Source organism: Streptomyces sp. NPDC048825 (assembly GCF_043198355.1).
Classification (GTDB): Bacteria; Actinomycetota; Actinomycetes; order Streptomycetales; family Streptomycetaceae; genus Streptomyces; species Streptomyces xiangluensis.
The window spans coordinates 1-51,990 of the sequence record NZ_JBICUR010000035.1; the positions used below are offsets into that span (position 1 = coordinate 1).

At 69.6% G+C, this 51,990-nt stretch carries 48 protein-coding genes; 25 read left to right on the forward strand and 23 right to left on the reverse strand.

Going from position 1 to position 51,990, the window contains the following annotated elements; genetic code table 11:
• Nucleotides 1-155 precede the first annotated feature (155 nt).
• Nucleotides 156-1,019 (reverse strand): L,D-transpeptidase family protein, encoded by an 864-nt coding sequence (locus ACGFNK_RS44730; RefSeq protein WP_393426860.1) that lies wholly within the window; start codon nt 1,017-1,019, stop codon nt 156-158.
• A 253-nt stretch (nt 1,020-1,272) separates the two neighbouring features.
• On the opposite strand from ACGFNK_RS44730, the gene ACGFNK_RS44735 reads away from it, so the two are divergent.
• Together ACGFNK_RS44735 and ACGFNK_RS44740 are read left to right on the forward strand one after the other, a co-directional pair.
• A complete protein-coding gene (locus ACGFNK_RS44735; protein WP_393426863.1) occupies nt 1,273-2,853 on the forward strand; it encodes a methylmalonyl-CoA mutase in 1,581 nt (526 codons plus the stop codon).
• 56 nt (nt 2,854-2,909) lie between these two features.
• Complete coding sequence (locus ACGFNK_RS44740) at nt 2,910-3,488, forward strand: Uma2 family endonuclease (RefSeq protein WP_393426866.1); 579 nt, start codon at nt 2,910-2,912, stop codon at nt 3,486-3,488.
• Nucleotides 3,489-3,491: 3 nt separating this feature from the next.
• Here ACGFNK_RS44740 and ACGFNK_RS44745 read toward each other — a convergent pair whose 3' ends face one another.
• The gene (locus ACGFNK_RS44745) at nt 3,492-4,937 is read right to left on the reverse strand and encodes an FAD-dependent oxidoreductase (RefSeq protein ID WP_393426869.1); all 1,446 of its coding nucleotides are present in this window, start codon (nt 4,935-4,937) and stop codon (nt 3,492-3,494) included.
• Nucleotides 4,938-5,006: 69 nt separating this feature from the next.
• Here ACGFNK_RS44745 and ACGFNK_RS44750 point away from each other — a divergent pair, with 69 nt between their 5' ends.
• Nucleotides 5,007-5,642, forward strand: a complete 636-nt coding sequence (locus ACGFNK_RS44750) for a TetR/AcrR family transcriptional regulator C-terminal domain-containing protein (RefSeq protein WP_386351547.1) — start codon at nt 5,007-5,009, stop codon at nt 5,640-5,642.
• A 32-nt stretch (nt 5,643-5,674) separates the two neighbouring features.
• Here the strand turns inward: ACGFNK_RS44750 and ACGFNK_RS44755 are convergent, their stop codons facing one another.
• Genes ACGFNK_RS44755 through ACGFNK_RS44765 form a run of 3 tightly spaced genes read right to left on the reverse strand, consistent with a single transcriptional unit; the run spans nt 5,675 to nt 9,158 of the window.
• Nucleotides 5,675-6,853 (reverse strand): acyltransferase family protein, encoded by a 1,179-nt coding sequence (locus tag ACGFNK_RS44755; RefSeq protein WP_393426872.1) that lies wholly within the window; start codon nt 6,851-6,853, stop codon nt 5,675-5,677.
• On the reverse strand, nt 6,850-8,184 hold the full coding sequence (locus ACGFNK_RS44760; RefSeq protein ID WP_393426875.1) for a polysialyltransferase family glycosyltransferase: 1,335 nt from the start codon (nt 8,182-8,184) through the stop codon (nt 6,850-6,852). The genes ACGFNK_RS44755 and ACGFNK_RS44760 overlap by 4 nt, the downstream gene beginning before the upstream one ends.
• A complete protein-coding gene (locus ACGFNK_RS44765) occupies nt 8,181-9,158 on the reverse strand; it encodes a glycosyltransferase family 2 protein (protein ID WP_393426878.1) in 978 nt (325 codons plus the stop codon). Before ACGFNK_RS44765 ends, ACGFNK_RS44760 begins: the two co-directional genes overlap by 4 nt.
• A 198-nt stretch (nt 9,159-9,356) precedes the next feature.
• On the opposite strand from ACGFNK_RS44765, the gene ACGFNK_RS44770 reads away from it, so the two are divergent.
• The 5 genes from ACGFNK_RS44770 (at nt 9,357) to ACGFNK_RS44790 (ending at nt 15,525) form a co-directional block, all read left to right on the forward strand.
• The gene (locus tag ACGFNK_RS44770) at nt 9,357-10,673 is read left to right on the forward strand and encodes a DUF6716 putative glycosyltransferase (protein ID WP_393426881.1); all 1,317 of its coding nucleotides are present in this window, start codon (nt 9,357-9,359) and stop codon (nt 10,671-10,673) included.
• Nucleotides 10,674-10,827: 154 nt separating this feature from the next.
• Nucleotides 10,828-12,126: a cytidylyltransferase domain-containing protein gene (locus tag ACGFNK_RS44775; protein ID WP_393426884.1), complete on the forward strand. Its 1,299-nt coding sequence runs from the start codon at nt 10,828-10,830 to the stop codon at nt 12,124-12,126.
• Nucleotides 12,127-12,140: 14 nt separating this feature from the next.
• Entirely contained in the window at nt 12,141-13,079 is a 939-nt protein-coding gene (locus tag ACGFNK_RS44780) for an N-acetylneuraminate synthase family protein (RefSeq protein WP_393426887.1), read from the forward strand.
• 47 nt (nt 13,080-13,126) lie between these two features.
• Nucleotides 13,127-14,221 carry a hypothetical protein gene (locus ACGFNK_RS44785; protein WP_393426890.1) on the forward strand — a complete coding sequence of 365 codons (1,095 nt, stop codon included), beginning with the start codon at nt 13,127-13,129 and terminating at the stop codon, nt 14,219-14,221.
• A gap of 98 nt (nt 14,222-14,319) precedes the next feature.
• On the forward strand, nt 14,320-15,525 hold the full coding sequence (locus ACGFNK_RS44790) for a low temperature requirement protein A (protein WP_393426893.1): 1,206 nt from the start codon (nt 14,320-14,322) through the stop codon (nt 15,523-15,525).
• 73 nt (nt 15,526-15,598) lie between these two features.
• On the opposite strand, the gene ACGFNK_RS44795 is transcribed toward ACGFNK_RS44790, so the two are convergent.
• The 3 genes from ACGFNK_RS44795 to ACGFNK_RS44805 form a co-directional block, all read right to left on the reverse strand.
• Nucleotides 15,599-16,240 (reverse strand): class I SAM-dependent DNA methyltransferase, encoded by a 642-nt coding sequence (locus ACGFNK_RS44795; protein WP_393426896.1) that lies wholly within the window; start codon nt 16,238-16,240, stop codon nt 15,599-15,601.
• Nucleotides 16,241-16,441: 201 nt separating this feature from the next.
• Nucleotides 16,442-16,639 (reverse strand): DUF397 domain-containing protein, encoded by a 198-nt coding sequence (locus ACGFNK_RS44800; RefSeq protein ID WP_393426899.1) that lies wholly within the window; start codon nt 16,637-16,639, stop codon nt 16,442-16,444.
• 11 nt (nt 16,640-16,650) lie between these two features.
• Entirely contained in the window at nt 16,651-17,502 is an 852-nt protein-coding gene (locus tag ACGFNK_RS44805) for a helix-turn-helix transcriptional regulator (RefSeq protein ID WP_393426902.1), read from the reverse strand.
• Between the two features lie 188 nt (nt 17,503-17,690).
• Here ACGFNK_RS44805 and ACGFNK_RS44810 point away from each other — a divergent pair, with 188 nt between their 5' ends.
• Together ACGFNK_RS44810 and ACGFNK_RS44815 are read left to right on the forward strand one after the other, a co-directional pair.
• On the forward strand, nt 17,691-18,212 hold the full coding sequence (locus ACGFNK_RS44810) for an ATP-binding protein (protein WP_393426904.1): 522 nt from the start codon (nt 17,691-17,693) through the stop codon (nt 18,210-18,212).
• A 143-nt stretch (nt 18,213-18,355) separates the two neighbouring features.
• On the forward strand, nt 18,356-19,000 hold the full coding sequence (locus ACGFNK_RS44815) for a Uma2 family endonuclease (RefSeq protein ID WP_393426977.1): 645 nt from the start codon (nt 18,356-18,358) through the stop codon (nt 18,998-19,000).
• 114 nt (nt 19,001-19,114) lie between these two features.
• On the opposite strand, the gene ACGFNK_RS44820 is transcribed toward ACGFNK_RS44815, so the two are convergent.
• The gene (locus tag ACGFNK_RS44820) at nt 19,115-19,762 is read right to left on the reverse strand and encodes a class I SAM-dependent methyltransferase (RefSeq protein WP_393426907.1); all 648 of its coding nucleotides are present in this window, start codon (nt 19,760-19,762) and stop codon (nt 19,115-19,117) included.
• Between the two features lie 381 nt (nt 19,763-20,143).
• Here ACGFNK_RS44820 and ACGFNK_RS44825 point away from each other — a divergent pair, with 381 nt between their 5' ends.
• The 8 genes from ACGFNK_RS44825 to ACGFNK_RS44860 all read left to right on the forward strand — a co-directional run bounded on the left by ACGFNK_RS44825 (nt 20,144) and on the right by ACGFNK_RS44860 (nt 30,020).
• Nucleotides 20,144-21,364 (forward strand): M20 family metallopeptidase, encoded by a 1,221-nt coding sequence (locus ACGFNK_RS44825; RefSeq protein ID WP_393426910.1) that lies wholly within the window; start codon nt 20,144-20,146, stop codon nt 21,362-21,364.
• 316 nt (nt 21,365-21,680) lie between these two features.
• Nucleotides 21,681-22,733, forward strand: a complete 1,053-nt coding sequence (locus ACGFNK_RS44830; RefSeq protein ID WP_393426913.1) for a BMP family protein — start codon at nt 21,681-21,683, stop codon at nt 22,731-22,733.
• Between the two features lie 343 nt (nt 22,734-23,076).
• Nucleotides 23,077-24,123 carry a BMP family protein gene (locus ACGFNK_RS44835; protein ID WP_386351097.1) on the forward strand — a complete coding sequence of 349 codons (1,047 nt, stop codon included), beginning with the start codon at nt 23,077-23,079 and terminating at the stop codon, nt 24,121-24,123.
• Nucleotides 24,124-24,349: 226 nt separating this feature from the next.
• Nucleotides 24,350-25,921, forward strand: coding sequence for an ABC transporter ATP-binding protein (locus ACGFNK_RS44840; protein ID WP_393426916.1), 1,572 nt, complete (start codon nt 24,350-24,352; stop codon nt 25,919-25,921).
• The gene (locus tag ACGFNK_RS44845; protein WP_386351092.1) at nt 25,918-27,048 is read left to right on the forward strand and encodes an ABC transporter permease; all 1,131 of its coding nucleotides are present in this window, start codon (nt 25,918-25,920) and stop codon (nt 27,046-27,048) included. The genes ACGFNK_RS44840 and ACGFNK_RS44845 overlap by 4 nt, the downstream gene beginning before the upstream one ends.
• Nucleotides 27,045-28,310, forward strand: a complete 1,266-nt coding sequence (locus ACGFNK_RS44850; RefSeq protein ID WP_393426919.1) for an ABC transporter permease — start codon at nt 27,045-27,047, stop codon at nt 28,308-28,310. The genes ACGFNK_RS44845 and ACGFNK_RS44850 overlap by 4 nt, the downstream gene beginning before the upstream one ends.
• Nucleotides 28,307-28,702, forward strand: a complete 396-nt coding sequence (locus ACGFNK_RS44855) for a cytidine deaminase (RefSeq protein ID WP_393426922.1) — start codon at nt 28,307-28,309, stop codon at nt 28,700-28,702. Before ACGFNK_RS44850 ends, ACGFNK_RS44855 begins: the two co-directional genes overlap by 4 nt.
• Before the next feature lie 40 nt (nt 28,703-28,742).
• Complete coding sequence (locus ACGFNK_RS44860) at nt 28,743-30,020, forward strand: thymidine phosphorylase (protein WP_393426925.1); 1,278 nt, start codon at nt 28,743-28,745, stop codon at nt 30,018-30,020.
• A gap of 42 nt (nt 30,021-30,062) precedes the next feature.
• On the opposite strand, the gene ACGFNK_RS44865 is transcribed toward ACGFNK_RS44860, so the two are convergent.
• Nucleotides 30,063-30,983, reverse strand: coding sequence for an AEC family transporter (locus ACGFNK_RS44865; RefSeq protein WP_386351084.1), 921 nt, complete (start codon nt 30,981-30,983; stop codon nt 30,063-30,065).
• Between the two features lie 173 nt (nt 30,984-31,156).
• Here ACGFNK_RS44865 and ACGFNK_RS44870 point away from each other — a divergent pair, with 173 nt between their 5' ends.
• Nucleotides 31,157-31,543 (forward strand): STAS domain-containing protein, encoded by a 387-nt coding sequence (locus tag ACGFNK_RS44870; RefSeq protein ID WP_393426929.1) that lies wholly within the window; start codon nt 31,157-31,159, stop codon nt 31,541-31,543.
• On the opposite strand, the gene ACGFNK_RS44875 is transcribed toward ACGFNK_RS44870, so the two are convergent.
• Nucleotides 31,427-32,443 carry a sigma-70 family RNA polymerase sigma factor gene (locus ACGFNK_RS44875; protein WP_386351080.1) on the reverse strand — a complete coding sequence of 339 codons (1,017 nt, stop codon included), beginning with the start codon at nt 32,441-32,443 and terminating at the stop codon, nt 31,427-31,429. The two genes, ACGFNK_RS44870 and ACGFNK_RS44875, sit on opposite strands and share 117 nt — an antisense overlap.
• A 448-nt stretch (nt 32,444-32,891) precedes the next feature.
• Complete coding sequence (locus ACGFNK_RS44880; RefSeq protein ID WP_393426933.1) at nt 32,892-34,187, reverse strand: MFS transporter; 1,296 nt, start codon at nt 34,185-34,187, stop codon at nt 32,892-32,894.
• A gap of 62 nt (nt 34,188-34,249) precedes the next feature.
• Between ACGFNK_RS44880 and ACGFNK_RS44885 the strand changes: the two genes are divergently transcribed.
• Nucleotides 34,250-35,203, forward strand: coding sequence for a LysR family transcriptional regulator (locus tag ACGFNK_RS44885; RefSeq protein WP_393426936.1), 954 nt, complete (start codon nt 34,250-34,252; stop codon nt 35,201-35,203).
• Between the two features lie 53 nt (nt 35,204-35,256).
• Here ACGFNK_RS44885 and ACGFNK_RS44890 read toward each other — a convergent pair whose 3' ends face one another.
• The gene (locus ACGFNK_RS44890; protein WP_393426939.1) at nt 35,257-36,018 is read right to left on the reverse strand and encodes an alpha/beta hydrolase; all 762 of its coding nucleotides are present in this window, start codon (nt 36,016-36,018) and stop codon (nt 35,257-35,259) included.
• 112 nt (nt 36,019-36,130) lie between these two features.
• Between ACGFNK_RS44890 and ACGFNK_RS44895 the strand changes: the two genes are divergently transcribed.
• Both ACGFNK_RS44895 and ACGFNK_RS44900 read left to right on the forward strand, forming a co-directional pair.
• Entirely contained in the window at nt 36,131-37,285 is a 1,155-nt protein-coding gene (locus ACGFNK_RS44895; RefSeq protein WP_393426942.1) for an adenosine deaminase, read from the forward strand.
• Between the two features lie 131 nt (nt 37,286-37,416).
• Complete coding sequence (locus ACGFNK_RS44900; RefSeq protein ID WP_393426945.1) at nt 37,417-37,791, forward strand: ATP-binding protein; 375 nt, start codon at nt 37,417-37,419, stop codon at nt 37,789-37,791.
• An 83-nt stretch (nt 37,792-37,874) separates the two neighbouring features.
• Here the strand turns inward: ACGFNK_RS44900 and ACGFNK_RS44905 are convergent, their stop codons facing one another.
• From ACGFNK_RS44905 to afsQ1, 5 genes are all read right to left on the reverse strand, one after another.
• Entirely contained in the window at nt 37,875-38,078 is a 204-nt protein-coding gene (locus ACGFNK_RS44905) for a PspC domain-containing protein (RefSeq protein WP_033325258.1), read from the reverse strand.
• A gap of 92 nt (nt 38,079-38,170) precedes the next feature.
• The gene (locus ACGFNK_RS44910) at nt 38,171-38,722 is read right to left on the reverse strand and encodes a VanZ family protein (RefSeq protein WP_393426948.1); all 552 of its coding nucleotides are present in this window, start codon (nt 38,720-38,722) and stop codon (nt 38,171-38,173) included.
• A 193-nt stretch (nt 38,723-38,915) separates the two neighbouring features.
• Nucleotides 38,916-39,581, reverse strand: a complete 666-nt coding sequence (locus ACGFNK_RS44915) for a hypothetical protein (RefSeq protein ID WP_393426951.1) — start codon at nt 39,579-39,581, stop codon at nt 38,916-38,918.
• On the reverse strand, nt 39,578-41,188 hold the full coding sequence (locus ACGFNK_RS44920) for an ATP-binding protein (RefSeq protein ID WP_393426954.1): 1,611 nt from the start codon (nt 41,186-41,188) through the stop codon (nt 39,578-39,580). Before ACGFNK_RS44920 ends, ACGFNK_RS44915 begins: the two co-directional genes overlap by 4 nt.
• On the reverse strand, nt 41,185-41,862 hold the full coding sequence (gene afsQ1, locus ACGFNK_RS44925; RefSeq protein WP_211118247.1) for a two-component system response regulator AfsQ1: 678 nt from the start codon (nt 41,860-41,862) through the stop codon (nt 41,185-41,187). The genes ACGFNK_RS44920 and afsQ1 overlap by 4 nt, the downstream gene beginning before the upstream one ends.
• 277 nt (nt 41,863-42,139) lie before the next feature.
• Between afsQ1 and ACGFNK_RS44930 the strand changes: the two genes are divergently transcribed.
• Complete coding sequence (locus tag ACGFNK_RS44930; RefSeq protein WP_393426958.1) at nt 42,140-42,898, forward strand: SigE family RNA polymerase sigma factor; 759 nt, start codon at nt 42,140-42,142, stop codon at nt 42,896-42,898.
• Nucleotides 42,899-43,144: 246 nt separating this feature from the next.
• On the opposite strand, the gene ACGFNK_RS44935 is transcribed toward ACGFNK_RS44930, so the two are convergent.
• The 4 genes from ACGFNK_RS44935 to deoC form a co-directional block, all read right to left on the reverse strand.
• On the reverse strand, nt 43,145-43,780 hold the full coding sequence (locus ACGFNK_RS44935) for a uridine kinase (RefSeq protein WP_393426961.1): 636 nt from the start codon (nt 43,778-43,780) through the stop codon (nt 43,145-43,147).
• Nucleotides 43,781-43,856: 76 nt separating this feature from the next.
• The gene (locus ACGFNK_RS44940) at nt 43,857-44,768 is read right to left on the reverse strand and encodes an aldehyde dehydrogenase family protein (RefSeq protein WP_393426964.1); all 912 of its coding nucleotides are present in this window, start codon (nt 44,766-44,768) and stop codon (nt 43,857-43,859) included.
• Nucleotides 44,758-46,197, reverse strand: a complete 1,440-nt coding sequence (locus ACGFNK_RS44945) for an aldehyde dehydrogenase family protein (protein WP_393426967.1) — start codon at nt 46,195-46,197, stop codon at nt 44,758-44,760. Before ACGFNK_RS44945 ends, ACGFNK_RS44940 begins: the two co-directional genes overlap by 11 nt.
• A 5-nt stretch (nt 46,198-46,202) precedes the next feature.
• The gene (deoC, locus tag ACGFNK_RS44950) at nt 46,203-47,162 is read right to left on the reverse strand and encodes a deoxyribose-phosphate aldolase (protein WP_393426980.1); all 960 of its coding nucleotides are present in this window, start codon (nt 47,160-47,162) and stop codon (nt 46,203-46,205) included.
• Between the two features lie 290 nt (nt 47,163-47,452).
• Here deoC and ACGFNK_RS44955 point away from each other — a divergent pair, with 290 nt between their 5' ends.
• Together ACGFNK_RS44955 and ACGFNK_RS44960 are read left to right on the forward strand one after the other, a co-directional pair.
• Nucleotides 47,453-48,127: a PH domain-containing protein gene (locus ACGFNK_RS44955; RefSeq protein ID WP_393426969.1), complete on the forward strand. Its 675-nt coding sequence runs from the start codon at nt 47,453-47,455 to the stop codon at nt 48,125-48,127.
• Nucleotides 48,128-48,305: 178 nt separating this feature from the next.
• On the forward strand, nt 48,306-49,970 hold the full coding sequence (locus ACGFNK_RS44960) for a hypothetical protein (RefSeq protein ID WP_393426971.1): 1,665 nt from the start codon (nt 48,306-48,308) through the stop codon (nt 49,968-49,970).
• A 24-nt stretch (nt 49,971-49,994) separates the two neighbouring features.
• Here the strand turns inward: ACGFNK_RS44960 and ACGFNK_RS44965 are convergent, their stop codons facing one another.
• Nucleotides 49,995-51,638, reverse strand: a complete 1,644-nt coding sequence (locus tag ACGFNK_RS44965) for a phospho-sugar mutase (RefSeq protein ID WP_393426973.1) — start codon at nt 51,636-51,638, stop codon at nt 49,995-49,997.
• Nucleotides 51,639-51,990 lie beyond the last annotated feature (352 nt).

Consider the following 51,990-nt stretch of genomic DNA (forward strand, 5'->3'; position numbering starts at 1 on the left):
TTTTTTTTTTTTGCGCGCGTTGTGTCGGGGGGGGGCCGGCGGGGGGGGGCCCCCCCCCCGGGGGGGGGGGGGCCCCCGGGGGGGGGGGGGGCCCCCCCCCCCCCGCCCCCCCCCCCCGCCCCACACCTCTCCTCGCCGCCTTCCGGCCCCGGCGCTCACCAGTGGACGACGACCTTGTCGCCGCTCCTCACCTGTGCGAACAGCGCCGCTAGCGTCGCCTCGTCCCGTACGTTCACGCAGCCGTGCGAGGCGCCGTTGTAGCCGGTCGCGGCGAAGTCCGAGGAGTAGTGGACCGCTTGGCCGCCGCTGAAGAACATCGCGTACGGCATGGGGGTGTCGTACAGCGTCGACACATGGTGGCGTGACTTGAAGGTGACGTTGAACTCGCCTTCCCGCGTGGGCGTGTACTGCGAGCCGAATCGCACGTCCACCGTCGAGAGGGTCCTGCCGTCGATCATCCAGCGCAGCGTGCGGCTCGTCTTGCTGATGCACATCACGCGGCCCGTCATACAGCGCGGGTCCGGCTTCGCGGCCGGCTGGTCGCCCGCCGCGTACAGCTCCCACTTGCCCGGCTCGTGCGTCATGGTCAGCAGCCGCTGCCAGGTCACGAAGTCCGTCTTCCCGGTCTGCGGCAGCCCCCGCTTGCCCTGGAAGCCCTTGACGGCGGCGACCGTCGCCGCGCCGTACGTCCCCGTGGGGCCCTCGAAGAGCCAGGCGATCTGACGCAGCCGGGCCTGCACTTCGCGTACGTCTCTGCCCTGGTCGCCCCGCGCCCAGAGCACCTTGGGCGGTGGGGACGGCTTCGGGGGCTTCGCGGGTGTCGAGGAACTGGCGTCGTCGCCGGCGGGCTCGGCCGGCTGGGCAGGCTTCTCGGGACTCACGGGCTTGGGGTCGTCGGGGGTCTCGACCGGCGCCGTTGAGATATGTACCGGGTCCGGCTCGGCGGACGTACCGGCGGCCTGGACCGTGCAGCCGCTCACCGCGGCGAGGACCACGACAGCCGTGACTGATCTCCACATGCCTGGAGTACGCATTTGGACCCCCCGTTGCTCACCGTGCCCTTTGAGAGGTTTCCCGGGGGTGCTTGGTTGCGAACTACGGGGCATTGTGGTGACCGGGCGCGTGGTTGCGAGCGGTTGTGACCGGGGTCTCGTCCGGGCTGTGAGCAAGCTCCCAGCCTGGGCCTCTCCACCGGCCGCACGGCCACCACTACAGTCCGTGGCTAGGGTCGTCTGTACTGGCGAGTATGTGAAGCAAGCGGAGGCACACACCATGGCGCGCGAGTCGGAGTCCGGACTGCCCATCGAGCCGGTGTACGGGCCGGAGGACCTGGAGGGCTGGGACGCAGCCGAGAAGCTGGGGGAGCCGGGCCGCTACCCGTACACACGCGGCGTCTACCCCTCGATGTACACGGGCCGCCCCTGGACGATGCGCCAGTACGCCGGTTTCGGCACGGCGACCGAGTCCAACGCCCGCTACAAGGACCTGATCGCCCACGGCACGATGGGCCTGTCCGTCGCCTTCGACCTGCCCACCCAGATGGGCCACGACTCGGACGCGCCGATCGCGAGCGGCGAGGTCGGCAAGGTGGGCGTGGCGATCGACTCGATCGACGACATGCGGGTGCTTTTCGGCGGCATCCCGCTGGACAAGGTGTCCACGTCGATGACGATCAACGCGCCCGCCTCCCTGCTTCTGCTGCTGTACCAACTGGTCGCGGAGGAGCAGGGTGTATCGGCCGACCAGCTGACGGGCACGATCCAGAACGACGTGCTCAAGGAGTACATCGCGCGCGGCACGTACATCTTCCCGCCCAAGCCCTCCCTGCGCCTGATCGCGGACATCTTCAAGTACTGCAAAACCGAGATCCCGAAGTGGAACACCATCTCGATCTCCGGCTACCACATGGCCGAGGCGGGCGCCTCACCCGTGCAGGAGATCGCCTTCACCCTCGCCGACGGCATCGAGTACGTGCGTACGGCGGTCGCGGCCGGCATGGACGTGGACGACTTCGCCCCCCGCCTCTCCTTCTTCTTCGTGTCGCGTACGACGATCCTGGAGGAGGTCGCCAAGTTCCGAGCGGCGCGCAGGATCTGGGCCCGGGTGATGCGGGACGAGTTCGGCGCCAAGAATCCGAAGTCGCTGATGCTGCGCTTCCACACGCAGACGGCGGGCGTGCAGCTGACGGCCCAGCAGCCGGAGGTGAACCTGGTCCGTGTCGCCGTGCAGGGCCTGGCCGCCGTGCTGGGCGGCACCCAGTCCCTGCACACCAACTCCTTCGACGAGGCCATCGCGCTGCCCACCGACAAGTCCGCCCGCCTCGCGCTCCGTACGCAGCAGGTGCTGGCGTACGAGACGGATGTGACGGCGACGGTCGATCCGTTCGCCGGCTCGTACGTGATCGAGAAGATGACCGACGAGGTGGAGGCCGCGGCCGTCGAACTGATGGCGAAGGTCGAGGACTTGGGCGGCGCCGTCAACGCCATCGAGCACGGCTTCCAGAAGGGCGAGATCGAGCGCTCGGCGTACCGCATCGCGCTGGAGACCGACTCCGGCGAGCGAGTGGTCGTGGGCGTCAACCGCTTCCAGCTCGACGAGGAAGACCCGTACGAGCCCCTCCGGGTGGACCCGGCCATCGAGGCACAGCAGGCGGAGCGGTTGGCGAAGCTGCGGGCTGAGAGGGACCAGGGGGCGGTGGACGCGGCGCTTACGGAGCTGAAGAAGGCTGCCGAAGGCACGGACAACGTCCTGTACCCGATGAAGGATGCGTTGAGGGCTCGCGCGACGGTGGGCGAGGTGTGCAATGCGTTGCGGGAGGTTTGGGGGAACTACGTGCCGAGCGATGCGTTCTGAGTGACCGATTCCGGATACGCTCGATAATTTCAGTTATCCGGAGGGGAGTTGTCGAGGTGGCTCGTGCACGACGGACGACGGTCCTGGAGGCGGAGGCCTGGCTCACTCGGGAACTGGAGGGGCATCGCGGTGAGGTTCTCTTCGGCAGGCTCACTGCGACGCCTTTGGTTGACGCCCCGCATCAGCTGACCCTGACCCGGGTCTTTCGCGAGTTCTGCGAGGCCGAAGAGCGTCAGAGCGGGCTCAAGTGCCTGCAGGGCATCGGTCTGTGGCTGCCCACGGGGCCCGAAGACTTCGCGGTCCCTGACCTCTCGATCGTCGAGGCGGACTTCCAGGACACGCACGTTCAGCACAACTGCTACGCACCGCACGCTTTCCGGCTGGTGTTGGAGGTGACCGCTTGCAACTGGTCCGATGACCTCTGCCTGAAAGTCGAGTGCTACGCCCAGGCCGGCATCCCCGTCTACCTCATCGTCGATCGCAGGCACGACGAGGTACTGCTCTACCAGGATCCGGTCGACGGCATGTATCCCGAGCCCCGGCGCTACAAGCGGGGGCAGAGGGTGCACGTCCCTGAGTCGGTCGGTGCCACGTTCGAACTCTCCGTGGACGCCCTCCTCGACGGCGACGACTGACCGCTAGCCGAGGACTCCCACGCGGGTTGCGTACTCCGTCAGTCCCTCAGCCGTGTCGCCTGCCCACCCCACGTAACCATCCGGCCGTACGAGGAACACCCCGCTGCCATACGCCTCGTACGCGGGTACGCGAATTGGTCGTACCAAGTCCCCCTCCAACAGCGGCAGTTCGACCTCCGTCCCCACCGCGACCAACGTCCAGTGCGCCCCCCGGAACACATCGAAGAGCCGTACGCCGCCCCGCGTGCCGTCCGGAGCGCGGTCGCCCGCCTGCAGGGCGTCCGCCGGGAGGCCGGTGCGGGTCTCCACCGTCAGTGAGCAGCCCCGGTAACCCAGGCCGAGCTGCTGCGTGGCCTCGCCGCGTCGGGTCTCGCCCCGGTGGATCCGCGTCGAAAGGCCCAGCATCTCCGCGGCCACCGGCAGCCGTTCCTCCTCGTACGAGTCGAGGAGGGAGTCCGGTGCATCGCCCCGCAGGACGGCGCCCAGCTTCCAGCCCAGGTTGTACGCGTCCTGGACGCTCGTGTTGAGGCCCTGGCCGCCGGCCGGCGAGTGGACGTGGGCCGCGTCCCCCGCGAGGAACACCCGGCCCTCCCGGAACCGGTCCGCCATCGCGGCGCGTGGCCGGAAGTCCGAGGCCCAGCGGACCTCGGTCACGGCGTCGGGCGCGAGATGCGTCCGAGTGGCGATGAGCTTGCGGATGCCGTCGAGGGAGAGGTCCGGGGTGGAGGCCGGATCCTCGAAGCTGGCCGCCAGCTGGAAGTCCTCGACGCCCGGGAGCGGCCAGAGGACCAGGAAGCCTTCGCCGTCGGCGGGCGGGAAGACATGCAGGTTGTCGCGGTCGAGTCCGGTGATGCGGACGTCCGCCACCAGTGCCGGGTTCGGGTCCACCGTCTCGCCGGTCATGTCGACGCCGAGCAGTCGGCGTCCGGTGGAGCGTCCTCCGTCGGCGGCCACCGCGTACCGGGCCCGCACGGGGGCGCCGGTCGTGAACGTCGCCGTCACCCCGTCCGTCTCCTGCGTGAGCCCGGTCAGCTCGCGCCCGAACGCTACGCCTCCGCCCAGCTCGCGCAGCCGCGCGAAGAGGATCTCCTGCGTACGCCACTGCGGGACCATCCACGACCCGGCGTACGGAACCGTCTCGGTGGGGGCCACCTCGTCGAACATCCGGTGCTCGCCCTGCCGCTTCCCGTCCTGCCAGATCATGCCGACGGGGTACGGGCCACCATGCGCGCGGATCGCGTCCAGTACGCCGAGGTCGTCGAAGACCTCCATCGTGCGCGGCTGGATGCCCTTGCCGCGCGAGCCGGGGAAGAGCCTGTCGGCCCGCTCGACGACGAGGGCGTGTACCCCGCGCCGGGCCAGGTCACAGGCGAGGGTGAGACCGGTGGGGCCTGCGCCGACCACCAGTACGTCGGTTACGTCGGCTTCCTTAACGCTGTTAAGTTGCATGTCGTGAGGGTCCCCTTAACGTTGTTAAGTTGTCAAGGGGGTACCGCCGGATAAGGTGCGGACGTGGCTGTGGCGAAGAAGATCGACCGGGCGCTGGTAGCCGACACCGCGCTGCGACTGCTGAACGAGGTCGGCCTCGAAGGCCTAACCCTGCGCGCCATCGCCAAGGAACTGGACGTCAAAGCCCCCGCCCTCTACTGGCACTTCAAGGACAAGCAGGCGCTGCTGGATGAGATGGCGACCGAGATCCTCCGGCGGATGAGCGCCGACCTCGACGAGCTGCCGACGCGGTGGCAGGACGCCGTCACCACCGCGATGCGCGGCCTGCGCGCGCACCTGCTGCGCTACCGCGACGGCGCCAAGGTCTACAGCGGTACGCACTTCACGGACACCTCGTACGCGGACCCGATGGAACGCAACCTCCGGGTGCTCACGAACGAGGGCTTCACTCCGGCCCGCGCCGCCCGGGCCTGGTTCACCGCGACCAGCTACACCATCGGCTACGTCATCGAGGAGCAGGCGATGGGGCCCGACCCGGCCGGGGGCGGCGAGGGGTACGATCTCGCGGCCCGCGCCGAGCGGCTCGCCGCGTACCCGCTCGCCGTGGCCGCGGGAGAGGCGATGTTCCGCGACCACGACCGTGGCTTCGAGGAGGGACTTGCGGCGATCATCGCCGGAATCGACGTGACGCTGCGGGGACCTTGACCGCGTTCAGAGAGGTGCGTCGAGCCAGGCGTTCAGCGACGAGGCCTCGACAGCGCCGAGCGCAGCCGTGGTCCCAAACGGTCCTCGACCAGGCGGTTGAGCAGCCACGCCAGCAGCAGCATCGTCGCGATCGTCAGCAGGAAAGTCGCGTACGACGGGATGCCCAGGCTCTGGTGGTAGGCCTTGATGGCGACCCAGCCGAGGTGCTCGTGCACCAGGTAGAAGGGGTACGTCAGCGCGCCCGCGACCGTAAGCCAGCGCCAGTTGGCCCAGTTCAGCCAGCCCAGGGCGATCGCGGCGACCGCGACGAAGCCGAAGGTGACGACCAGGATGATGCCGGACGAGGTGCGGTAGGAGAAGAAGTCCGGGTTGGGGGCGTGCCACAGGCTGGCCACCGCGTAGTGCTGGCCGAGCAGCCAGCTGACGCCCACGATGCCCCAGGCGTACGCGTCGTGCCGGTCGCGGTGGATGAGGTAGAGGCCGATGCCGCCGATGAAGAACGGCGCGTACTCGGGCATCAGGACCAGGTCGAGCAGCGGCTCGTTCGCCGCCTCGGCTATCGCCGCGGCCATGGTCCAGCCCGCGCAGAACAGGATGATGCCCTGGCGGTTCGCTCCCGGCATCACGACGCACAGCGCGAACAGCGCGTAGAAGCGGACCTCCGCCCACAGCGTCCAGCAGACGCCCAGCACCCGGTCCACGCCCAGGGGTTGCTGCATCATCGTCAGGTTCAGCAGCGCGTCACTCGGCGAGACGGCCTTGTACGCCACCACCGGCAGCGCGAAGACCACCGTCACGAGGATCACCGCCGCCCAGTAGGACGGCAGCAGCCGTGACGCACGCGAGGCGAAGAACGAGCGCAGAGGCCGTCCCCAGCCGCTCATGCATATGACGAAGCCGCTGATGACGAAGAAGATGTGCACGCCCAGGCAGCCGTACGCGAACCACTCGTGCAGCGTGGGGAATTGCAGCTTCGCCGAGGAGCCCCACGCCTTCGCGACCTCGCCGTCCCGCCCCCCGTAGTGGTACGCGGCCACCATCAGCGCGGCGATCAGCCGCAGTCCGTCGAGCGCGCGAAGGCGCGAGGCGGCGCGGGGCCGGGCGATGATCCGGGGCGGTGGCGTGCCGTTGGTACCGGTGACGGTACTCACGGCGGCGGTGTCCGCCTCCGGAGAAGCCGTCGGGGCGGGTTTTGAGTCGACCGAAGTCATCCGAGAGTGGCCCTCTTGAGCGATCGGGCGCGACGGGCCACACGGCGGACGGTGGCGTTGCGCGGAATGAAGGCCAGTTGCGTCGGCACGGCGCCGGGCAGGCCCAGCGAGGTGAGCCGTCGACGCTTGAAGTAGCGCCAGGTATGGCCGTTGAGGCGGCGCGACAGATACCGCTCGGCGGCCGGCCGCAGATCCGGGTAGATCTTGGACTGCATGGCGTAGCCCACCGCTCGCAGGAGCTCGGTGAGTTGGTCCGTGCCGAGCCCCTCGCGCTGCTCGGTGACCGCCTTCTGGTCCGTCAGCTCGGGCAGCACGGCGTCCACGATCGTCACGGGGACGCGATTGCTGTTCTCGTACGGCTTGAGGCGTTCCAGGAGCGTCTCCGTGCCGATCCGGGCGACGGGCAGGCCGTACAGCGCCGAGGCGGTGAGAAGCGCCGTGGAGAAGCAGCCGGCGACCAGCGCGGGCCGCATCCGCTGGTAGAGGACCTCGGCGAGCACCGGAGTGTCCAGCACCGTGAGTTCGGCGCCGAGCTTCTCGGCCTCCTTCTCCAGGGCGCGCGACCAGCGGGCCGGGGCACTGGGGTGCGGCTTGAACACCACGCGCTGGTGGCCGAGTTGTACGGCTCCCCTCAGCATCCGTACGTGCAGGTCCTCTTCCTGCTCGGCAGTGAGAATGCCGAGCGCGGAGAGGTACTGGCCGAGCAGCAGGGCCGGCTCTTCGATGACGGGCAACTCGTCACCCGTGTCGACGAGTTCGGCGAGCACCTTGGTGAACGCGTCCGTCGGCACGATCTCCGGCTCGACACCGAACTCGGTGAGCAGCAGCGGCTTGAGGTCCGGAACCAGGTCGAGGTGGAGAAGCCGGTCGATACGCGTGCCGACCAGCGGGTCGATCTTGCTGCGGGTGGGCCCGTAGCTCATCAGGCCGTCCGCGTAGACGGTGATGGGCGCGCCCGTGAAGATCTGCGCGACGCCGAGCGCCGGGTTCACCTGGATCGACTCGACGGCCAGCTCGATGTCGTCGTCACCGAGGTTCCAGGCGAGCCGCAGATGACGCTCCCACAGCGGTACGTCGTTCAGACGCGGCGACCAACCGCCCGGGTGGAAAGGGGAGATGGTCTCGTTCCACGAGACCACGTCGTCGAACCGGCCGCGCAGACGCTCGAAGCCGGGCATCTCGTCGATGCCCCGCGAGGTCTCGGGCGTCGCCGAGTTGTTGGAGACCAGAAGGATGCGCCGGTCGGCAGGGCGGAAGCAGTCGGCGTCGACGGCCGCCGCCAGCGTCGCCATGCCGTACAGCGTCGACGCCATGAAGATCTGGGTGGTCACGCGGCCACCCCCGCGGACACGGGACGGCGGCGCAGCCGGCGCAGCCGCGTCGCGCGCTGTACGTCCATGGAGTCGAGGGCGTCGTCGAGGACGTCCTGCGGCATACGCCGCAATGCGACGGCACTCATCGACTTCAGTTTCCGTGCCACGGGAGGCTCGAACCTTTCGATGGAACCCAGGTGATGAGAAATAATCGCACAGTAGGTCCGCACGGCCTTCGGCAGGAGTTTATCCGCCTCCCGGTCCTCGGCCGTTTCCCGTACGACCTCGTCGAACGCGCGAATGAAATCCAGCTGCCGTACGTCCCCGATCTGCGTCAGCGAGGACGAGACTCCGCGCCGGTAGAACACACCGAGCAGCCCCACCACGCCGAACGACTCGGCCTCGCGGTGCAGCTTCCAGATCCACGGCCGGTCCTCGGCCGTGCGCAGCCCGTCGGTGAAGTGCAGCACGCCCCGGTCGACGAGGCGGCGGTGGTAGATGCCCGCCCAGGCGTACGCGTAGTCCACGGAGGTGGAGCGGTCGGCGGGCAGGATCGCCTCGCGCGGGTTCAGCACGACACCGCGCCGGCCGTGCGGAACGCGGTGGATCGAGCGGGCCCGCGCGGTCGCCTGGACATGGTCGGTACGGACGAAGTCGACGCCCAAGTCCTCGATGGCTGCCAGGAGTTGCTCGTAGTACCCGGGCGCGAGCCAGTCATCGCCGTCGAGGAACGTCAGGTACTCGCCGCGCGCCGCGTCGATACCCGTGTTGCGTGCGGTCGCCAGACCTCCGTTCTGCTCGTGTCTGACGTACACGGCACCCTGGAGCTCGCGCTCCGCGCGCGCGAGAATGTCCGGTGTCTCGTCGCGCGAACAGTCGTCGACGAGAATGAATTCGAAGTCCTGACGCGCGTTGGCACGCAGGCTCCTCAGGGTGTCGGGTGCGTATTGCTGCACGTTGTAGAACGGCACGATGACGGAGAGCTTGACCACCCACGTGACGTTAGGGGGAAGCCCGGCATTCGTCTTGACCGATGGTGAGATGTCAGGTGAACGGCGCGTGGCGGAATGGTGAACCCAGCCTTTTTCAGGGCGGATCCGGGCCCGATTCGCCATTCGGCGATGTGCTGTTAACCCTTTGTTGCATTCCGGTTGGGCCGCGCATCGGAATCGCTTCCTAGCGTCTTCGACGTGCCAGCAAGTACCTCGAACTCCCTGCGAGTCGCCGTTCTCGCGGATTCCGACACCCGGTGGAAATGGGGCGCGCTCACCGCGAACCGCATTTCACCGGCCGAATCGGACATCCGCCTCGACGGTTATCTCCTGCGCGGCCGTGCGACCCCCACCGCCCGCCAGCTCCAAGAGGTCGGCGTCCGCGCGGACTCGCTCCGCGAGGTCACCGGTGTCGAATTCCTGCGGACCCTGCGGGAAGCGGAGTACGACATCGTCGTGCTCGCCCTCGTCGGCGGCGCCGTCCAGGCGATGCTGCACGGTCTCGGACACGCCTGGCAGGAGCGCGCGAAGCGGCCCGTGGTCGTCACCGGCTATGTCGGCGTCGTCTACGAAAAGCTCGCCGACGGGCTGCTGCTGCGGCACGGCGCGGACCTCGTCCTCGCCAACTCCCGCCAGGACGCGGAGCGTTTCACCGCCGTGTACGAGGGAGTGGGCGCCGACGCCTCCTCCGTGACCGAGGTCGCGCTGCCGTTCCTCGGCGGAGCCGCCTACACCGAGAACGACCGGACCGACCCGTACACCGTCGTTTTCGCCGCGCAGCCCTCCGTCCCGGAGAGCCGCAAGGACCGCATGTACTTGCTGGAGCGGCTCGTCCGGCACGCACGGCTGCATCCGGACCGCGAGGTCCTGCTGAAGCTGCGCTCCAAGCCCGGCGAACACACCACGCACATCGAGGAGCAGCCCTACCAGAAGCTGGCGCAGCGCCTCGACCTGCCCGCCAACTTCCGCCTCGTGTACGGGCACATGGGCGAGGTCCTCGACCGCACCGACCTGCTGGTCACCGTCAGCTCGACGGCCGCGCTGGAGTCCCTGCACCGGCGTATTCCCACGGTCCTGCTCACGGACCTGGGCGTGCGCGAGTCGCTGGGCAACCACCACTTCGTCGGCTCCGGGTGCCTCGCCTCCTGGGACCAGCTCGACGCCGGGCACCAGCCGGCGCCCGACGAGGAGTGGGTGGCACGGCAGGGAGTCGCAGCCGACGGGGCGTACGAGACGGCCTTCGACGCGGCCCGTACGCACATCGCCGAGCTGCTCGACAAGGGCGAACTCCCTTCCCTCGCCCCCTACTACACGCCCGTCACCGCCCCCGGCTATCTGCCCGGCATCCTCGCCCGCCACCACCTCGCCCCGGACGGCAGCCCGCTGCCCGGCGCACCCGCCGCCGACACCGAGCCGGGACCCGTGCGGCAGATCGTGCGCCGGGCGGCGCGCGGCGCCTACCGGCACGGCGTGCAGCGCGTGGCGCCCGTCATCCGGCGGATGGGCGAGCTGTGAGCGCCCCCGAGCCGACGGGCGCCGAGCGCTCCGCTGAAGGCGCCGTCATGAACCTGCGGGTCCGTTGTGGCTGGTCGCGCAGTTCCCCGCGCCCCTTGCAGGGCGCGATACAGCGCCGTACCGCCGCACGACCGTCAATCAAGGAGTACAGGCAATGACCAACTCGGAAGCGGGCCCAGCGACTTCGGTACGTCGCGTGCTCGCGGTGATCCCCGCCAGGGGCGGCTCCAAGGGCGTCCCCGCCAAGAACCTCCTCCCGGTCGGCGGTGTGCCGCTGGTGGCCCGCGCGGTGCGCGAATGCCGCGCGGCCCGGCTGGTGACGGACGTCGTGGTCTCCACCGACGACCAGGCGATCGCCGCCGCCGCCCGCGAGGCCGGCGCGGAAGTCGTACTGCGCCCCGCCGCCATCGCCGGCGACACGGCCACCTCCGAGGCGGCCGTCCTGCACGCCATGGACGCCCACGAGGCGCTGCACGGCTCCGCGGTCGACGTAGTGCTCCTCGTCCAGTGCACCAGCCCGTTCATCGTCCGCGAGGACCTCGACGGGGTCGCGGGCGCGGTCGTGGAGAACGGCGCGGACACCGCGCTGACCGTGGCGCCCTTCCACGGCTTCATCTGGCGGGACGCCGACGACGACCCGGCCGTGGTCGACACCCGGGCCACCCAGGCCGTCGGCGGTGGCACAGCCGTCGCCAACACCACGGCCACCGACGGCGGCTACGGCGTCAACCACGACAAGTCCTTCCGCCCGCGCCGCCAGGACCGCCCCCAGGACCTCCTGGAGACCGGCGCCGCGTACGCCATGGACGCCGTCGGCCTGCGCGAACACAAGCACCGCTTCTTCGGCCGTACGGAGCTCGTCCGCACCGACCCCGCGCGCGTGCTGGAAATCGACGACCCGCACGACCTCGCCCGCGCCCGGGCCCTCGCGCCCCTCTTCGACGCGAACCGCCCCGGCGCCCTCCCGACCGCCGCCGACATCGACGCGGTCGTCCTCGACTTCGACGGCACCCAGACGGACGACAGGGTGCTGATCGACTCCGACGGACGGGAGTTCGTCTCCGTGCACCGCGGGGACGGACTCGGTATCGCGGCCCTCCGCAAGAGCGGCCTGACGATGCTGATCCTGTCCACGGAGCAGAACCCGGTCGTCGCCGCCAGAGCCCGGAAGCTGCAGATTCCGGTCCTCCACGGCATCGACCGGAAAGACCTCGCACTGAAGCAGTGGTGCGAGGAGCAGGGCATCGCGCCTGAGCGCGTGCTCTACGTCGGCAACGACGTCAACGACCTCCCGTGCTTCGCCCTCGTGGGCTGGCCCGTGGCGGTCGCGAGCGCCCACGACGTCGTGCGCGGCGCCGCACGCGCGGTCACCACCGTCCCCGGTGGCGACGGCGCGATCCGAGAGATCGCCAGCTGGATCCTCGGTCCTTCTCTCGACTCCCTCGACAAGTAAGGAACTTCTCCACCATGAGCACCAACTCCCGTCTGCGCACCTTCGGTCCGAAGACCGCCGGCCCGGGCCACCCCGTCTACGTCGTCGGCGAGATCGGCATCAACCACAACGGCGAGCTCGAGAACGCGTTCAAGCTCATCGACGCGGCCGCCGAGGCCGGCTGCGACGCCGTGAAGTTCCAGAAGCGCACCCCGGAGATCTGCACCCCGCGCGACCAGTGGGACATCGAGCGCGACACCCCATGGGGCCGCATGACCTACATCGACTACCGCCACCGCGTGGAGTTCGGCGAGGACGAGTACCGCCAGATCGACGAGTACTCCAAGGAGAGGGGCATCGCCTGGTTCGCCTCCCCGTGGGACACCGAGGCCGTCGCCTTCCTCGAGAAGTTCGACGTCCCGGCCCACAAGGTCGCGTCCGCGTCCCTGACCGACGACGAGCTGCTGCGTTCGCTGCGCGCCACCGGCCGCACGGTCATCCTCTCCACCGGCATGTCGACGCCGAAGCAGATCCGCCACGCGGTCGAGGTCCTCGGCTCGGACAACATCCTTCTCTGCCACGCCACTTCGACCTACCCCGCGAAGGCCGAGGAGCTCAACCTCCGCGTCATCAACACCCTCCAGGCCGAGTACCCGAACGTCCCGATCGGCTACTCCGGCCACGAGACGGGCCTGCAGACCACGCTCGCCGCGGTCGCCCTCGGCGCCACCTTCGTCGAGCGTCACATCACCCTCGACCGCGCGATGTGGGGCTCCGACCAGGCCGCCTCGGTCGAGCCGCAGGGCCTGACCCGCCTGGTCCGCGACATCCGCACCATCGAGGCCTCCCTCGGCGACGGCGTCAAGAAGGTGTACGACTCCGAGCTCGGCCCGATGAAGAAGCTGCGCCGCGTCTCCGGTGTCGTCGCCGAGGCGGAGATCGCCGCGGCGGCGGGCGAGCCGGTCTCGGTCTGATCCGCTCCAACCCCCACAACTTCAAGGGAAGCGACGGTAGTACGTCGATGAGCCCCCGCGCCGGAACCGCCGGCCCCCACACTCTCGCCTTCGTCGAGAGTCCGGTACAGCTCCTGAACGTGCTGGAGTGGGCGCATACCCGTGCGCTCGGCACGGAGGGAGACTCTGCGCGGGCCCCCGGCGCGGGGCTCACCCTTGTCGTCCTGTCGCCCAACGACCCCATGACCCGGGGCCAGTTGCGCCGTATGGCGGAGCTGGCACGGGACGAGGGGTACGACGTGCGGTGGGAGGAGGCGCGGGGCGGCGCGACGGCCCCGTTCCACACCATCGCGGGCCTGGCCCCGCTGCTTCGCAGGGCGAAGCGGGTCGTGATGGGCGACCCGTTCTCCCGCTACGTACAACTCCTGCTGACCATCACGCGGGCCCAGGACCTGGTGGTCGTGGACGACGGCACGGCGACCATGGAGTTCGTCTCCCAGCTCGCCCGCGGCGAACGCCTGGTCCGCTGGCACCGCAAGGGCGGCCGCCCCGGCCCCCGCGACCTGCTCTTCGCCCCGGTCTCATCCAAGGCCCGCCACCGCCTCACTCCTGGTGGGGACCGGCACGTGGAGGTCTTCTCCTCCATGCCGATCGACGAGACCCCTGAGGGCGTCACCGTCACGGCGAACGACTTCTCCTGGACCCGCGCCCGCTTCGGCCCGCCCCGCACCACCAAGGGCGCCGACCTGGTCGGCACGTCCCTGGTCGAGACGGGCGTGGTGGACGGCGACCGCTACCAGGAGGCGGTTCGCCACCTCGCCCGCACCCACGGCGCGACGCGCTACTTCGCCCACCGCCGCGAGAGCTCCGAGAAACTCCACCGCCTCGCGACGGAAGCCGGCCTGGAGGTGGTCCGCCCGGACCTACCCCTCGAACTCATCGCCCGCCGCGGCCCCATCGGCCGTATGGTCCTGAGCTTCCCGTCGACCGTGGTCCACACCCTGCCACTGGCCCTGGCGGGTACGGACGTCAAGGTCGCCGTCTGCGACATCGACCCGACCTGGCTGACCGAGAACGCCTCACCCCGGGCGCAGGGCTTCCTGTCGGGGGTCACGGGGACGGCGCGGGATGTGCACCGGCTGTCGGCGGTTACGTCGGCGTAGGTACTCCGCGGAACCTGCCCTGGCCGTACCCGATGGGTATCGTTCTGCACGGAGGACAAGGGGCCGGCGGGCGACGCGCGCGCCGTGAAGGGGGAGTTGTGGCGACGAACAGCGGGCGTTCCCGGCTGGTCGCGACGGAGGACGGCCATCGGGTGACCCCGGCGGAGCTGTTCTTCGATTTGGTGTTCGTGTACGCGATCACCCAGGTCACCGCACTCATGGCGGGCGATCCGACACCACTGCGACTGCTCGGCGGGATGGTCGTGCTCGCGCTGCTGTGGTGGTGTTGGTGCTGTTTCGCCTGGCTGGGCAATGTCGTACGGGCGGACTCCGGGGCGATGTTCGGCGTACTGGTCGCGGTGATGGCCGTGGTCCTGGCGGTGTCCCTGACCGTGCCCGAGGTCTACGCAGACGCGCCCGGAGGCTTGCCGGCACCGCTCCTCTTCGTCCTCTGCTACGGCGCGGTCCGCATCCTGCATCTCGTCACTTACTGGCTCTCCGACCCGGCGGACCAGGCCCTGCACGCCACGATCCGCCGCACCGCCCTGTTCTCGGTGGCACCGCCGTTCGCTCTGCTCCTCATCGGCAGCGCCTTCACCGGCCTCACCCAGGTGCTCATCTGGCTGGGCGCGGTGGCCGTCGACTACCTGGGCATCTACGTCACCGGCGGCTCGGGCTGGCGCGTGGCCTCGCCGGGCCATTTCGCCGAACGCCACGGCCTGATCGTCATCATCGCGCTGGGCGAGTCGATCGTCGCGATCGGCGTAGGGGTCTCCGGCCACACGGTCACTGCCCCGGTACTGGCCGCGGCCGCCGCGGGCCTGCTCGTGGTCGTGGGCCTGTGGCGCCTGTACTTCCGCCACGTCGCCGAACCGGCCGAGCACCGCCTGGCAGCCTTGGAGGGCGACGACCGCACCCGCCTGGGCCGCGACGTCTACACCTTCCTCCACCTCCCCTTGGTCGCCGGCGTCGTGATCACGGCCCTCGGCATGAAGAAGACCCTCCAACAGGTCGCCGACACGGACCACTACGACCTCTCCGAGCCGCTCCATGGTGTGGTCGCGTGGGCCCTGACGGGAGGAGCGGGCGTCTTCCTCCTGGCCTCTGCGGTCGTCCTCTTCCGTACAGCCGGTTCCCGGCCCGTGGTTCTCGCCACCGGAGGCGTCGCCTGCCTCTCCGCAGGCCCGGTGGTGGCTCTCGTACCCGCGCTGCTCGCTGTCGCCGTGCTGGCCGCCGCAGTGCCCGGACTGCTGCTCCTGCACGGGCGGACGGCCGGTGAGGTTGAGAAGGGGCTGGAGGCGTGAGTTCGGTCCGATCAACGTCGTCCGGCCTGGGCCCGGCGACGCGTCAACGTTTTGCGGGCGATGGTCGGCAGCGTCAAGCTCGGCGGGTCAGAAGGTAGGCCCGGCGGGTCTCGACCTCGTGGGCGTAGTGGGTGCGCTCCATGTGCATCTCCACGGCGAACCCGGCGGCTTCGAGCAGTCCGGCGATGTGTGCGGGTTCGAGGAAGCGGAAGTCGACATCCACGTCATGCCCCCACCACTCGTCCAGGTGCCGGATCTCCTGACCGATGTGGAAGGAGAGAAGGAGGAGCCCAGAAGGGCGCAGTATCCGCCCTGTCTCCTCGAAGGCGCGGTGCAGGTCGCCGGGATCGAGGTGGATGATCGTGTAGAAGGCGACGGCGGCGCCGAATTCGCCGTCTTCGGCCGGAAGTTCCAGCAGGTCACCTTCTCGGAACTCCACCTGTGCGAACCGGCGGCGGCCGGCCTTGAGCATGCCCGCGGACAGATCAATTCCGACGGTACGGGCGCCTTTCTCGGCGAGCCAGGCCGCCACGTGCCCTGGGCCGCAGCCGAGGTCGGCGATCGCGGTCCCTGGTTCCGTCTGTTCCAGGAGACAGGCGAGGAGCGCCCGGTCGAGCGGCTTTCCGGCGAGCTCGTCGTGCAGCCGGGCCGCGTACTCCTCGGCCACGGTGTCATAGCTGCGGCGTACGGAGTCGTGCTGCGCATGATCACCCATGTCGGCCAGCATGCCACGGCGTACGGCGCACGCGTCTCCTCCCGGCAGGGGCTGGCCAGCAACCTGCTGAAGCCCAGAGTGGGGCCGCTCCGCCGTCGTAATGAGGCTGGGGGCGTTGGGCGGGGTGGCGGTGGTGGGCGCCGGGGGTGCAGGGGTCGGGGACGCGCGCAACCGTCCGGTGACGGCGGGCGGAGCGCCGGTTCAGGCCTTCACCTCACCCCTCTTGACAGCCGCTATGAGGGCCGCGAGCGCTGCATGGCTCGTATGCAGGACGAGGTCCGGCTCGTCGCTCTCGCGGAGGCGGAGGGTGGTGTCGGGGGCGGTGGCGAGGTAGACGCAGGAGGAGGCCTCCGAACTGTACGACGACTTCTGCCAAGTGAGATTCGGCTGGGGGGACATGGGGATTCCCTTCAGACTCGGCGGGCGATGCTGCGGATGAGGTCGCGGGACTCCTCCGCTGGGAGAGCGAGCTTTTCCAGGCGGTCCAGCACGGTCGTATAGCGCTCCAACTGGGCTACGGCGTCGATGAATTCACTGCCGTGCTCGGTGTCCAGCTGAACGGTGTCGAGTTGGGGGACAGGACCGTACGCGTAGTCGATGCCCTGTCCGGAACCGGGGAAGGCGCCCCGGCCGAAGGGAACGACCAGAACCGTGATGCTGTCGCGCTCGCTCATCTCGACGAGGTGGGCGAGCTGTTCGGCGGCGACGGTCGGGCCGCCCACCTGCATGTGCAGCGCCGCCTTGTGGATGAGCGCCGTGTAGGGGAGAGGAGGCTCGCGGTACAGCACGGCCTGACGTTTGATGCGGTACGACATCCTGTGCTCGACCTCGTGCGGAAGCAGCGACGGCACCGCGTCACCGAAGAGGGCCCGCGCATGCTGCGTCGTCTGCAACAGGCCGGGAATGTGCAGAGCTTGGGCCACGCGCAGCGCTGTGGCGTGATGCTCGAGCTCGGCCAGGTCGAGCATGGCGTGCGGCAACTGTCCCCGGTACTCCTCCCACCAGCCGCGAGCCCTGCGCCCCGTCATCGCCGTCAGCGCCTCGACGAGGCCCTCGTCCGAGCAGGCGTAGTTGCGGGCGATGGCCCGTACCCGGTCGGCGCTCACGGCGTAGCGCCCCGCTTCGATGTTGCTGATGCGCGACTGGTTGACGCCCAGGAGAGCCGCCGCCTCGATCGTGGACAGCCCTGCACGTTCGCGGAGTTTACGCAGTTCGGCGCCGAGGCGCTGCTGGCGCAGGGTCGGAGTCTTGCTGGGCGGCATCGGGGTCCCTTCGTGCGGCGAGGGAGCGGCCATGTCACCCACACGAGCGTTAATGGCCTATCTTCTCTTTCTTCTGTGGAATGTAGGCCAAAAACGGGCCTACGGTGAGACTCATCCAGCTCAACGACCCGCGCCCACAAGCCGAAAGCCGTCGAGCGACCCGAATCCCTTCCCCGAAGGAGGCGTTCATGGCCACCGTATCGCCGTCACCGATCCCCGATTGGTCCTATTCCCTGCACCTGCCCCACGATCTGCGCGCCCCGCGCATCGCCCGTATGACCGTGCGGGCCGTGCTTCCGGCCTACGGGCTCGGTGAACTGCTCGACACCACCGAACTGTTGGCCTCCGAGCTGGTCACCAACGCCTACCGGCACACGAAAGGACCCGCCGCCCTGCGGCTACGCCCGCTGGACAGGCTGGACGGCGAGCCTCGGAGCGGTGTGCGGGTCACTGTCTGGGACACCGATCCATTCGTACCCTCGCTGTTCGACAGGTCGCCCGCGCGATGCGGGGCGCTCCGTCCCGTGCCGGGCAGGGCGGAACAGCCGGACGAGCGATCCCTCGGCGGACGTGGCCTGCACCTCGTACGCGAGTGGGCCGACCACTGGGGTGCGCACAGGTTGGGTGACGACCTGTTCGGGCGCGGCGGAAAGCTGCTCTGGTTCGAGCTCGAGGCGCGGTCCGGGGTGGATGCGAGGGCGGCGGCGTGACGGGTCCGGCTCGTGATGCGCCCGCCATGGCCGGCTACCTCGTGCGGGTGGAGCGACAAACAAGCCGGGCCGGGCGTCTCACCCGGCGCTACCGTGGAGACGACGACACGCCTTGTAACCAGCGGAGGACCGCGGTGACCATCATGACCGAGCGCCCGGCAGCCATAGAAGGAATCGCGCCCGGAGCCTTCGAGGACATGCTCCGGACCGTCGAGGAACTGGACACACCTGACGGCTACAAGGCCGAGCTCATCCGGGGGAAGATCGTCGTGTCGCCGTGGTCGAAACTGCGTTACCTGCGCCCGATGCGGCGGCTGCGCCGCCAAGTGGAGGCACACGCGCCGGAGGGCCACGTCGCAGAGACCTCTCCCTTCCTCTTCGCGTTCCCTTCGTCCGAGCGCGGCTTCGGCCCTGACCTCTTCGTCGCAGACGAAGACGCCTTCGACGCCGAAGGACGCCACGCCGACGGTGCGGCGCTCTCCCTGGTCGCCGAGCTGACCTCCGTCTCCACCAAGGACGCCGACTGGCTGGACAAGCTGGACGTGTACGGACGCGTGGTGCCCGTGTACCTCGTCCTCGACATGCAGGCGCAGGAGATCACCGCGTTCTGGGACCCCTCCCCGAAGGGCTACCGCTCCCGGACGACCGTGCCCTTCGGGCGCGTCCTCCACGTACCCGCACCCTTCGACTTCGACCTGGACACCTCTGGGTTTGTCGTCCCTGCCGAGAACGCCGAGGACGAGAGCGGAGGGCAGGGGACGTTCACCGGAGCTGACCCGGCGACGTAGTACACGCAACCCGGGCGTAAGGCCCGAGATCGGCCCATCGGGATCCGCGGATGCGCCAGCGGCCCGTCCGGCACGGGCTCAGCCCGAGCTCAATGAGGGCTCAAGGCAGGCTGCTCAGCGGGGTTTGCGGGCCAGGAGGAAGGCGCGCGGGAGCTTCTCGTTCTCGTTGGGCTCGCGGATCACCTGGGCGTGCATGACGAGTCCGGCCTTGTCGATGAGCTCGGTCACGTTCTCGGGACGCCGCCAGTGATAGTCCAGCGAGATGGCGTGGCCGAAGCGTTCCGTCAGCTCGAAGTGCTCGTCGCCTGCCTGGAAGGCGAGCAGCAGGTGGCCGCCGGGGGCGAGTACGCGGTGGAACTCCGTGAAGACATCGGCGAGTTGGTCGTCCGGGACGTGGATGGTGGAGTACAGGGCCGCGATTCCGCCGAGTACGTCGTCCGGCAGGTCGATGGCCGTCATCGAGCCCACATGGAAACGAAGCTCGGGGTACGACTGCCGGGCCGTCGCGACCATCTTCGGTGACAGGTCGATCCCGAACACGGGCGTGTCCAGGCTGCTGAGGTACGCCGTCACATGCCCCGTCCCGCATCCGACATCGGCGACCGGGCCGACCCCGGCGCTTCTCACGAGCTCGGCGAACCCGTTGATCAGCGCCTTGTCCAGAGGCTTACTTTCCAGGTCGTCGGGAAACCGGTCCGCGTACTCGGTGGCTATCGAGTCGTAGGACGCGCGGGTGTTACGTATGAAGTCCGGTTCGTTCACGGTCGGGGACGATACTGCGCGGCATGGGGTCGGTGGCCGCGGTTCACGCGTTCTTCGGCGGAACGTCGGCTTTCGGGGGAGGGCCGTGCGATGCGCTGCGGGCGGGCCCCCGGCCGGCGGGCTGGAACGGCCCGCGACTGGGATGCGTGGTATGCGTAGAAGTCCGGGCATCGAGGCCCGGCCTCCACCGGCAGCACCGGTCATCCCCGTGGCTCCGGGAGCGGAGGCCCCGCCTCGGCGCGAAGCCGGGCGAGTGTACCCATCGCGGCTGATATGTAAGCGCGACGCGGGCGGGTTTTCTCGGCCGGCGGGCTGAATTTTTGTGGATCGTGGGCCAGCCGGCCCCCGTGTCGCCCTACCCTTCAAAGGGTGAAGCAACTGATGTCCCTAGAGTCCGAGGCCGCAACGACCGGCGGAGCCGTGCTCCCCGGCACGCTCCCGGAGGGTCTGCGCACGGAACTCGTAGCGTTCCGCCGCGACCTCCACATGCACCCGGAGCTCGGCAACCAGGAGTTCCGTACCACCGCGGCGATCAAGGCACGGTTGGAGCGCGCCGGGCTCCGGCCCCGTGTGCTGGCCATCGGAACAGGGCTCATCTGTGACATCGGCGAACCGGACCCCGCCCACCCCATGCTGGCCCTGCGCGCGGACATCGACGCGCTGCCGATCCCGGACATGAAGGTCGACTGCGCGTATCGCTCGACCGTCCCCGACCGGGCGCATGCCTGCGGACACGACGTCCATACGACCGTGGTGCTGGGCGCCGGACTCGTGCTCGCCGAGCTGCACAAGAAGGGCCTGCTGAGGCGTGCCGTACGGCTGATCTTCCAGCCCGCCGAGGAAGTGCTGCCCGGCGGTGCGCCCGACGCCATCGAGTCCGGAGCCCTGGACGGTGTCGGACGCATCGTCGCCGTGCACTGCGACCCGCGGGTCGACGCGGGGCGCATCGGGCTGCGGCACGGACCCATCACCTCGGCGTGCGACCGGCTCGAGGTCGCGCTGGACGGCGCCGGCGGACACACCGCGCGCCCTCACCTCACCACCGACCTCGTCACCGCCGCCGCCCGCGTCGTCACGGACGTGCCCGCCCTGGTCGCCCGCCGTGTCGACGCCCGCAGCGGACTCGCCGTCACCTGGGGCCGTATCGAGTCCGGGCACGCCTGCAACGTCATCCCCCAGCACGCCGAGCTGTCCGGAACCGTGCGCTGCCTGGACCTCGACTCCTGGCGTGCCGCCCCCGACCTCGTGCACGCCGCGATCGACGAGATCGCCAACCTCTACAAGGCCAAGTCGGAGATCAACTACATCCGCGGCGTCCCGCCCGTCGTCAACGACCCGATGACGACCGAACTGCTCCGCGAGGCGATGGCCGCCCGCTTCGGCGCCCAGTCCATCGAGGACACCGAGCAGAGCCTGGGCGGCGAGGACTTCTCCTGGTACCTGGAGCGCGTGCCCGGCGCGATGGCCCGCCTCGGTGTACGGACGCCCGGCGAGCGCGGCGTACGGGATCTGCATCAGGGTGACTTCGACGCGGACGAGCACGCCATCACGGTCGGTGTCGAGCTCTTCACGGCGAGCGCGCTCCTGGACGCGGACCAGTAAGGGACTCGGCAAGCCGGGTGGCCGCACGGTGTCACTCCGGTTGCGCCCGACCACCCGCGAGGCAGCCCGGTGCGCGTGCCTCTACGGTGCGCGCACCGTCACGTAGAGGCCGACCGGGCATACGGAGGGTGAGTACCCCATGGGGCGTTATGGGCCAATCGCACCTTTCGGGACCGCGGTTCACAAGGACTTAACCGGCCATCGGCACGAATGGATAACGGCCAGGCGGTACCCCATTCCCCCCAGTGTCTACGCGCGTTAATCTGCGCCGAACTCAGCACCCACTGCGGGCTTTGGAGAATGGGGAAACTTCAACATGCGTCGGATATCCAAACTGACCCGAGTCGCGGTGGGGGTCGCGTCGCTCGCGCTCGCTGCCACGGCTTGCGGCGGCACCAGCAGCGAAGCCGGAAGCAGCGATGGTGAGGGCGACAGCAAGAAGGGCCTCGCCATCGCCTACGACATCGGCGGCAAGGGCGACCAGTCCTTCAACGACGCCGCGTACTCCGGCCTGGAGAAGGCCAAGGGGGAGTTCGATTACGAGACCGCCGACATCGAGCCCACCGAGGGTGAGACCGACGCCGACAAGGTGCAGCGCCTGACCTCGCTGGCCAAGCAGGGCTACAACCCCATCGTCGGTGTCGGGTTCGCGTACGGCCCCGCGATGCAGGAGGTCGCCGCGAAGTACCCGAAGATCAGCTTCGGCATCGTCGACTCGGTCGTCGAGGGCAAGAACGTGGCGTCCCTGGTCTTCGCCGAGAACGAGGCCTCGTACCTCGCCGGTGTCGCCGCCGCCAAGGCGACCAAGACCAACACGGTCGGCTTCGTCGGCGGTGTGGACATCCCGCTGATCCACAAGTTCGAGGCCGGCTACAAGCAGGGTGTGGCCGACACCAACCCCAAGGTCAAGGTCCTCTCGCAGTACCTGACGCAGACCGCCGAAGAGGGCGGCTTCTCCAGCCCCGACAAGGGCAAGGCCGCCGCCGAGTCCCAGCTGGAGAACAAGGCGGACGTCGTCTACCAGGCCGCCGGTCTCTCGGGCCAGGGTGTGATCGAGGCCGCCGCCACCCAGAAGAAGTGGGCGATCGGCGTCGACTCCGACCAGTACGAGCAGCAGGCTCTCGCCAAGTACAAGAACTACATCCTGACCTCGGCGCTCAAGGACGTCGGCGGCGCCGTGTACGCGCTCGCCAAGTCCGTCGAGGACAAGAAGCCGCTGACCGGTGTGCAGACCTTCGACCTGAAGGTGGACGGCGTCGGCCTCTCCGAGACCAACCCGGAGTACGCCAAGATCGCGGGCCTCAAGGACGCGGTGGACAAGGCCAAGGCCGCCATCATCGATGGCTCCATCAAGGTCAAGACCGAGTAACGATTGCTCGGCACGGTTGGGGGAGGCAGGCGGGCGCGCATGGCGCCCGCCTGCTCGTCTTTCGCCGGGGTCCGCGGTGTTGTTCACGGCCGGATAACAAGGTGAACGGTGGGGGTTTTCTCGCGGGTCTACGCGCGTTACTCTGCGGCGAAGCCAGCGTCAGAGCCGTACCGCAAGGGCGCTTGGCGCTCCGCTGGAAGAACCGTGACGCACCGCGGGCCGGCGGAGGCCGGTCGCGCCCACGCGGCGGAGCCGCAAATTGATACAGCTCCGCGCTCCTCACGGGGCGCGGTGCCGCACCGGACTTCACCAAGGCCGCTTTGTACGACAGGAGCAACAACTCATGCGCCGGGTTTCCCGCCTCGCTCTCGCAGGCGCCGCGACCACCTCTCTCGCCCTCGCCCTGACCGCCTGCGGCGGCACCTCGACCTCCGCCTCCTCGGAGGGGGACGGCAACCAGGGCCTCGCCATCGCGTACGACGTCGGCGGCAAGGGCGACCAGTCCTTCAATGACGCCGCGTACGCGGGTCTGGAGCGGGCGGAGAAGGAGTTCGGCTACGAGACCACCGACGTCGAGCCCACCGAGGGCGAGACGGACGCCGACAAGACGCAGCGTCTGATCTCGCTGGCGAAGCAGGGATACAACCCGGTGGTCGGCGTCGGCTACGCCTACGCGACTGCTGTGAAGGAGGCGGCGGAGAAGTATCCGGACACCACCTTCGGCATCGTCGACGACTCCACGATCGAGGCGAAGAACGTCGCGGACCTGGTCTTCTCCGAGGAGCAGGCCTCGTACCTCGCCGGTGTTGCCGCCGCCAAGTCCACGAAGACGAACACGGTCGGCTTCGTGGGCGGTGTGGACATCCCGCTGATCCACAAGTTCCAGGCGGGCTTCGAGCAGGGCGTCGCGGACACGAATCCCAAGGTGAAGGTGCTCTCGCAGTATCTGACGCAGACCGCGGAGGAGGGTGGCTTCTCCAGCCCCGACAAGGGCAAGACGGCCGCCGAGAGCCAGATCGAGAAGAAGGCCGACGTCGTCTACCAGGCGGCGGGTCTCTCGGGCCAGGGTGTGATCGAGGCCGCCGCCGCAGGCAAGGTGTGGGCGATCGGCGTCGACTCCGACCAGTACAAGCAGGAAGCCCTCGCCAAGTACAAGAACCACATCCTGACCTCGGCGACGAAGGACGTCGCCAAGGCGGTGTACAACCTCGCCAAGTCGGTCGAGGACGGCAAGCCCGAGACCGGTATGGTCAGGGGCGATCTCAAGGCAGGTCAGGTCGGCCTCGCGGACTCCAACCCGGAGTTCAAGAGCAACACCGAGCTCCAGAAAGCCATCACGACGGCCAAGGAGAAGATCATCAGCGGCGAGATCAAGGTCAAGACCAGCTGATCCCGCAGGGCCACGAGCAGTGCGGCGGTCCCGAGTGGCCGCTGGTAACCGCGGGGTTACGTCCGCTGAACGGGGTACCGGGAGTCTGGCTCCCCGTACCCCGTTGTCGGCGGTGCGTTGCCCCTCTTCCGATGCCGTAGGGGCGCGCGTAGACGACCCCCCTTCCCCAGGAGAGTGCGCCATCAACGCGTCCAGCAGCCCTCCGGCCGATGCGGCGGGCGGTCAGGTGACCGCAGTCGAACTCGCCGGGATAACCAAGCGATTCCCGGGCGTCGTGGCCAACCACGACATCCACCTCAGCGTCCGCAAGGGCACCGTCCACGCCCTCGTCGGCGAGAACGGTGCCGGCAAGTCGACCCTGATGAAGATCCTCTACGGCATGCAGAAGCCGGACGAGGGCACCATCGCGATCGACGGCGAGCAGGTCACCTTCTCGTCGCCCGCCGACGCCATCGCCCGCGGCATCGGCATGGTGCACCAGCACTTCATGCTCGCCGACAACCTGACCGTCCTCGAGAACGTCGTGCTGGGCAGCGAGAAGCTGTACGGCATCGGCGGCAAGGCCCGCCGCAAGATCCAGGAGATCTCCGAGCGGTATGGCCTCGGGGTGCGCCCCGACCTCCTGGTCGAGGAACTCGGTGTGGCCGCCCGCCAGCGCGTGGAGATCCTCAAGGTTCTCTACCGCGGCGCCCGCACGCTGATCCTGGACGAGCCCACCGCCGTCCTCGTGCCGCAGGAGGTGGACGCACTCTTCGCCAACCTGCGCGAGCTCAGGGCCGAGGGCCTGTCGGTCATCTTCATCTCCCACAAGCTGGGCGAGGTGCTCTCGGTCGCCGACGAGATCACGGTCATCCGGCGCGGTACGACGGTCGGTACGGTCGTGCCCGCCGAGACGACCTCGCGCCGGCTCGCCGAGCTGATGGTGGGCAGCGAGCTGCCGACGCCGGAGACCGCGGAGTCCACGGTCACCGACCGCCCCGTACTGACCGTCGAGGACCTGCGCCTGGAAGCTCCCGGCGGCAAGGCGCTGCTCGACGACATCAGCTTCACCATCCACGCGGGCGAGGTCCTGGGCCTGGCCGGAGTCGAGGGCAACGGCCAGACCGAGCTGGTCGACGCGCTCATCGGCCTCAAGCACGCCGACTCCGGCGTCATCAAGCTGGCCGAGGAGGAGATCACCTCCTGGCCCACCCGCAAGCGCCGCGAGCAGGGCGTCGGCTACATCCCCGAGGACCGCCACCGCCACGGACTGCTCCTGGAAGCCCCGCTCTGGGAGAACCGCATCCTCGGCCATGTCACCGAGCGCCCCAACGCGAAGGGCGTCTGGCTCGACCCGAAGGCCGCGCAGGAGGACACACGGCGCATCGTCGAGGCGTACGACGTCCGCACTCCCGGCATCGACGTCACGGCGGCCTCCCTGTCCGGCGGCAATCAGCAGAAGCTGATCGTCGGCCGCGAGATGAGCCACAAGCCGCGCTTCCTGCTCGCCGCCCACCCCACCCGCGGTGTGGACGTCGGCGCGCAGGCCGCGATCTGGGACCAGATACGCGAGGCCCGCCGCGAGGGCCTCGCCGTCCTGCTGATCTCCGCCGACCTGGACGAGCTGATCGGTCTCTCCGACACCCTCCGCGTGATCTACAACGGCAGGCTGGTCGCGGACGCCGACCCGGCCACCATCACCCCGGAGGAACTCGGCTCGGCCATGACCGGCGCCGCCTCCGGACACCTTGAGAACGAAGAGCTCGTAGAGCAGCTCGAAGAGCACGCAGAAGCCCCGGAAGACGAGGCCCGCCGATGAAGAAGTTCGACAGGGAGCGCGTGCTCCTCGCGGTGGCCGGGCCGGTCATCGCGCTCGTCGTGGCCGTGGCCCTGACCTCGATCGTCCTGGTCGCCTCCGGCAAGAACCCGGTCGAGCCGTACACGCTGATGTTCGAGCAGGCCACGTTCTCCGACGTCCAGGTCCTGATCATCAACCAGGCCTCGATGTACTACATCGCGGCGCTCGCGGTGGCCATCGGCTTCCGGATGAACCTGTTCAACATCGGCGTGGACGGGCAGTACCAGCTCGCCGCCATGATGGCCGCGATCGTCGGCGCCCATGTCGCGCTGCCGGCGGCCCTGCAGATCCCGCTGCTGATCCTCACCGCGGTCTTCACCGGCATGTTCTGGTCGGGCATCGCCGGTGTCCTCAAGGTCACCCGAGGCGTCAGCGAGGTCGTCGCGACGATCATGCTCAACGCGATCGCGACCTCCGTCATCGGCTACCTGTGGCTGCCCAACGTCTTCGGCGTCAAGGTCGGCAACAACAACACCACCGGCGAGATGGACGAGTCCGGCTGGATGCCCGGCATCGACATGGGCGCGGCCGGCGAGATCTACGGCTTCGTGGTCATCGCCGTGCTGCTCGGCATCGGCTACTGGGTCATGCTCAACCGCACCCGCTTCGGTTTCGACCTGCGCTCCTCCGGTGCCTCGACGACCGCCGCCGCGGCCAGCGGAGTCGACCCCAAGCGCATGGTGGTCACCGCGATGCTGCTTTCCGGCGGTCTCGCGGGCATGGCGGGCCTGCCGATCCTGCTCGGCGACACGCACACGTACAGCCTCAACTTCCCCACCGGCATCGGCTTCCTGGGCATCGGCATCGCCCTGCTCGGCCGCAACAACCCGACCGGCATCGCCTTCGCGGCCCTGCTGTGGGCCTGGCTCGACAAGGCCTCGCCCGAGCTGGACTTCCACGACTACGACAAGGAGATCGCGGTCATCATGCAGGGCCTGATCGTGCTCTCGGTCGTCGTCTCGTACGAGGCCGTACGCGAATGGGGTCTGCGCCGCCAGCAGCGCCGCGTCGGCGCTGAACTCGCCGCGGGCAACGTCCTCGGCGCCTCCTCTGACAACTCGACCGAGAAGGAGGTGGCTGGCCGATGACCACCGCGACCGACCTCAACCAGCCCACGCTGCAGCCCGCGGCACCCGTCGGCCGTCGCCTGACACTCCCTGTCCTGCTGCTGATCATCGCGGGCGCCCTGGCGCTGACCTCGATCGTCCGCATCATCACCGGCGCCGACGGCATCACCAACGTCAGCCAGATGTCCACCGCGCTCGAACTGGCCGTCCCGATCGGCCTCGCCGGTCTCGGCGGTCTGTGGGCGGAGCGCGCGGGCGTCGTCAACATCGGCCTCGAGGGCATGATGATCCTCGGCACCTGGTTCGGCGCCTGGGCCGGCTACCAGTGGGGGCCTTGGACCGGCATCCTCGTCGGCATCATCGGCGGCTGCGTCGGCGGACTGCTACACGCGATAGTCACCATCACCTTCAACGTCAACCACATCGTCTCCGGTGTGGCCATCAACATCCTGGCCCTCGGTGCCACCCGCTACCTCGCCCCGCTCGCCTTCGAGGGCGTCCAGGGCGGCTCGGCCAAGCAGTCCCCGCCGGTGGAATCCCTCGGCGACTTCACGGTGCCAGGCCTCTCCGACGTGCTCATCGACCTCAACCGCGAGGGATGGTTCCTGATCTCCGACATCGCGGGCCTGCTCGGCGGACTGGTCACCAACGTCTCCTGGCTGACCCTGATCGCCGTCGCGCTGGTCCCCGCCACCTGGTGGATCCTGTGGCGTACGCCCTTCGGTCTGCGCCTGCGCTCCTGCGGTGAGAACCCCATCGCCGCCGAGTCGCTCGGCGTGAACGTCTACAAGTACAAGTACCTGGCCGTGATCATCTCCGGCGGTCTGGCCGGCCTCGGCGGTGTCTTCCTCTCCATCGTGGCCAACCCCTTCTACCTGGAGGGCCAGGTCAGCGGACGCGGCTATATCGGTCTCGCCGCGATGATCTTCGGCAACTGGATGCCGGGCGGACTCGCCATCGGCGCCGGCCTGTTCGGCTACACCGACAGCCTCAACCTGCGCGGCGGCTCCTCGAACGTCCACGCCCTGCTGTTGCTCGCCGCCATCCTGCTGGTCATCGGCGCGATCTGGCTGGTGGTCAAGAAGAAGTACGCGGCCGCCGTGCCGACCCTGGCCGTCGGCGTGCTGGTCTTCACCTGGTACGCCCTCACGGACGAGGTCCCGAACCAGGTCGTCTCCGCCACGCCGTACGTGATCACGCTGCTCGTCCTCGCACTGTCCGCGCAGCGCCTGCGCATGCCGAGGGCGAACGGCATGCCGTATCGCAAGGGTCAGGGCAAGTGACACCCGCCGTCGACTGGGAGGCCCTCCGGGAAGCGGCACGTACGGCCATGTCCCGTGCGTACGCCCCGTATTCGGGCTTCCCGGTCGGCGCGGCGGCCCTGGTCGAGGACGGCCGCACGGTGTCGGGCTGCAATGTCGAGAACGCGTCGTACGGGCTCGGGCTGTGCGCCGAGTGCGGGCTGGTCTCCCAGCTCCAGCTCACCGGCGGCGGCCGGCTGACGCACTTCACCTGTGTGGACGGCCGCGGCGAGATCCTGGTCCCGTGCGGGCGCTGCCGCCAGCTGCTGTACGAGTTCGGGGGCCCCGAGCTGCTCCTGGAGACCCCGGCGGGGATCGTGCCGCTGTCGGAGATGCTGCCGCAGGCTTTCGGCCCGGGCCATCTCAACAAGTGACAAGCGACGACAAGTGCATTGTGGAAGGAAAGCCATGGCCATGGACGCCATCTCCGTCATCCGCACCAAGCGGGACCGTGGTGAGCTCAGCGACGAGCAGATCGACTGGGTCATCGACGCGTACACACGCGGTGAGGTCGCCGACGAGCAGATGTCCGCCCTTGCGATGGCCATCCTGCTCAACGGCATGAACCGTGCCGAAATCGCCCGCTGGACGGCGGCGATGATCGCCTCCGGCGAGCGCATGGACTTCTCGTCACTGTCCCGGCCGACGGCCGACAAGCACTCCACGGGCGGAGTGGGCGACAAGATCACGCTTCCGCTGGCACCGTTGGTGGCGGCGTGCGGGGCCGCCGTTCCCCAGCTGTCGGGCCGCGGCCTCGGACACACCGGCGGCACTCTCGACAAGCTGGAGTCGATCCCGGGCTGGCGGGCGCTGCTCTCGAACGAGGAGATGCTGAACGTCCTGGACGGCGTCGGCGCGGTGATCTGCGCGGCGGGCGACGGTCTGGCCCCCGCCGACAAGAAGCTGTACGCGCTGCGCGATGTGACGGGGACGGTTGAGGCGATCCCCCTGATCGCTTCCTCGATCATGTCGAAGAAGATCGCGGAGGGTACGGGTTCGCTGGTCCTGGACGTGAAGGCGGGTACGGGCGCCTTCATGAAGACGATCGAGGACGCGCGTGAACTGGCGTCCACCATGGTCGGGTTGGGCACGGACCACGGGGTGCGGACGGTCGCGCTCCTGACGGACATGTCGACCCCGCTGGGCCTGACGGCGGGCAACGCGCTCGAGGTCCGCGAGTCGGTGGAGGTCCTGGCGGGCGGCGGCCCTTCCGATGTGGTCGAGCTGACCCTTGCCCTGGCCCGCGAAATGCTGGACGCGGCGGGCGTGAAGGACGCGGACCCGGCCAAGGCCCTGGCTGACGGTTCAGCGATGGACGTATGGCGCCGCATGATCACGGCCCAGGGCGGCGACCCGGACGCGCCCCTGCCGGCCTCCCGTGAACAGCACGTGGTCAAGGCCTCCTCCTCGGGCGTCCTGACCCGCCTCGACGCGTACGACATCGGCATCGCGGCCTGGCGCCTGGGCGCAGGCCGCGCCCGCAAGGAGGACCCGGTCCAGGCGGCCGCAGGCGTGGAGATGCACGCGAAGCCGGGCGACACGGTGACGGAGGGCCAGCCATTGCTGACCCTCCACACGGACACTCCGGAACGCTTCGCGTACGCGCTGGAGGCGGTCGAGGGTTCATACGACGTCGCGGCGCCGGGCACGGACTTCACGGCTGCGCCGGTGGTCCTGGAACGTATTGCCTGACCTGCCGTACGCCTTCCCGTCGGCTGAGCGACCCAGCCATCTTCACCCCAGCAACGCCGCAACCACCACCAACACCGGCACCGCGAACATCGTCGACAGCAGGATCGCTTCGCGCGCCAGCACTTCGCCGACCCGGTAACGCGAGGCATACGTGAAGAGGTTCTGGGCGGCGGGCAGGGCCGAGGTGACCACCACGTCGAGCAGGGGCGCACCGCGCAGGCCGAAGACGCCGGCGGCCAGGGCCCAGGCGGCCAACGGTTGGCCCACGGACTTCAGGGCGACCGAAAGCAGGACAAGATGCCGGTCGGGACCCCGTCCCGGCATCGTGCTGCCGCACAGGGAGATGCCGAAGGCCAGGAGGACGGCCGGGACCGACATGTTCCCGATCAGCGTCAGCGGGTCGAGGACCGGGCCCGGGACCGTCAGTCCGCTCGCCGAGACGGCCACCCCGGAGAGGGAGCCGATACCCACCGGGTTGCGGACGGGGGTGGTCACCCGCCGCCACAGTGAGCTCTTCTCACCCTGCCCCGACAGGTCGAGGATCGTCAGCGCGACGGGCGTCATCACGATCTGCTGGAACAGCAGCACGGGCGCCACGAGCGAGGCATCGCCCAGCACATACACGGCGATCGGGATGCCGAGGTTCCCCGCGTTGACATAACTGGAGCACAGCGCGCCGATCGTCGTCCGGCCCACACCCCAGCGGCGTACGACACCGACCGCGACGAACACACCGGCGACCGCGCACGTACTGATCGCCGTGACCAGCAGCCGGCTGGACAGGATCACCGACAGGTCGGCCTGCGCGAGGGTGGTGAAGAGCAGGGCGGGTGTGGCCACATGGAAGGCGAGCTTGGTCAGCACCTCCCGTCCGTTGTCCCCGAGATAGCCCCGGCGGCCGATCAAGTAGCCGACGCCGATGACGACTGCGATCACCGCGAAGCCGTTCAGCACCCCCTGCACGAAGCCCCCTCGGGTGCGAGGAAGCGGGCGGAGGTCCGTACGGCTGCCGGTTCGTCGGGTACGTGGGATATCCGTACGGGCGCTGATTCATGGGGCATACACCAAACCCTCCGGGGTACGCCCTCCCAAGGTCAATGTGACCTTGGACGACGCGACCTCACGCAGGCTCGGCGATGAGTTCCGCGCCGCCGCCCGGTCTACCGTTCGTGAACTCCATGACACCCGCCGTACTCGTCCTGCCCGGCTCTGTCACCCGTGATGACGTGCCCCGGCTGTGCGAGGACGTGCGCGCGAGACTGGAGGCCACCGGTGCCAGGGTCCTGGTCTGCGATGTCGCGGGTCTCGGTCCGCCCGGACTGACCACCGTCGACGTACTGGCCAGACTCCAGCTCGCCGCCCGCCGGGCCGGGGGCCGGATACGCCTGCGCGACCCGGACCCTGCGCTACGCGCGCTGCTCGGCCTCGTCGGGATCCGCTTCGAGGTGGAGGGGCAGCCCGAAGAGCGGGAACCACCGCTTCGTGTCGAGGAAACAGTGGAACCCCACGATCCGGCCCCCTGAAATCTCCAGGACCTGAACGGCCCACGGCGTATAGCCGCCATTCTCCGGATCCGGCTTGTACTGGGCGAAGCCGGGCAGGCCGTTGACCTCGACCGGCACCAGGTGCGAGTTCGCGCAGGGGGCGCCCAGCGTCGTCATGAAGCCCGTGATGTCCTCGGGGCCGCTCAGCCACAGATCGAACGGCGGCATCGTCATCACGGCGTCCTCGTGCAGCAGCGCCGTCAACGCCGTCATGTCGTACCCCTCGAACGCCGCCACATAGCGCTCCAGAAGCTTCTGCTGCTCCTCGTCCAGCGGGTCGGAGACGGCGCCCTCCTCGGCCGCGCCGTCGCGCTCCGCGAGCGTCGCGCGGGCCCGCTGGAGCGCGCTGTTGACCGAGGCGACCGTGGTGTCGAGCAGCTCGGCGACCTCGCTCGCCTTCCAGGCCAGGACCTCGCGCAGGATCAGCACGGCCCGCTGCTTGGGCGGCAGTTGCTGGAGGGCGGCCATGAAGGCGAGGCGCACCGACTCCTTGGCCACCGCCGCCTCTGCCGGGTCGCTGGGTGTGGGCAGTACGCGGTTGTCCGGCATGGGTTCCAGCCAGGTGTTGTCCGGGCGCGGGGTCAGCGCCGCCTGCGCCAGTGGTGTCGAGTCCGTCAGGTCCATGGGGCGGGCCCGCTTGTTGCCCGCCGTCAGCATGTCCAGGCATACGTTCGTCGCGATCCGGTACAGCCACGAGCGCATCGAGGAGCGGCCCTCGAACTTGTCGTAGCTGCGCCAGGCGCGTACCAGTGTGTCCTGCACCGCGTCCTCCGCCTCGAAGGACGAGCCGAGCATGCGGTAGCAGTACCCCGTCAGCTCGACCCGGTGCTTCTCCAGCCGGACGTCGAGATCCGCTGCAGTCGCCGTACCGTCGCTCATGGCCAACCCACCCCTGTGGCTCATTCCGTCACACGCACCTTTGCGCGCCAGCACTTCGGAAGCTACCGCAGCCCACTGACAACGGCCCCCGGACCACACGAAGGCCCAGGTCAGGGGGCTCCGCCTCCGGGCCCCCCGCCCTGGACCCCGCTGGGTCCGAGAAAATCAGCCCGTCCGGCGTTCGAGGACCGGGGGTCCGGGGGCCGGCCCCCGAAACGGTGTCCGGGGCGGAGCCCCGAGAGGGTGTCCGGGCGGGGAGGCCCGAAGGGGAGCTGGGCGGAGCCCCGAAGGAGAGCCGGGGCGCAGCGCCAGGGGGGTCCAGGGGCGCAGCCTCTGGTGGGGCTCTGGGGCGCAGCCCCAGGGATGGGATGGGAAGGGGTAGGGGCGGCGGGGGCGAAAAACCTCGGCGCGGGCCCCCGGCACTCAGGGCCCGCGTCAGCGACCGGCGTCAGTGTGCCGCCACCAGCCCTCGCCGCGCCTGCACCCGAGCCGCATGCGACCCCAGCACCGTGATCCCCACGACCCCGACCACCGCCAGCAGCCCAAACGCAACCGTCCCGCCCCAGCCCCCCGCGTGGAACGCGATCGCGCCGAGCGTGCTGCCCGCACTGGACCCCACGTAGTACGCGGACTGGTACAGGGCGGAAGCCTGCGCGCGCCCCTGCTTCGCCGTGTGGCTCACCGACGACGAGGCGACCGCGTGGCCCGCGAAGAAGCCCGCCGTGATCAGGACCAGGCCGAGCAGGACCAGCACCAGCGAGTCCGCGAGCGACAGGAGCAGGCCCGCTGTCGTCGTGCCGCCTGCCAGGTAGAGCGAGCCCCGGCGGCCGAGGCGGCTCACCAGCTTGCCCGCCGTCGACGCCGAGACCGTACCGACCAGGTAGACGAGGAAGATCGAGCCGATGATGCCCTGGGGGAGGGAGAACGGCGCGTCGGTCAGCCGGTAGCCGATCACCGTGTAGACGGCGCCGAACACCGTCATGAACAGCGCACCGATCGCGTACAGCCGACGCAGCAGCGGATTCGAGAGGTGGGCGCGGACCGTGCGGGCCAGCACCCGAGGCCGCAACGAGCCCGCCTTGAAGTGCTTCGGCGCCGGTAGCAGCGACCGGAACGCGACCGCGCAGGCCACCGCGACGACCCCGATCGTGCCGACGGCGATCCGCCAGCCCCACTCCTGCGCGACCCAGCCGGTGATGACCCGGCCGCTCATACCGCCGACGCTGTTGCCCGCGACGAACAGACCGATCGCGGTGATCAGCGCCTTCGGCCGCACTTCCTCCGCCAGATACGCCGTCGCCGAGGCCGGCAGCCCGGCCAGCGCCGCGCCCTGCACCGCACGCAGCGCGATCAGCGCGCCGACCGACGGGGCGAAGGGAACCAGCAGCCCGACGGTCACCGCGATCCCCAGGGACGCCGTCATGACCGTACGCCGGCCGAACCGCTCCGACAGCGCGCTCATCGGCAGGACGAACAGCGCCAGCGCGCCGGTCGCCGCCGCCACCGTCCAGCTCGCCGCGCTCGCCGTCACCCCGAAGTCGCCGGAGATCAACGGGAGAAGGGCCTGCGTGGAGTAGAGCAGCGCGAAGGTCGCGACACCCGCGAGGAACAGGGCGAGGCTCATCCGGCGGTAGCCGGGCCCGCCCGGAGCCATGCGGGAGTCGGTGGTGGAAGAGGCGGAAGGTACGGAAACGGTCGAGGCGGCGCCCATGGTGGTGGACGCCTGGGTACTGACGGAAGGCATGCTTCGAACCTAAAGAACGGGCTCTCATCCGTCCAATGCATGGAATCGCCATAATCGTTCCCATGAAGCATCAGCAGAGGTCAGAGCCTCACCTGTCACCATCCAGTGACACAGAAGACATCGTCGCGCTCCTCGCCCCACGCCTGGCGTACTTCGCGGGAGTCGCCCGCACCGAGCACGTCACACGCGCCGCGCAGGAGATGCAGGTCCCGCAGTCGACTCTGTCCCGCGCCATGGTCCGCCTCGAACAGGACCTGGGTGTCGACCTGTTTGCCCGCCGGGGCCGTACGGTCTCGCTCACCTCCGCCGGGCGTACGTTCCTGGGTTCCGTGGAGCGGGCGCTCGCCGAGATCGAGCGCGCGGCCGACGCGGTACGGGCCGACGCCGACGCCACCTCCGGCAAGGTCGCCTTCGGATTTCTGCACACGATGGGCTCCGAAACGGTGCCCGGGCTCATCCGTGCCTTCCGGGCCGACCATCCACGCGTCCGCTTCAGCCTCGTACAGAACTACGGCGAGGCGATGATCGAGCGGCTGCGCTCGGGCGAACTGGATCTTTGCCTCACCTCACCGATGCCGGACGCCCCCGACCTCGCGGCCCGCCGCCTCGACGAGCAGAAGCTGCGCCTCGTGGTCCCCGCCGACCACCGCCTCGCCGGCCGCAAGCGCGTCCGCCTGGCCGAGGCCGCCGACGAAACCTTCGTCACCCTGGAACCCGGCTACGGCCTCCGCCGTATCACCGACGACCTCTGCAAGGAGGCCGGCTTCCGCCCCCGAATCGCCTTCGAAGGCGAGGAGGCAGAAACGCTTCGGGGTCTCGTGGCGGCGGGTCTGGGAGTAGCCCTCCTGCCGCCACCGGCCGTACCCCGCCCAGGAGTTGTCGAACTCACGGTCACCGCCCCGCGCGCGGCCCGGGAGATCGGCGTCGCCTGGCTGGAGGGACACCCGGACACACCACCGGTGGCAGCCTTCAAGAAGTTCCTGCTGTCGAGGAGGGGCAACCTGCTCCCGGACTGACGTGGCGCCCCGTAGGCACGCGGGGCTGTATCAATATGCGGCTCCGCCACGACTCACCGGCGCAACGACTTCCCGAACCCAGAAGCCAACGGCATCCGCAAGCCAAGCGGAGGCGGAGCCGCAAACGCATCCTCCACAGGCCGCGAAAAGCCTCGCCCGAACAACGCCCCGATCACGAAGTCCTCGGCAAGCGCGAGGACTTCCTCCCGATGCTGGGACAGCCCATGTCCATCGGAGTGCACCTCGAACCGACAGATGTCCCGGTTCGCCTTCTTCGCCCGCGCCGCGAGCCGAAAGGACAACTCCGGATCACTGCGCGCATCCATCGTCCCGTGCACGATCAGCACCCGCCGCCCCCCGAGCTGCTTGACGGGTTCCTCGACGGCCGCCATGTCGTCCTCCGGGAGCCAAGGGGACAGCGACAGCACGGAGTTGACGGCGGTGTGCCCGGCCGCGTGCAGGGCGGCCCGGCCGCCCATGTCGAGACCGGTGAGACACACGGGCACGTCCCCGTAGCGGCGTACGACCTCGTCGGCGGCCCAGGCGGCATCGTGCGCGAGATGCGCCTCGCTGCCGTTCCAGCCGCGAAACCTGTAGTGCACCACGTGCGCGATCAGCCCGTCCGTACGTCCCGCGCGCGCGAGGCGGCGCCCCAGCGAGCGTACGGAGGCGGTCGCCAGCATCGGTGACGGCCTGCGGGCGGAGGTCTCCTCGCCGCCGGGCAGCAGCAGCACCACGCCGCTCACCGCCGTCGGTTCCGTGCCGAGCGCCCGCCCCAGCCGGGCCCTGCGAACCGGCGTCGCTTGCTGTGCCATGACAGAACATTGTCAGAAGCAAGGGTGTACGTCAGTCGTCCGCAGGATCACCGTTGGGTATCGACGAATTCCCAAAGGAGGGATCTACGCGCGTAGGCGTTAGTATTCGGAAATGACGACCCAGCACCAGCACACTCCCGGTGCGGACCAGATCCGCCGGGCCCCCAAGGTCCTGCTGCACGACCACCTCGACGGGGGCCTGCGCCCCAGGACCGTCGTCGATCTCGCCCGCGAGACGGGCTACACCAACCTCCCCGAGACCGACCCCGACAAGCTCGGCGTCTGGTTCCGCGAGGCCGCCGACTCCGGTTCTCTGGAGCGGTACCTGGAGACCTTCTCCCACACCGTCGGAGTGATGCAGACGCGCGACGCCCTCGTCCGGGTCGCCGCCGAGTGCGCCGAGGACCTCGCCGAGGACGGCGTCGTCTACGCCGAGGTGCGGTACGCGCCCGAGCAGCACCTGGAGAAGGGGCTCACCCTCGAAGAGGTCGTCGAAGCCGTCAACGAGGGCTTCCGGGAAGGCGAGCGGCGCGCCCTCGAGAGCGGCCACCGGATCCGCGTAGGCGCCCTGCTGACCGCCATGCGGCACGCGGCCCGCGCTCTGGAGATCGCCGAACTCGCCAACCGCTACCGCGACGTGGGTGTGGTCGGCTTCGACATCGCGGGCGCCGAGGCCGGCTACCCGCCCACCCGCCACCTGGACGCCTTCGAGTATCTGAAGCGGGAGAACAACCACTTCACGATCCACGCCGGCGAAGCCTTCGGGCTGCCCTCCATCTGGCAGGCCCTCCAGTGGTGCGGCGCCGACCGGCTCGGCCACGGCGTGCGCATCATCGACGACATCCATGTTGCCGACGACGGCTCCGTGAAGCTCGGCCGCCTCGCCTCGTACGTGCGTGACAAGCGCATCCCGCTGGAGCTGTGTCCCAGCTCCAACCTGCAGACGGGCGCCGCCGATTCGTACGCCGAACACCCCATCGGGCTGCTGCGACGGCTTCATTTCCGCGCGACCGTTAATACGGACAACAGGTTGATGTCGGGCACCAGTATGAGCCGGGAATTCGAGCACCTTGTCGACGCCTTCGGTTATTCGCTCGACGACATGCAGTGGTTCACAGTCAATGCGATGAAATCAGCATTCATTCCTTTCGATGAACGGCTGGCGATGATCAATGACGTGATCAAGCCCGGCTATGCGGAGCTGAAGTCCCAGTGGCTGTTCCAGCAGACCGCGTCGACCAGCGGTTCTGTGGTCAAGGGGAGCTGATCGGGTAGTAGGGAAAGCGGCCGGGCGACTGTCGCCCCGGCCGCTTTTCGATGTTTGCGGGGCGTTCTCCCACGTGACTACGGTTTCGAACCGCTCGAAATCCCCGTCACAGCGCAAGGACGAAGTCGAAAATGAAGCAGTCTGCTGTCAAGACCCTCGGTGTCGCCGCTCTCGGTGCCGCCTTCGCCGCCGTCGGCGCGGGTGCCGCCAACGCGGCCCCGGGTGTGCCCGACCCCACCGGGACCGTGGGCACCGTCACCTCGGTGGTGCCTCTGGGCGAAGCCGCCCAGACGCTGCCCGCCGGCGGTCTGAACACCACCCAGCCGGCCACCGAGGGCGTCCTGCCCGCAGACCCGGCCGCGCTGCCCGCAGACCCGGCCGCGCTGCCCGCGGACCCGACCGCGCCGGTCACGGACCTGGCCGGTACCGCCCCCGGCACGGAGCTGATCGGCGGCCTGCCGCCCCAGCTGCCCGCGGCCGGCCTGCCGGGGCTTCCCGCGGTCTGAGTCCGCACATGCACGCACCGTTGGGGCGCCTCCTCCAATCCGGGGGGCGCCCCATCGGCGTACGTGCGTGTGGGGTGCGTGGATCACCAGGCCGTACGAGCCGCCTTGCCCTCCGAGGGGAACAGGATCCACAGCGCTATGTAGAGCAGGAACTGCGGACCCGGCAGCAGGCAGGACACCAGGAAGATCACGCGCATCGTGGTCGCGGAGGTACCGAAGCGCCGTGCCAGCGCAGCGCACACTCCGCCGATCATCCGGTCGTTCGTGGGGCGGGCAAGGCGGTTCATCACGGCTCCTTCGTGAGGGTGGTCCGAGGCCTCCCCTGTGGCTGCCTCATCTGCCTTCCACGCTACGAGCACGAAGGGGGCAAAGCGTCGCTCTACGGGGCGATCCCGACCCTGGGAATCGTCGGGGTCCGACCCTGAGCCGCTTCCTCCCGATGGAGGGCGGCCCGGAGCCGCGTCTCGGTCCGGCGGCGCAGCTTCGCGCGTGCGGCAGGGACGAACGCCATATGGGCCAAGGCCACTCCCGCGGTGTTGAGCAGCAGCGAGTCGACGTCCACGACCTGGCCGGGGACCCCGGTCTGCAGCAGCTCGATGCCCATGGAGAGAAGGGCGCCGGCGGCGACCGTACGGAGCAGGGACAGCAGCGGGGAGGCGGCCAGCCTGCCGCCGGCCATGGGCAGCAGTACGCCGAGCGGAGCGAGCAGCAGCAGGCCCTTGCCGATATTGCGGGCCGCCGCCTCGGGGCCCAGGGCCAGATCGGCTCTGATACTTGCGAACGGACGCAGGTTCGCGGCGCTCACCCACGGCACGTCCAGGGGACGCAGCGTGAGCCAGGCGACGAGCGCAAGATGTGCGACGAGAAGAACACCTCCCGCCGCACGGATGCGGATCGCGGCGCTGCCGCCGTTTGAGCCTTGACGCTGCACGACCCCCAAGACGCGGCCTTCGGCAGGATCGGTTCCGTGTGTCGCAAGGGCTTGCCTCACACGGGTGAGGCGTCCGCCACGTCCACGCCGAGCGCTGTGCTGGAAGCAGGGTGAGAACCTTCGGGCCGGTGGGGGCAGGTCGCGCCCCCGCAGCGGAGCCGCATATGTCACACCCCCGCGCCCCATGGGGCGCTCAGGGCCGGCCGACCTCCGTCGACGGCGGGGACTGGGTGCCCGGCCTGGAGAGGACCTCTGGCGTGCACTCGTAGCGGCGTACGGGGTCCTTGCCGGGGCCCCCGAGGATCACCGCCCCGCCGTCGGAGGCCGCGGCCGAGGCGCTGAAGGTGCAGATGAGCTGGGCCAGGGCGTACGAGGTGAGCGCGGCGGGCTCGGTGCTGAGCCGGAGCGCCCCCTTCGGGTCCCCGGGGCGCGGTTCGCCGACCGTCATGCCTTCCTGGACGTCCGTCGTGTAGCCCGCCTGCCGCTCTTGGTCCGTCGGTTCCGCGGCGAGCTGGTCGAGGAGGGCCTGCGCGGCCTGTCCGCGGTCCATCTCCGTGTTGCCGTCGGCGACGCGCACGATTCGGTCGACCCGCACCAGTTGCGAGGAACACAGCATGAAGACCTGGACGAGGATCCCGCCCGAGGACTGCGTACCGAGATCCGGTCCACTCGCCGTACAGGACAAACGGGACGGCGCGGGCCCGAACTCGGTCGGCACCTCCGTCGGCCGGATCCCGCATCCGGCGAGCGCCACGGCGAGCAACGGCACGGTGAGCAGGGCGGTACGCAACCGCCGTACGCCCCCTGAGCCACGTACGTCCCCTGAGCCACGTACGCCCCATGAGCCGCGTACGGTCATCGCGCCTCCCCCTTGGAGCCGTTGCCCTCACGGGACTCGCCGTTCTTCGTCCGGTTTTCCCGGCCTGACCGGTCCTGCCCGTCCTCCTGGTCCATCAGGACCGAGGCGTCCTGCGGCAGCCTCAGGGTGAACACCGCGCCCGACCGGGAGTTGGCGGCGGTGAGCTCGCCGCCGTGGATGTGCGCGTTCTCCAGGGCGATGGACAGGCCCAGGCCGCTGCCCTCGGAGCGCGGGCGGGAGGCGCTCGCCTTGTAGAAGCGGTCGAAGACGTGCGGGAGGACCTCCTCGGGGATGCCGGGGCCGTGGTCCTGCACCTCGATGAGCACGTCGTCCCCCTCCTCGCGCACGGACACGCGTACCGGGGAACCGCCGTGCTTGAGGGCGTTGCCGATCAGGTTCGCCAGGATCACGTCCAGGCGGCGCGGGTCGAGACGCGCGGTGATGCCGCGCTCGGCATCCAGCTCCACCGCGTCCAGCCAGGCGCGCGCGTCGATGCACGCGGTGATCTGATCGGCTATGTCGACATCGTCCAGGACGAGCCGGGCCGTGCCCGCGTCGAAGCGGGTGACCTCCATGAGGTTCTCCACGAGGTCGTTCAGGCGCCGCGTCTCGCTGACGACGAGGCGTACGGCGGGCTCGATCATCGGGTCCACGCTGCCGGTCTCCGCGTCGAGCTCCTCCTCGAGGACCTCGGTCACGGCCGTGATCGCGGTCAGCGGTGTCCGCAGTTCGTGCGACATGTCCGCCACGAAGCGGCGGGAGGCCTCATCGCGCGCGCTCATGTCCGCGACCCGTTTCTCCAGAGCCTCCGCGGCACGGTTGAACGTCCGTGACAGCTCGGCGAGTTCGTCCGTGCCCGACACCCGCAGCCGGGTGTCCAGCTTGCCCTCGCCGAGCCGCCGGGCCGCCGTGCCGAGGCGGTGCACCGGCTTGAGCACGGTCGTCGCGGCGGCCTGCGCGAGCAGCGCCGAACCGATCAGCGCGAGCCCGGTCGCGATACCCAGCGACCAGGCAAGGGAGTTCAGGTCCTCGGCTTCCGGTTCCAGGGACTTGAGCATGTAGCCGGTCGGCCCGCCGCCGATCACTTTCGCGCCGCCCATCAGATACGGATGGTCGCCGTCGAGGATCCGCTGCCAGTACAGGTGGTACGGCTGTTTGTTGCCCGAGGTGAGCTCCTGCTCCCTGTTCACCGCCCTCTGGAGGGACTTCGGTACGTCGTCCAGAGAGAAGTCGTCCAGTTCGGAGTTGCCGACGACGGTCTGCCCCGTCTCGTCCTCGGCGATCAGCAGCACACTGAACCCCTGCGGGCTGTTCGCCATCTGGCGTGCGGCGGCCTCCAGGTCGTCCTGCGTCGGATGCACCGCCAGCGCGCTCGCGCGGCTCTGCATCTCCTGCTGGAAGTCGCGCAGCACCGCGTCCTGCGTACGGCGCAGCACGGCCTCGCGGTTGAGCCAGTACGCGATTCCCGACGCCGAAACCGCCGCGGTGAGCGCGACGAGACCGAACACGACGACCAGACGCAGTCGCAGACTCGTGAACCGCAGGCCCGCCAGTATCGTCCTGCGCGCCGCGGCCCAGCCGCGGAGCTTGCCCTGCGCTTGTGTCACTGAGGACTGTCCAGCCGGTATCCCACGCCGCGCACCGTACGGATCAGCGTCGGCGACGAGGGCACGTCCTCCACCTTCGCGCGCAGCCGCTGCACACAGGCGTCGACGAGCCGCGAGTCACCGAGGTAGTCGTGCTCCCACACCAGCCGCAGCAACTGCTGGCGGGACAGCGCCTGTCCGGGCCGGCGGCTGAGCTCCAGGAGCAGACGCAGCTCGGTGGGCGTCAGTTGGAGATCCTCGCCGTTCTTGGTGACCGTCATCGCGGCGCGGTCGATCACCAGGCTGCCGAACGTCGCCGAGTCGGTGGCCTCCCGCTCGCCACGCCGCAGCACGGCCCGGATGCGGGCGTCCAGCACCCGCCCCTGCACCGGCTTGACGACATAGTCGTCGGCCCCCGACTCCAGCCCGACCACCACGTCGATGTCGTCACTGCGGGCGGTGAGCAGGATGATCGGCAGCTGGTCCGTGCGCCGGATGCGCCGGCACACCTCGAACCCGTCGATGCCGGGCAGCATCACATCCAGCACGATCAGGTCCGGCCGCTGCTCGCGCAACAGCTTCAGACCGTCCTCGCCGGTGGCAGCGGTGGCCACACGGTGCCCCTGGCGCGTCAGCGACAGCTCCAGGGCCGTACGGATGGCGTCGTCGTCCTCGATCAGCAACAGGGAAGGCACGGACGTCATTCTGTCCCATGACATGGCGCAGTATCGACTCCTGGAGCGCTCCCACACATCTCACCCATAGGAGTGACGGTCCGAGATACCGGATGAGTAGCCGTACGACGCTTCTCTGTGATCAACCTGTGCTGCGCCTGGGCCCCCGTCCCTGTTGCACGCCTGTGACAGTCGGCTGACACCGTCATGAAGTCGCGTAGGCAAGCTTCTCGGCACAGGCAAGGAAGCACCACAGAGCGGTACCGAGAAACCGGAACTCCACGACGGGGGGCGCGAGATGAACACGCTGCACAGCACCAGCACTAGCGCGGTCGCAGTTGTCACGCGTCTTCACGACGTCACACGCAACACCGAGAAGTCCGGTGCCGTGAGCGGGCGGGGGTGCGCTCGCGGCACCGGGCGGCAGCACACCGGGTCGTACATGACGGTGGTTGACGCACATCTGGTGGGGGACAACGGGGGAACGCACGGGGGATCCACGTACGGGGAGGGCTCGGGGGAGCGTCGTTCGGTGTCGGAGGCGGAGTTCACCGCCTACGTCCAGGAACGCCGCGCCTCCCTGTACGCAACCGCCTACCACCTGACCGGCGACCGCTTCGAGGCCGAGGACCTGCTGCAGAGCGCGCTGTTCTCGACGTACAAGGCATGGGACCGGATCAGCGACAAGGCCGCGGTCGGGGGCTACCTCCGCCGCACCATGACCAACCTGCACATCAGCGCGTGGCGCCGCCGCAAGCTGAACGAATACCCGACCGAGGAGCTGCCGGAGACGGCCGGCGACACGGACGCGATGCGCGGCACCGAGCTGCGCGCCGTCCTGTGGCAGGCGCTCGCCCGGCTGCCCGAACTCCAGCGCACCATGCTGGTCCTGCGCTACTACGAGGGCCGCACGGACCCGGAGATCGCGGAGATCCTCGACATCAGTGTCGGCACGGTGAAGTCCAGCATCTGGCGGTCGCTCCGCCGGCTGCGCGAGGACGAGGTCCTCAGCTTCGGCCGTGACGAGGAGGAGTCCTTCGGGGAGCTTGTCGCCTGACAGGCCCGCCGAGGGCAACGGGGGAAAGAAAGTACGGGGGAAGGTAAGTAGGGGGGGAAATACGGGGGCTGTTCGTCACTCTGGGGGGAGGCGGCGGACAGGGCAACGGGGGAGCACTGCAGGGGGGACCACGGGGTCAACGGGGGACCACGGGGGATCACAGGGAAAAGGGAGCGGGACTGGAAGGGCCGGGGGGTCCATCCAGTCCCGCTTTTCTGCGTACATCACTGAAGCGGTCGTACGTGACTACGCCGCCGTACGCGCCTTCACGCACCGTCCCGCGGCGGCCGCCGCCAGCCGCCCCAACGCCTCGTCCTTGTCGCAGGCGTGGGCGCCCAGGGATGTCTGGCGGGACACGATGGAGCGTTCGGCGCGCATCAGGCGCCAGCCGCGGCGGAGCAGGAACGGGACGGACTTGCGGCCCTCCTTGAGGTCCCGCAGAAAGCGGCGGCGGAACGTCTGCACCGGGCCGCGGCTCAGACACAGCGCGTCCGCCAGCACACCGAGTTCCTGGCAGCGTCCGACGATCTCGGCGGCGAAGATGCCCTCCGCGATGAACAGCGGGGTCCGCCCGATGTCGACGGTCTCCTCGCCGGTACGGGCGCTGAGGGAGATGTCGTACACGGGAACCTTCGTACGCCCCCCGCGGCACAGCTCGACGATCGCCTCGACGGCCGTGTCCGCGTCCCAGGACAGCGGATGGTCCCAGTCGACGTCCGAACTGCCCGCCACCTGCGGCAGCGTCGGATCGTCGCCCTCCTTGTAGAAGTCGTCGAGCCGCAGCACCGGAAGGCCGGACCGGGCCGCGAGAAGGGACTTGCCGGAACCGGAGGGGCCGCACAGCAGCACGACCCGCGTGGGTATCGGGGGATGGGGACTCACGAGGTACCAGTGTGCGGCATCGAGAGCTCCCTGCCGATACCCGGGTCGGCAGGGAGCACGCGTCACGTGTCAGAACTCAGTACGCCGAGCCTGAGGCGCCCAGTGATCCCGTCGGATGCCAGACCGTCTTCGTCTCCAGGAAGAACGTCAGGCGGTCCGTGCCCGGGTCCGCGGAGAAGTCCACAGGCTGGGGACGGCGTACGCGTTTCAGGTTGTCCGCGGCTGCGATCTCCAGTTCCTTCGCGAGTACGTCGTCGGTGCCGGCCAGGTCGATCGCGTTGACGTCCTGGTGGGCGGCGAGTGGCGTCGCGATCTCCGCCGTACGGCCGGAGAGGATGTTGACCACGCCGCCGGGGAGGTCGGAGGTGGCGAGGACCTCGCCGAGGGAGAGGGCCGGGAGCGGTGACTTCTCGGACGCCACCACGATCGCCGTGTTGCCCGTCGCGATCACCGGGGCGACCACGGAGACCAGGCCCAGGAAGGACGACTCCTGGGGGGCGATGACCGTCACCACGCCCGTCGGCTCAGGCGTCGACAGGTTGAAGAACGGGCCCGCCACCGGATTTCCGCCGCCGACCACCTGGGCGATCTTGTCGGTCCAGCCCGCGTACCAGACCCAGCGGTCGATCGCGGCGTCGACCTGCGCAGCCGCCTTCGGCTTCGACAGGCCCTCCGCGTCCGCGACCGCTCGTACGAACTGCTCCTTGCGGCCCTCCAGCATCTCCGCGATGCGGTAGAGGATCTGGCCGCGGTTGTACGCCGTGGCGCCGGACCAGGGCCCGAACGCCTTGCGCGCGGCGACCACCGCGTCACGGGCGTCCTTACGGGACGAAAGGGGCGCGTTCGCCAGCCACTTGCCCTTCGAGTCGGTCACCTCGTACACCCGGCCGCTCTCGGAACGCGGGAACTTTCCGCCCACGTACAGCTTGTAGGTCTTGAACACCGACAGTCGACCCGCGGCGGAGCCGCTAATTGATTCAGCAGACATCGAGGTAAGCCTCCAGGCCGTGACGACCGCCCTCGCGGCCGAAGCCCGACTCCTTGTAGCCGCCGAACGGCGAGGTCGGGTCGAACTTGTTGAACGTGTTGGACCAGACGACGCCCGCGCGGAGCTTGTTCGCCACCGCGAGGATGCGGGAGCCCTTCTCCGTCCAGATGCCGGCGGAGAGGCCGTACTGGGTGTTGTTGGCCTTGGCGACGGCCTCTTCCGGGGTGCGGAAGGTGAGGACGGACAGCACCGGGCCGAAGATCTCGTCGCGTGCGATGGTGTGCGCCTGGGTGACGTTCGTGAAGAGTGTCGGGGCGAACCAGTAGCCGGAGGACGGCAGTTCGCAGGCCGGGGACCAGCGCTCGGCGCCCTCCGCCTCGCCCTGCTCGGTGAGCGTGGTGATACGGGCCAGCTGTTCGGCGGAGTTGATCGCGCCGATGTCGGTGTTCTTGTCGAGGGGGTCGCCCAGGCGCAGGGTCGACAGGCGGCGCTTCAGCGACTCCAGCAGCTCGTCGTGGATCGACTCCTGGACGAGGAGACGGGAACCCGCGCAGCAGACCTGGCCCTGGTTGAAGAAGATGCCCGTGACGATGCCCTCGACGGCCTGGTCGATGGGGGCGTCGTCGAAGACGATGTTGGCGCCCTTGCCGCCGAGTTCGAGGGTGAGCTTCTTACGGGTGCCCGCGACGGTCCGCGCGATCTCCTTGCCGACGGCTGTCGAGCCCGTGAACGCGACCTTGTTCACGTCCTCGTGCGCGACCAGGGCGGCGCCCGTGTCGCCGTATCCCGGAAGGATGTTGACGACGCCCTTGGGCAGGCCTGCCTGGCGGCAGATGTCCGCGAAGAACAGCGCCGACAGGGGGGTCGTCTCGGCGGGCTTCAGGACCACCGTGTTGCCGGTCGCGAGGGCCGGGGCGATCTTCCACGCCAGCATCAGGAGTGGGAAGTTCCAGGGGATGACCTGGCCCGCGACGCCCAGGGGCTGCGGGTTCGCGCCGAAGCCGGCGTGGTCCAGCTTGTCCGCCCAGCCCGCGTAGTAGAAGAAGTGCGCGGCGACCAGGGGGAGGTCGGTGTCGCGCGTCTCCTTGATGGGCTTTCCGTTGTCCAGCGTCTCCAGGACGGCCAGTTCGCGGCTGCGCTCCTGGATGATGCGGGCGATGCGGAAGAGGTACTTGGCGCGCTCGGAGCCGGGCAGCGCGGACCACTTCTCGAAGGCCTTGCGGGCGGCCTTCACCGCACGGTCGACGTCCGCCTCGCCCGCCTGGGCGACCTCGGAGAGGACCTCTTCGGTGGAGGGCGAGATCGACTTGAAGACCTTGCCGTCCGCCGCCTCGGTGAACTCGCCGTCGATGAACAGGCCGTACGAGGGCGCGATGTCGACGACGGACCGGGACTCGGGGGCCGGCGCGTATTCGAATACGGAAGCCATGATGATCAATCCACCGTCACGTAGTCGGGGCCGGAGTAACGGCCGGTGGCCAGCTTCTGGCGCTGCATCAGCAGGTCGTTCAGGAGGGAGGACGCGCCGAAACGGAACCAGTGGTTGTCCAGCCAGTCCTCGCCCGCCGTCTCGTTCACCAGGACCAGGAACTTGATTGCGTCCTTGGTGGTGCGGATGCCGCCCGCGGGCTTCACCCCGACCTGTACCCCGGTCTGCGCGCGGAAGTCGCGTACGGCCTCGAGCATGAGCAGGGTGTTCGCGGGCGTCGCGTTGACGGCGACCTTGCCGGTCGACGTCTTGATGAAGTCGGCGCCCGCAAGCATGCCGAGCCAGGAGGCGCGCCGGATGTTGTCGTACGTCGAAAGCTCGCCGGTCTCGAAGATGACCTTCAGGCGGGCGCTCGTCCCGCAGGCCTCCTTCACGGCGGTGATCTCGTCGTACACCTTCATGTAGTTCCCCGCGAGGAACGCACCCCGGTCGATGACCATGTCGACCTCGTCCGCCCCGGCCGAGACGGCATCGCGTACGTCGGCCAGCTTCACGCCGATCGCGGCACGCCCTGCGGGGAAGGCGGTGGCGACGGAGGCTACCTTCACGCCGGAGCCCGCGACGGCTTCCTTGGCGGTGGCCACCATGTCGGGGTAGACGCAGACGGCCGCCGTGGTGGGGGTCGTACGGTCCGTGGGGTCGGGATGGACGGCCTTGGCGCCGAGCGCCCGGACCTTGCCCGGGGTGTCCGCGCCTTCCAGCGTCGTCAGGTCGACCATGGAGATGGCGAGGTCAATGGCGTACGCCTTCGCCGTGGTCTTGATGGAACGGGTGCCGAGCGAGGCGGCGCGCGCCTCCAGGCCGACCGTGTCGACGCCGGGCAGCCCGTGGAGGAAGCGGCGCAGCGTGCTGTCGGACGCGGTTACGTCGCCGAGTGCGTGTGCGGCTGGTGCTGTGGTGGGCATGGTCACGAGGGGAGCATATCTACGCGCGTAGCAGCTGTACAGCCCTCGAGCCTTTCCCGGCGCTCGTCGAGAGCTCGCCGCGAGCTCAACGAGCGCTCGGCGACCGCGGATGAGCGCTGTCAAAGGCGTCGGGCAGAATCGGGAGCATGACGACCCCGGACCATCAGCCACCCCGACCGGACTCCTCGGGCTCTTCGGAATCCCCGCAGACTCCGGACTCTCCGGACTCTCCGGATGCTCCGGGCTCTTCGGGTTCCCAGGGCTCTTCGGATTCGCCGGACGCCCAGGGCATGCCTGAGCCGCCGGGCTCGTCGGATTCTCCTGGCTCATCGGAACCCACGCCGTCCTCGCCGCCCTCCGGTCCGGAGTCCAGGGACCGGATCTACCGCTCGCCCGCGGCCATCGGGGGCGGTGTGCTGCTGCTCGCCATCGCGGGCTGGCTCGGTATCGACGCACTGATCGTGGGCAAGGGCCGGACGCCGTGGCTGGCGCTTGCGGGGCTCATCCTCTTCGTCCCGCTGGTCGTCGCCTTCACCCTGCGCCCGGCCGTCTTCGCGAACGACGACAGGCTGCGCATCCGCAACCCCTTCCGTGTGATCGTGCTGCCCTGGGGCACGGTCGAGGCCCTGCGCTCCGGCTACTCGAACGAGGTGCTCGACAAGTCCGGCACCAAGTACCAACTGTGGGCGATACCCGTCTCACTGCGCGCCCGCAAGAAGGCGGCGAGGCAGCAGGCCCGCGCCGACAAGGAGGGCGGCGAGGTCCGTCCGTCGCGGATGCCGGAGCCGACCGGGCCCGTGCGCGCCCACGCCGACCAGATCATGGATGAGCTGCGTGAGCTGGTGGTAGCGCGTGGACCGGACAAGCGGGCGCAGGGGGAGCCATCGGTGCGATGGGCCTACGAGATCGTTGCGCCGGTGCTGGCCGGTGCGGTGCTGCTGGCCATTCTGCTGGCGGTGGGGTGACCACTCGGGCCGCCTCAGCGTCCTGAGGCGCTACCCAACACCCCGGATCTTGAGGAGATGGGCGCTTTGGGCCGTACGAGAGGGTGGTGTCTGCCTTCGCCGTCCGGGGTCCCGTCACAGGGCCCCGACACCACCGGTTCAGGCGTCACCGGCGTAGCCACGCACCGAGGGAGTAGATGTGTCGTACGACGAGCCTCTGCGGCTGCCCGCCACGGCGATACCCGAGGGCTGCCGGGACTGGACGGCCGGGCAGGCCGGGGTCTGGTCGGCGGCGCTGCCGCCGCGCTGGACGTTCCTGCGCGTACGCAGGTCGGTTGCGGCCGGAGCGACCACCTTCGCGCTGTGCGCGGGCGGCTGGGCCGTGGTGCTCGGCGGGCTGTGGCCGTTCCTCGCGGCGGCGTTCGCGGTGTACGTCCTGTGGGTGCTCGCCCGCCCCGAACTCGTCTGGGCCGGCGCGCCCGCGCTGCTCCTCGCGCTCTCGCTCCAGGCACCGTCGCAGCCGTGGGCGGTGACCGCGCTCTTCGTGCTCGTCGTGGTGGCCTGCTGGGCGGTGGTAGCCGTACGCCTGCGGGCTCGGAGCACGCAGTACGACCGGGTGCTGGAGGCAGCCGAGGGCATCACGGCGTGGCTGCCCGACGCGGAGGAACCGGTGCGTCGCGGCAGCTTCCTGCGCAACCTCGGCCTCGTGGTCCTCGCCCTCGGCGTGCTGACCGGTGCCACCTCGGGCCTGTGGGGCTCGGCCGCCGACCGCCAAGGCGCCTGGGCAGCCGCCTTCTTCGTGGCCGGCCTCGGCGCGACCGCCCTGGCCTCGGCCTGGTTCGGCCGTCATCGCGCCGTCGAACTGCGCCGGGAACCCGCACCGGTACTGCGCGTCCTGGTGCGCGACGACGTGGAAGGCAGCACGGAGGTCTACGCAGCGGATGACGTCCGGGCCATCCGCCCCCTGTTCACGGTCGACCTGACCTCGTTCGACGATGACGAGGACGAGGACGACGATGCGGAAGCCGAAGGGGCGGAAATCGAGGACGACGACGAGGAGGAGCTCGAGCGGCTCCTGGAGGTCGTGGACGCCGACACCCCGGGCCCGGTCCGCGAAGCCGTCCTCTTCGGTGCGCCCTTCGACGGTGCCGAGGTCCTCGTCCTCAGCGCCGACGTGGACCCGGCCCAGCCTCCGCTGATCGAGTGGTCGACGGGACCCGTACGCCCGTTGTCGCTGAGCGCGGGGCGGCGCCGTATCGAACGGGCGAAGGCCCGGGAGGCGCAGAGCCGCCAACTGGAGGAGCAGGCCAGGGAGTTGGCCGGGACCCAGCCGCCCGTCGCCGTGCGCCGCTGGCATGCCGGGTGGCTCGACTGGCTGGCCGCCGCGCTGCTGGTGGCCTGGGGCGTATGGCTCTGCTGGGCCTGGTTCACCGAATCCGGCACCGCCGTGTGGAAGCTCGCCCTGGTCGTCGTACTGGGCGTCTACGGCGCGGTCCGCGTCCCCGTGAAACTGGCCTGGCGCATCACCGCCGACCGCACGGGCCTATGGGTCACCGGCCTGCGCGGACCCCAGCACGTCCCCTGGGAGGACCTCCGCTCCGTACGCCGCCAACGCTTCGAACTCAAGCTGCGCTGGCGCGGCGACAACTGGACTGTCGCCGCACCCCACTGGGGCTGGCTGGAGCGCACCCGCGGCCTGGTCCACCCGTATGACGCCCTGGCCGCCGAACTCAGCGCGATGCGCACGGATCCCGCGCTGCGGCCCACGGGGGAGAGCACGGCTCCCGAACGCGGGCGCCCGCTGTGGCCGCTGGCCGCCGTGCTGGCGCTGGGGTGGGTGGTTGCGGTGATGGCGCTGAGGTGAGATTGCAGCAGGCCGCAGTGTGTGTCAGATGCCCGCTGCCGCCGACAGGTCCTGCTTGATGGTTGTCAGGAGAGCCGTCGCCTTCTCGCGGGCCGTGGCCAGGTCGGCGTGCGAAGCGACCGGGATGACGACCTCCAGGTAGCACTTCAGCTTTGGCTCCGTGCCGCTGGGGCGGACGATGACGCGGGCGCCGTCCAGCGTGTAGCGCAGGCCGTCCGTGGGCGGGAGCTTGTCCGTGCCCTTCGTCAGGTCCTCGGACTTGGTGATCGCCAGGCCCGCGAGGTGGGTGGGCGGCTGTTCGCGGAGGCGGCGCATCGCGTTCGCGATCAGGGAGAGGTCGTCCACGCGGACGGAGAGCTGGTCGGTGGCGTGCAGGCCGTGTTCCACGGCGAGGTCGTCGAGGAGGTCGAGGAGGGTCCTGCCCTGCTCTTTGAGCTCCGAGGCCAGTTCCGTGATCAGCAGGGCCGCCGTGATGCCGTCCTTGTCCCGTACGCCCTCGGGGTCCACGCAGTAGCCGAGGGCCTCCTCATACCCGTAACGCAGGCCCTCCACCCGGGCGATCCACTTGAAGCCTGTCAGGGTCTCCTCGTACGGGAGCTGCGCCTTCTCCGCGATACGGCCGAGGAGGGAGGACGACACGATCGACTCCGCGAAGGTGCCGCGGGCGCCCCGCTTCACGAGGTGGGCGGCGAGGAGGGCGCCGACCTCGTCACCGCGCAGCATGCGCCAGTCGCCGCCGTCCTCGACGGCCACGGCGCAGCGGTCGGCGTCCGGGTCGTTCGCGATGATCAGGTCCGGGTTCGCCTCGTGGGCCTTCGCGAAGGCCAGGTCCATCGCGCCCGGTTCCTCCGGGTTCGGGAAGGCGACCGTGGGGAAGTCCGGGTCCGGTTCCGCCTGTTCGGCGACGAGGACGGGTTCCGGGAAGCCCGCGCGGGCGTAGGCGGCGAGGAGGGTGTCCTTGCCGACGCCGTGCATCGCTGTGTAGACGGTGCGGGCGCTTCGGGGGGAGTTCTCGGCGAGTGCGGCGTCCGTACGGGCGAGGTAGGCGTTGAGGACGCTGTCGTCGCCTTCCTCGGCGAGGATCTCCCAGCCTCCGGCCGGACGCGGTACGTCGTTCAGGCTCGCGATCGCCTCGATCTCCGCGGCGATCTCGGCGTCCGCCGGGGGGACGATCTGGGAGCCCTCACCGAGGTAGACCTTGTAGCCGTTGTCGCGCGGCGGGTTGTGGCTGGCGGTCACCTCCACGCCCGCGACCGCACCGAGGTGCCTTATGGCGAAGGCGAGGACCGGGGTGGGGAGGGGGCGGGGGAGCACGGCTGCCCTCAGGCCCGCGCCCGTCATCACCGCGGCGGTGTCGCGGGCGAAGTCCTCCGACTTGTGGCGGGCGTCGTAGCCGATGACGACCAGGCCGTTTTCCCGGCCCTTGCCCTTGAGGTACGCGGCGAGGCCCGCGGCGGCTCGGATGACCACCGCGCGGTTCATCCGCATGGGGCCGGCGCCGAGTTCGCCTCTGAGGCCCGCGGTGCCGAACTGGAGGGTGCCGGTGAATCGTGCGGTGAGCTCTGCTTCGTCCCTGGCGTCGATCAGCCTGGTGAGTTCGTCCCTGGTCTCCGGGTCGGGGTCTTCGGCCAGCCACGCCTTGGCCTTCGCGACGAGTTCATCCTGCACGGGGGGTCAACCTCTTTCTTTGGTTCCTAGCCGGCCTGGTGCGGGTGGGTGGGGGGAGGGTTTCTTTCCCCAACCCCGCCCCTTCCCGAAACTGGGGCTGCGCCCCAGGCCCCCGCAAGGGGGTGGGGGTGACAGGTCGTGTCGCGGCTGCCAGTCCGTCGTGGCTGGTCGCGCAGTTCCCCGCGCCCCTTAAAGGGGCGCTCCCGGAGCCGTCAGTCATCATGCTCACCAGCCACTACGTGCCCGCAGCTTCCCATCGGCGGGAGGGGACGTGGGCCGGTGCGTCGTATGCCCGTCGCGTAGGTTCTGTCTCAGGCCACCTGCGCCCTGTGTCAGACGAAGGGCCGTATGC

Bases quoted from the DNA above. Each gene is read 5' to 3' on its own strand.
- ACGFNK_RS44730 (WP_393426860.1), bottom strand. From the start codon at position 1,019: ATGTGGAGATCAGTCACGGCTGTCGTGGTCCTCGCCGCGGTGAGCGGC.
- ACGFNK_RS44735 (WP_393426863.1), top strand. From the start codon at position 1,273: ATGGCGCGCGAGTCGGAGTCCGGACTGCCCATCGAGCCGGTGTACGGG.
- ACGFNK_RS44745 (WP_393426869.1), bottom strand. From the start codon at position 4,937: ATGCAACTTAACAGCGTTAAGGAAGCCGACGTAACCGACGTACTGGTG.
- ACGFNK_RS44755 (WP_393426872.1), bottom strand. From the start codon at position 6,853: ATGACTTCGGTCGACTCAAAACCCGCCCCGACGGCTTCTCCGGAGGCG.
- ACGFNK_RS44775 (WP_393426884.1), top strand. From the start codon at position 10,828: ATGACCAACTCGGAAGCGGGCCCAGCGACTTCGGTACGTCGCGTGCTC.
- ACGFNK_RS44780 (WP_393426887.1), top strand. From the start codon at position 12,141: ATGAGCACCAACTCCCGTCTGCGCACCTTCGGTCCGAAGACCGCCGGC.
- ACGFNK_RS44785 (WP_393426890.1), top strand. From the start codon at position 13,127: ATGAGCCCCCGCGCCGGAACCGCCGGCCCCCACACTCTCGCCTTCGTC.
- ACGFNK_RS44795 (WP_393426896.1), bottom strand. From the start codon at position 16,240: ATGGGTGATCATGCGCAGCACGACTCCGTACGCCGCAGCTATGACACC.
- ACGFNK_RS44800 (WP_393426899.1), bottom strand. From the start codon at position 16,639: ATGTCCCCCCAGCCGAATCTCACTTGGCAGAAGTCGTCGTACAGTTCG.
- ACGFNK_RS44805 (WP_393426902.1), bottom strand. From the start codon at position 17,502: ATGCCGCCCAGCAAGACTCCGACCCTGCGCCAGCAGCGCCTCGGCGCC.
- ACGFNK_RS44810 (WP_393426904.1), top strand. From the start codon at position 17,691: ATGGCCACCGTATCGCCGTCACCGATCCCCGATTGGTCCTATTCCCTG.
- ACGFNK_RS44815 (WP_393426977.1), top strand. From the start codon at position 18,356: ATGACCGAGCGCCCGGCAGCCATAGAAGGAATCGCGCCCGGAGCCTTC.
- ACGFNK_RS44825 (WP_393426910.1), top strand. From the start codon at position 20,144: ATGTCCCTAGAGTCCGAGGCCGCAACGACCGGCGGAGCCGTGCTCCCC.
- ACGFNK_RS44830 (WP_393426913.1), top strand. From the start codon at position 21,681: ATGCGTCGGATATCCAAACTGACCCGAGTCGCGGTGGGGGTCGCGTCG.
- ACGFNK_RS44835 (WP_386351097.1), top strand. From the start codon at position 23,077: ATGCGCCGGGTTTCCCGCCTCGCTCTCGCAGGCGCCGCGACCACCTCT.
- ACGFNK_RS44845 (WP_386351092.1), top strand. From the start codon at position 25,918: ATGAAGAAGTTCGACAGGGAGCGCGTGCTCCTCGCGGTGGCCGGGCCG.
- ACGFNK_RS44850 (WP_393426919.1), top strand. From the start codon at position 27,045: ATGACCACCGCGACCGACCTCAACCAGCCCACGCTGCAGCCCGCGGCA.
- ACGFNK_RS44860 (WP_393426925.1), top strand. From the start codon at position 28,743: ATGGACGCCATCTCCGTCATCCGCACCAAGCGGGACCGTGGTGAGCTC.
- ACGFNK_RS44870 (WP_393426929.1), top strand. From the start codon at position 31,157: ATGAGTTCCGCGCCGCCGCCCGGTCTACCGTTCGTGAACTCCATGACA.
- ACGFNK_RS44875 (WP_386351080.1), bottom strand. From the start codon at position 32,443: ATGAGCGACGGTACGGCGACTGCAGCGGATCTCGACGTCCGGCTGGAG.
- ACGFNK_RS44880 (WP_393426933.1), bottom strand. From the start codon at position 34,187: ATGCCTTCCGTCAGTACCCAGGCGTCCACCACCATGGGCGCCGCCTCG.
- ACGFNK_RS44885 (WP_393426936.1), top strand. From the start codon at position 34,250: ATGAAGCATCAGCAGAGGTCAGAGCCTCACCTGTCACCATCCAGTGAC.
- ACGFNK_RS44890 (WP_393426939.1), bottom strand. From the start codon at position 36,018: ATGGCACAGCAAGCGACGCCGGTTCGCAGGGCCCGGCTGGGGCGGGCG.
- ACGFNK_RS44895 (WP_393426942.1), top strand. From the start codon at position 36,131: ATGACGACCCAGCACCAGCACACTCCCGGTGCGGACCAGATCCGCCGG.
- ACGFNK_RS44900 (WP_393426945.1), top strand. From the start codon at position 37,417: ATGAAGCAGTCTGCTGTCAAGACCCTCGGTGTCGCCGCTCTCGGTGCC.
- ACGFNK_RS44905 (WP_033325258.1), bottom strand. From the start codon at position 38,078: ATGAACCGCCTTGCCCGCCCCACGAACGACCGGATGATCGGCGGAGTG.
- ACGFNK_RS44915 (WP_393426951.1), bottom strand. From the start codon at position 39,581: ATGACCGTACGCGGCTCATGGGGCGTACGTGGCTCAGGGGACGTACGT.
- ACGFNK_RS44930 (WP_393426958.1), top strand. From the start codon at position 42,140: ATGAACACGCTGCACAGCACCAGCACTAGCGCGGTCGCAGTTGTCACG.
- ACGFNK_RS44940 (WP_393426964.1), bottom strand. From the start codon at position 44,768: ATGTCTGCTGAATCAATTAGCGGCTCCGCCGCGGGTCGACTGTCGGTG.
- ACGFNK_RS44945 (WP_393426967.1), bottom strand. From the start codon at position 46,197: ATGGCTTCCGTATTCGAATACGCGCCGGCCCCCGAGTCCCGGTCCGTC.
- deoC (WP_393426980.1), bottom strand. From the start codon at position 47,162: ATGCCCACCACAGCACCAGCCGCACACGCACTCGGCGACGTAACCGCG.
- ACGFNK_RS44955 (WP_393426969.1), top strand. From the start codon at position 47,453: ATGCCTGAGCCGCCGGGCTCGTCGGATTCTCCTGGCTCATCGGAACCC.